This is a genomic window from Actinomycetes bacterium (genome assembly GCA_022599915.1).
Lineage (GTDB): Bacteria > Actinomycetota > Actinomycetes > S36-B12.
The window spans coordinates 57672-114259 of record JAHZLH010000027.1 but is presented as its reverse complement, the minus strand read 5'-3'; the positions used below and the strand labels follow the sequence as shown (position 1 = coordinate 114259).

Annotated in this window: 60 protein-coding genes (2 of these 60 cut by a window edge); 36 read left to right on the top strand and 24 right to left on the bottom strand. The window is 60.6% G+C overall.

All coding sequences use genetic code 11. The features are described 5' to 3' along the window. Positions 1-1032, top strand: partial view of a terpene cyclase/mutase family protein gene (locus K0U62_05660; GenBank protein ID MCH9801013.1) — the 3' portion only. It extends 39 nt beyond the left edge of the window; the window shows 1032 of its 1071 coding nt (coding positions 40-1071); its start codon lies off the left edge, out of view; it ends in the stop codon at positions 1030-1032. Next, on the top strand, positions 1029-2012 hold the full coding sequence (locus tag K0U62_05655; GenBank protein MCH9801012.1) for a hypothetical protein: 984 nt from the start codon (positions 1029-1031) through the stop codon (positions 2010-2012). The genes K0U62_05660 and K0U62_05655 overlap by 4 nt, the downstream gene beginning before the upstream one ends. A gap of 63 nt (positions 2013-2075) precedes the next feature. Here the strand turns inward: K0U62_05655 and K0U62_05650 are convergent, their stop codons facing one another. The 4 genes from K0U62_05650 to K0U62_05635 all read right to left on the bottom strand — a co-directional run bounded on the left by K0U62_05650 (position 2076) and on the right by K0U62_05635 (position 4660). Then, entirely contained in the window at positions 2076-2279 is a 204-nt protein-coding gene (locus tag K0U62_05650; protein ID MCH9801011.1) for a hypothetical protein, read from the bottom strand. 132 nt (positions 2280-2411) lie between these two features. Further along, positions 2412-2873: an SRPBCC family protein gene (locus tag K0U62_05645; GenBank protein MCH9801010.1), complete on the bottom strand. Its 462-nt coding sequence runs from the start codon at positions 2871-2873 to the stop codon at positions 2412-2414. A 111-nt stretch (positions 2874-2984) separates the two neighbouring features. Next, a complete protein-coding gene (locus K0U62_05640; GenBank protein ID MCH9801009.1) occupies positions 2985-3986 on the bottom strand; it encodes an aldo/keto reductase family protein in 1002 nt (333 codons plus the stop codon). A gap of 41 nt (positions 3987-4027) precedes the next feature. Next, positions 4028-4660: a DUF3043 domain-containing protein gene (locus K0U62_05635; protein ID MCH9801008.1), complete on the bottom strand. Its 633-nt coding sequence runs from the start codon at positions 4658-4660 to the stop codon at positions 4028-4030. Between the two features lie 82 nt (positions 4661-4742). On the opposite strand from K0U62_05635, the gene K0U62_05630 reads away from it, so the two are divergent. The 3 genes from K0U62_05630 to K0U62_05620 all read left to right on the top strand — a co-directional run bounded on the left by K0U62_05630 (position 4743) and on the right by K0U62_05620 (position 7152). Then, a complete protein-coding gene (locus K0U62_05630) occupies positions 4743-5537 on the top strand; it encodes a PspA/IM30 family protein (GenBank protein ID MCH9801007.1) in 795 nt (264 codons plus the stop codon). Positions 5538-5645: 108 nt separating this feature from the next. Then, positions 5646-6548, top strand: a complete 903-nt coding sequence (gene htpX / locus K0U62_05625) for a zinc metalloprotease HtpX (protein ID MCH9801006.1) — start codon at positions 5646-5648, stop codon at positions 6546-6548. A 10-nt stretch (positions 6549-6558) separates the two neighbouring features. Beyond that, the gene (locus tag K0U62_05620) at positions 6559-7152 is read left to right on the top strand and encodes a hypothetical protein (protein MCH9801005.1); all 594 of its coding nucleotides are present in this window, start codon (positions 6559-6561) and stop codon (positions 7150-7152) included. A gap of 30 nt (positions 7153-7182) precedes the next feature. Here the strand turns inward: K0U62_05620 and nadA are convergent, their stop codons facing one another. Beyond that, positions 7183-8385, bottom strand: coding sequence for a quinolinate synthase NadA (gene nadA / locus K0U62_05615; GenBank protein ID MCH9801004.1), 1203 nt, complete (start codon positions 8383-8385; stop codon positions 7183-7185). Between the two features lie 134 nt (positions 8386-8519). Here nadA and K0U62_05610 point away from each other — a divergent pair, with 134 nt between their 5' ends. From K0U62_05610 to aat, 3 genes are all read left to right on the top strand, one after another. Beyond that, positions 8520-8903: an iron-sulfur cluster assembly accessory protein gene (locus tag K0U62_05610; protein ID MCH9801003.1), complete on the top strand. Its 384-nt coding sequence runs from the start codon at positions 8520-8522 to the stop codon at positions 8901-8903. A 123-nt stretch (positions 8904-9026) separates the two neighbouring features. Then, complete coding sequence (locus K0U62_05605) at positions 9027-10007, top strand: carbohydrate kinase family protein (GenBank protein ID MCH9801002.1); 981 nt, start codon at positions 9027-9029, stop codon at positions 10005-10007. Between the two features lie 112 nt (positions 10008-10119). Beyond that, positions 10120-10677 carry a leucyl/phenylalanyl-tRNA--protein transferase gene (gene aat / locus K0U62_05600; protein ID MCH9801001.1) on the top strand — a complete coding sequence of 186 codons (558 nt, stop codon included), beginning with the start codon at positions 10120-10122 and terminating at the stop codon, positions 10675-10677. 54 nt (positions 10678-10731) lie between these two features. Here the strand turns inward: aat and K0U62_05595 are convergent, their stop codons facing one another. Beyond that, positions 10732-10977, bottom strand: coding sequence for a sulfurtransferase TusA family protein (locus K0U62_05595; protein ID MCH9801000.1), 246 nt, complete (start codon positions 10975-10977; stop codon positions 10732-10734). Next, positions 10974-12137, bottom strand: coding sequence for an aminotransferase class V-fold PLP-dependent enzyme (locus tag K0U62_05590; GenBank protein ID MCH9800999.1), 1164 nt, complete (start codon positions 12135-12137; stop codon positions 10974-10976). The genes K0U62_05595 and K0U62_05590 overlap by 4 nt, the downstream gene beginning before the upstream one ends. A gap of 199 nt (positions 12138-12336) precedes the next feature. On the opposite strand from K0U62_05590, the gene coxB reads away from it, so the two are divergent. The 4 genes from coxB (at position 12337) to K0U62_05570 (ending at position 16669) form a co-directional block, all read left to right on the top strand. Then, positions 12337-13101: a cytochrome c oxidase subunit II gene (gene coxB / locus K0U62_05585; GenBank protein ID MCH9800998.1), complete on the top strand. Its 765-nt coding sequence runs from the start codon at positions 12337-12339 to the stop codon at positions 13099-13101. Then, entirely contained in the window at positions 13098-14876 is a 1779-nt protein-coding gene (gene ctaD, locus K0U62_05580; GenBank protein ID MCH9800997.1) for a cytochrome c oxidase subunit I, read from the top strand. The genes coxB and ctaD overlap by 4 nt, the downstream gene beginning before the upstream one ends. Beyond that, complete coding sequence (locus tag K0U62_05575; protein ID MCH9800996.1) at positions 14873-15268, top strand: cytochrome c oxidase subunit 4; 396 nt, start codon at positions 14873-14875, stop codon at positions 15266-15268. The genes ctaD and K0U62_05575 overlap by 4 nt, the downstream gene beginning before the upstream one ends. A gap of 204 nt (positions 15269-15472) precedes the next feature. Further along, positions 15473-16669, top strand: coding sequence for a L,D-transpeptidase family protein (locus K0U62_05570; GenBank protein MCH9800995.1), 1197 nt, complete (start codon positions 15473-15475; stop codon positions 16667-16669). 47 nt (positions 16670-16716) lie between these two features. Here K0U62_05570 and K0U62_05565 read toward each other — a convergent pair whose 3' ends face one another. Continuing rightward, the gene (locus K0U62_05565) at positions 16717-16908 is read right to left on the bottom strand and encodes a hypothetical protein (GenBank protein ID MCH9800994.1); all 192 of its coding nucleotides are present in this window, start codon (positions 16906-16908) and stop codon (positions 16717-16719) included. A 297-nt stretch (positions 16909-17205) separates the two neighbouring features. On the opposite strand from K0U62_05565, the gene K0U62_05560 reads away from it, so the two are divergent. After that, positions 17206-19068 carry a DEDD exonuclease domain-containing protein gene (locus K0U62_05560; protein ID MCH9800993.1) on the top strand — a complete coding sequence of 621 codons (1863 nt, stop codon included), beginning with the start codon at positions 17206-17208 and terminating at the stop codon, positions 19066-19068. On the opposite strand, the gene trpD is transcribed toward K0U62_05560, so the two are convergent. After that, positions 18975-20039, bottom strand: coding sequence for an anthranilate phosphoribosyltransferase (gene trpD, locus K0U62_05555; GenBank protein MCH9800992.1), 1065 nt, complete (start codon positions 20037-20039; stop codon positions 18975-18977). The two genes, K0U62_05560 and trpD, sit on opposite strands and share 94 nt — an antisense overlap. Before the next feature lie 58 nt (positions 20040-20097). After that, complete coding sequence (locus tag K0U62_05550) at positions 20098-20508, bottom strand: hypothetical protein (protein ID MCH9800991.1); 411 nt, start codon at positions 20506-20508, stop codon at positions 20098-20100. A gap of 189 nt (positions 20509-20697) precedes the next feature. Between K0U62_05550 and K0U62_05545 the strand changes: the two genes are divergently transcribed. The 5 genes from K0U62_05545 to K0U62_05525 are packed head-to-tail and all read left to right on the top strand — an operon-like array spanning position 20698 to position 25337. Next, the gene (locus K0U62_05545; GenBank protein MCH9800990.1) at positions 20698-21306 is read left to right on the top strand and encodes a heme-copper oxidase subunit III; all 609 of its coding nucleotides are present in this window, start codon (positions 20698-20700) and stop codon (positions 21304-21306) included. A gap of 43 nt (positions 21307-21349) precedes the next feature. After that, positions 21350-22135 carry a c-type cytochrome gene (locus tag K0U62_05540; GenBank protein ID MCH9800989.1) on the top strand — a complete coding sequence of 262 codons (786 nt, stop codon included), beginning with the start codon at positions 21350-21352 and terminating at the stop codon, positions 22133-22135. Continuing rightward, entirely contained in the window at positions 22132-23220 is a 1089-nt protein-coding gene (locus tag K0U62_05535) for a Rieske 2Fe-2S domain-containing protein (protein MCH9800988.1), read from the top strand. The genes K0U62_05540 and K0U62_05535 overlap by 4 nt, the downstream gene beginning before the upstream one ends. Then, positions 23217-25013 (top strand): cytochrome bc complex cytochrome b subunit, encoded by a 1797-nt coding sequence (locus tag K0U62_05530; protein MCH9800987.1) that lies wholly within the window; start codon positions 23217-23219, stop codon positions 25011-25013. Before K0U62_05535 ends, K0U62_05530 begins: the two co-directional genes overlap by 4 nt. Before the next feature lie 60 nt (positions 25014-25073). Further along, complete coding sequence (locus K0U62_05525) at positions 25074-25337, top strand: hypothetical protein (GenBank protein MCH9800986.1); 264 nt, start codon at positions 25074-25076, stop codon at positions 25335-25337. 44 nt (positions 25338-25381) lie between these two features. Here K0U62_05525 and K0U62_05520 read toward each other — a convergent pair whose 3' ends face one another. Further along, positions 25382-25558 (bottom strand): hypothetical protein, encoded by a 177-nt coding sequence (locus K0U62_05520; GenBank protein ID MCH9800985.1) that lies wholly within the window; start codon positions 25556-25558, stop codon positions 25382-25384. A 271-nt stretch (positions 25559-25829) separates the two neighbouring features. After that, positions 25830-27623 carry a long-chain fatty acid--CoA ligase gene (locus K0U62_05515; GenBank protein MCH9800984.1) on the bottom strand — a complete coding sequence of 598 codons (1794 nt, stop codon included), beginning with the start codon at positions 27621-27623 and terminating at the stop codon, positions 25830-25832. Positions 27624-27756: 133 nt separating this feature from the next. On the opposite strand from K0U62_05515, the gene K0U62_05510 reads away from it, so the two are divergent. The 7 genes from K0U62_05510 (at position 27757) to K0U62_05480 (ending at position 32624) form a co-directional block, all read left to right on the top strand. After that, positions 27757-28170: a polyketide cyclase / dehydrase and lipid transport gene (locus K0U62_05510; GenBank protein MCH9800983.1), complete on the top strand. Its 414-nt coding sequence runs from the start codon at positions 27757-27759 to the stop codon at positions 28168-28170. A 7-nt stretch (positions 28171-28177) separates the two neighbouring features. After that, complete coding sequence (locus tag K0U62_05505; GenBank protein ID MCH9800982.1) at positions 28178-28666, top strand: hypothetical protein; 489 nt, start codon at positions 28178-28180, stop codon at positions 28664-28666. Continuing rightward, on the top strand, positions 28666-29433 hold the full coding sequence (locus K0U62_05500) for a metallophosphoesterase (GenBank protein ID MCH9800981.1): 768 nt from the start codon (positions 28666-28668) through the stop codon (positions 29431-29433). The genes K0U62_05505 and K0U62_05500 overlap by 1 nt, the downstream gene beginning before the upstream one ends. 44 nt (positions 29434-29477) lie before the next feature. Continuing rightward, complete coding sequence (locus K0U62_05495) at positions 29478-29918, top strand: SRPBCC family protein (protein ID MCH9800980.1); 441 nt, start codon at positions 29478-29480, stop codon at positions 29916-29918. Further along, positions 29915-31099 carry an ArsA family ATPase gene (locus K0U62_05490; protein ID MCH9800979.1) on the top strand — a complete coding sequence of 395 codons (1185 nt, stop codon included), beginning with the start codon at positions 29915-29917 and terminating at the stop codon, positions 31097-31099. The genes K0U62_05495 and K0U62_05490 overlap by 4 nt, the downstream gene beginning before the upstream one ends. A 73-nt stretch (positions 31100-31172) precedes the next feature. Next, positions 31173-31661: a hypothetical protein gene (locus tag K0U62_05485; GenBank protein MCH9800978.1), complete on the top strand. Its 489-nt coding sequence runs from the start codon at positions 31173-31175 to the stop codon at positions 31659-31661. 24 nt (positions 31662-31685) lie between these two features. After that, entirely contained in the window at positions 31686-32624 is a 939-nt protein-coding gene (locus tag K0U62_05480) for an ROK family glucokinase (GenBank protein MCH9800977.1), read from the top strand. 69 nt (positions 32625-32693) lie between these two features. Here K0U62_05480 and K0U62_05475 read toward each other — a convergent pair whose 3' ends face one another. Together K0U62_05475 and K0U62_05470 are read right to left on the bottom strand one after the other, a co-directional pair. Continuing rightward, positions 32694-33923, bottom strand: coding sequence for a TIGR00300 family protein (locus K0U62_05475; protein ID MCH9800976.1), 1230 nt, complete (start codon positions 33921-33923; stop codon positions 32694-32696). A 74-nt stretch (positions 33924-33997) separates the two neighbouring features. After that, positions 33998-34582: a hypothetical protein gene (locus K0U62_05470; protein ID MCH9800975.1), complete on the bottom strand. Its 585-nt coding sequence runs from the start codon at positions 34580-34582 to the stop codon at positions 33998-34000. A gap of 353 nt (positions 34583-34935) precedes the next feature. On the opposite strand from K0U62_05470, the gene K0U62_05465 reads away from it, so the two are divergent. Together K0U62_05465 and K0U62_05460 are read left to right on the top strand one after the other, a co-directional pair. Continuing rightward, positions 34936-35682, top strand: a complete 747-nt coding sequence (locus K0U62_05465; GenBank protein ID MCH9800974.1) for a 1-acyl-sn-glycerol-3-phosphate acyltransferase — start codon at positions 34936-34938, stop codon at positions 35680-35682. A 47-nt stretch (positions 35683-35729) separates the two neighbouring features. Further along, positions 35730-37055, top strand: coding sequence for a 3-deoxy-7-phosphoheptulonate synthase class II (locus K0U62_05460; GenBank protein MCH9800973.1), 1326 nt, complete (start codon positions 35730-35732; stop codon positions 37053-37055). Between the two features lie 78 nt (positions 37056-37133). Here K0U62_05460 and aroF read toward each other — a convergent pair whose 3' ends face one another. The 3 genes from aroF to pknB form a co-directional block, all read right to left on the bottom strand. After that, on the bottom strand, positions 37134-38180 hold the full coding sequence (aroF, locus tag K0U62_05455) for a 3-deoxy-7-phosphoheptulonate synthase (GenBank protein MCH9800972.1): 1047 nt from the start codon (positions 38178-38180) through the stop codon (positions 37134-37136). 107 nt (positions 38181-38287) lie between these two features. Beyond that, positions 38288-38872 (bottom strand): DUF308 domain-containing protein, encoded by a 585-nt coding sequence (locus tag K0U62_05450; GenBank protein ID MCH9800971.1) that lies wholly within the window; start codon positions 38870-38872, stop codon positions 38288-38290. A gap of 97 nt (positions 38873-38969) precedes the next feature. Next, positions 38970-40832, bottom strand: coding sequence for a Stk1 family PASTA domain-containing Ser/Thr kinase (gene pknB, locus K0U62_05445; protein ID MCH9800970.1), 1863 nt, complete (start codon positions 40830-40832; stop codon positions 38970-38972). Positions 40833-40897: 65 nt separating this feature from the next. Here pknB and K0U62_05440 point away from each other — a divergent pair, with 65 nt between their 5' ends. Beyond that, positions 40898-41257, top strand: a complete 360-nt coding sequence (locus K0U62_05440; protein MCH9800969.1) for a lycopene cyclase domain-containing protein — start codon at positions 40898-40900, stop codon at positions 41255-41257. Beyond that, positions 41254-41646: a lycopene cyclase domain-containing protein gene (locus K0U62_05435; protein MCH9800968.1), complete on the top strand. Its 393-nt coding sequence runs from the start codon at positions 41254-41256 to the stop codon at positions 41644-41646. The genes K0U62_05440 and K0U62_05435 overlap by 4 nt, the downstream gene beginning before the upstream one ends. Here the strand turns inward: K0U62_05435 and K0U62_05430 are convergent. From K0U62_05430 to K0U62_05415, 4 genes are all read right to left on the bottom strand, one after another. Then, positions 41600-42565 carry a phytoene/squalene synthase family protein gene (locus tag K0U62_05430; protein ID MCH9800967.1) on the bottom strand — a complete coding sequence of 322 codons (966 nt, stop codon included), beginning with the start codon at positions 42563-42565 and terminating at the stop codon, positions 41600-41602. The two genes, K0U62_05435 and K0U62_05430, sit on opposite strands and share 47 nt — an antisense overlap. 85 nt (positions 42566-42650) lie before the next feature. After that, positions 42651-44225: a polyprenol phosphomannose-dependent alpha 1,6 mannosyltransferase MptB gene (gene mptB, locus K0U62_05425; protein MCH9800966.1), complete on the bottom strand. Its 1575-nt coding sequence runs from the start codon at positions 44223-44225 to the stop codon at positions 42651-42653. 69 nt (positions 44226-44294) lie between these two features. After that, positions 44295-45764: a phytoene desaturase gene (gene crtI / locus K0U62_05420; GenBank protein MCH9800965.1), complete on the bottom strand. Its 1470-nt coding sequence runs from the start codon at positions 45762-45764 to the stop codon at positions 44295-44297. 1 nt (position 45765) lies between these two features. Then, complete coding sequence (locus K0U62_05415; GenBank protein ID MCH9800964.1) at positions 45766-46836, bottom strand: polyprenyl synthetase family protein; 1071 nt, start codon at positions 46834-46836, stop codon at positions 45766-45768. Positions 46837-47072: 236 nt separating this feature from the next. Between K0U62_05415 and K0U62_05410 the strand changes: the two genes are divergently transcribed. The 5 genes from K0U62_05410 to K0U62_05390 all read left to right on the top strand — a co-directional run bounded on the left by K0U62_05410 (position 47073) and on the right by K0U62_05390 (position 51553). Continuing rightward, on the top strand, positions 47073-47663 hold the full coding sequence (locus K0U62_05410) for a hypothetical protein (protein MCH9800963.1): 591 nt from the start codon (positions 47073-47075) through the stop codon (positions 47661-47663). A gap of 97 nt (positions 47664-47760) precedes the next feature. Beyond that, complete coding sequence (metF, locus tag K0U62_05405) at positions 47761-48654, top strand: methylenetetrahydrofolate reductase [NAD(P)H] (protein MCH9800962.1); 894 nt, start codon at positions 47761-47763, stop codon at positions 48652-48654. Positions 48655-48682: 28 nt separating this feature from the next. Then, a complete protein-coding gene (locus K0U62_05400; protein MCH9800961.1) occupies positions 48683-49396 on the top strand; it encodes a type 1 glutamine amidotransferase in 714 nt (237 codons plus the stop codon). Between the two features lie 73 nt (positions 49397-49469). Further along, the gene (locus K0U62_05395; GenBank protein MCH9800960.1) at positions 49470-51095 is read left to right on the top strand and encodes a fibronectin type III domain-containing protein; all 1626 of its coding nucleotides are present in this window, start codon (positions 49470-49472) and stop codon (positions 51093-51095) included. Positions 51096-51154: 59 nt separating this feature from the next. Continuing rightward, on the top strand, positions 51155-51553 hold the full coding sequence (locus K0U62_05390; GenBank protein ID MCH9800959.1) for a DNA alkylation repair protein: 399 nt from the start codon (positions 51155-51157) through the stop codon (positions 51551-51553). An 11-nt stretch (positions 51554-51564) separates the two neighbouring features. Here K0U62_05390 and K0U62_05385 read toward each other — a convergent pair whose 3' ends face one another. Then, positions 51565-53178, bottom strand: coding sequence for a glycoside hydrolase family 5 protein (locus K0U62_05385; protein MCH9800958.1), 1614 nt, complete (start codon positions 53176-53178; stop codon positions 51565-51567). A gap of 309 nt (positions 53179-53487) precedes the next feature. On the opposite strand from K0U62_05385, the gene K0U62_05380 reads away from it, so the two are divergent. Together K0U62_05380 and otsB are read left to right on the top strand one after the other, a co-directional pair. Further along, on the top strand, positions 53488-54900 hold the full coding sequence (locus K0U62_05380; GenBank protein ID MCH9800957.1) for a trehalose-6-phosphate synthase: 1413 nt from the start codon (positions 53488-53490) through the stop codon (positions 54898-54900). 2 nt (positions 54901-54902) lie between these two features. Next, complete coding sequence (gene otsB, locus K0U62_05375) at positions 54903-55676, top strand: trehalose-phosphatase (protein ID MCH9800956.1); 774 nt, start codon at positions 54903-54905, stop codon at positions 55674-55676. On the opposite strand, the gene K0U62_05370 is transcribed toward otsB, so the two are convergent. Together K0U62_05370 and K0U62_05365 are read right to left on the bottom strand one after the other, a co-directional pair. Next, positions 55662-56054 carry an ATP-binding protein gene (locus K0U62_05370; protein ID MCH9800955.1) on the bottom strand — a complete coding sequence of 131 codons (393 nt, stop codon included), beginning with the start codon at positions 56052-56054 and terminating at the stop codon, positions 55662-55664. The two genes, otsB and K0U62_05370, sit on opposite strands and share 15 nt — an antisense overlap. A gap of 55 nt (positions 56055-56109) precedes the next feature. Beyond that, positions 56110-56588: the 3' portion of an alpha/beta hydrolase gene (locus K0U62_05365; GenBank protein MCH9800954.1), read on the bottom strand. Its footprint extends 379 nt past the window's final position; only the last 479 of its 858 coding nucleotides appear in the window; its start codon lies beyond the right edge, outside the window — the gene reads right to left on this strand; the stop codon is at positions 56110-56112.

Genomic DNA, 56588 nt, shown 5'->3' with positions numbered 1-56588 from the left:
GCGCTGGGAACTGGGGCGTTAATGCCCGCGGCCTCCGCCGTTCCTACTGCCGAAGAGGATGACGCTGGCCGCTTCGGTGTGCAGGATCCGTCCTTCGACGGCGTGTACCGCCAGGGGCTGGCGATATCCGGCATGGTTGCGGTAGACCGCAAGGTGCCGGATTCCTCGGTGACGTGGCTGAGCAATCAGCAATGCGGTGACGGTTCCTTCCAGGCATATCGGAATGACCTCTTGGCTGCTTGTGACCCGGGTGATCCGGAGGCTTTTACCGGACCGGATACTAACTCCACCGCGATGGCGGCCATGGCGCTGGCAGTGGTCGGTAAGAGTAAGCCGAGCAAGCGTGCGGTTGCCTGGCTTCGAGAGGTGCAAAACCCTGATGGTGGTTTCCCTTACATCGGTGGTGGTCTCAGCGACGCCAACAGCACCGGCCTGGCCCTGGCTGCCATTCGCGGTTCGCGGGTTTCCGACAACAATAAGCAGGCTCTGAAGCAGGGCAAGAAGTTCCTCAAGAAGACGCAGTTGCGCTGCGAGGCAGGAAAGAGTGCCCGGGGGCAGCTGTCCTATCAGAAGAGCCCGAAGAGTGCCAACCTGCTCGCGTCCGCTCAGGGTGCGTTGGGACTGCTGACACAGTTGCCAGTGGCTGCGACTGCACAGGCCAGCGATGGCGGTGCGATCAAGTGCGGCGAGGAGGCCAGCAAGCCTAAACTCGTGGGCGGCCTGTTGGCATCGCTGAAGAAGCAGTTGAAGAAGAACGACGGAATGCTGCCCAGCAGTTTCGGTGACGGGGTCGACTCTTCGGCCACTGCCTATGCGCTGTTGGCGTTTAAGTCTTCCGATCGGTATGGCAAGCAGGTGAAGGCTGCCCTGGCTGCGTTGCAGGATGAGGCACCCGTCTACACCGAAACCGATGGTCAGCCGGATGCCGGTGCGCTGGGAACGCTGTTGCTGGTGGCTGGTGCGACCAATGAAAACCCCAAGAAGTTCGGTGGTGTGAATCTGGTGAAACAGTTGAAGGCTTCGCTGCAGTGACCCGGGCTCGTGCGCTAGCGGTTGCCGTTGCGATGCTGCTGATGGGCGGCATCCTCGGCACTGCCAGCGCGCAGGCAACGAACTACCGCTATTGGACCTACTGGAGTGGTGCCGGGCAGGCGTGGACATTTTCGCCGGTGGGCCCGTCTTCTGCCGTCCCGGCTGACGGTGCGGTGGAAGGGTGGCGGTTCGCCGTGAGTGCTGGGGTTGGTGGTCAGGGCGCGGAACCCACCATCGCACCTGCGGTCGCGTTCCAGCAGTTCTGTGCTGACGTTCCCGCTGCCAGTGGGATGAAGCGAGTTGCGGTCGTCATTGACTACGGAGGAGCCGGCGACGCGCCCGCTGGGCAAAATCCGTCAGCTGCAACCGGTGGATGTGCACAACTACCCGAGAACAACACCGGCGGTCAGGTGCTGCAACAGGTGAGTGAAATCCGAGTTGAGGGCGGTCTGATCTGCGCCATCAACGGCTATCCGCAGGGCGAGTGCGCTCCCGCGGTCAGTGACCAACCATCAGCCACCACTTCACCGAAGGGTGCGGCACCGGCGACCTCACCAACCGATCCGACTGGTTCGAAAGACAAGAAGAAAGAGCGAACGGACAAGCAACAGAACGAGAAGTCCGGCGGTGCCGATAGCCCCAACGCCACCCCGACTCTTAGCGGTCCGAAGCAGACGCCGTCGGGATCGGTTGCCTCGACTGCTCCGTCCCCATCAGCTAGTAAGGGCAAGAAGTCGTCGCGACCAACGGCTAGCGACAATGACAAGCGCTCACCGAGTTCCACGCCTGACTCCAGTGAGACTGGGGCAGCGTCGCCGAATACTTCCCCGCCAGCAGACATCGAATCGAACGCTGCTGCGGTGCAAACCGGTCAGGTCAGCCGATCAACTGGGCCGTCGCCACTTGCGGTGATCGCGCTGGTGCTGGTGGCGGGATTAGCGGGATGGTTCCTACTGCGCTATCGCCGTCGTTCCTCGTAGTTGTGGGGCGCCACCTGGCAGGCTGACTGACGGTGCCGTCTGTGGCGTGAGTCCATTGCTGAACTATTGCTCGAACAGCGACATCGGCCCGTAGACCTCGCGAGTGTCCTCTAGCAGCGTCACTGACGAAACCCCTTGTTCTCGCAGTTCCCGCCAGGTTTCCCCCAGCCAACTCTCAGCATCCGACTGATTCGGAAAATCCAGGTCGCCAGCCGCAGGTGTCATTGCCTTGCCCTCTGCCGACAGATACTGCCATGTCCAAGCCATGAGACGAGCCTAGCGCCCAGCCTCGCCCGTGACTGCCAGTATTTGGCACAGCCGTCGAAAGTGGTACTGCCACGGCCGAGGGTTCGCCAGTCGAGCGGCACCACTCGTGTCTGTCCGACGGATCGTCGGGCGTCAGGTGCGCGAGTTTTGCTCTGCAACGGCCGCAATATCAAGCAGGTCCTGTTGCATGGCTTTTCGATTGACCCCGGCGAACAGTCGGCCGACGAGGTTGACCAGGAGTTTGTTGACGGTCCCTTGCGCCTCGCCGCGGAACCTCATCGTCAACATGCTGCCGGAACCGCTAGCGGCCACTGTGACCGTGGAGTAGTAGTTCGCGCCGCGGCTGATGGACTCCACGTCGTAGGAATGTCCTTCCTCAACTGCGACGACGGTCATGAGTTCGGTGACCTCCTTGCCGAACATTCGGCGAGTCTCGCGCCAGCTGAAACCGGCAACGAAATCGGAACCAGTATCCACCCGCTCGATATGAGTTATGCCGGAGATGAACTCGGCCGCATGCTCCACGTCGGTGACGACCCGCCACACCGTTTCGGCTGGGGCATCGACCTGCTGCTGAACGACCATTTCATTCATGTGGGCTCCTGCAAAGTGGCTTCTAGCTATTGACTAAGTTAGCCGGTTACCCGCTCGCTTCGCCGCCGGAACGAGGCGGGAAGTTCGGTCAGCCGGAGTGTTTGGGCTCCCCTAGGGCCGTTGCTCGGGAGAGCGGGTGAGGCCGGTGTCGGTGATGATGGCGTCTGCGAGCAAATCGTCGATGGCCTTCAACAGTTGCTCATCCAGTTGCACGCCGACCGCCCGAATGTTCTCGTGCACCTGTTCCGGGCGACTAGCACCAATGATGGCCGCAGATACCCCGGGTTGGTTGAGCACCCAGGCAAGCGCCAGTTGCGGCAGCGAGAGATCGGTCTGCTTGGCCAAGTCACCGAGTTGTTGCACCCGCTCCAGCAGCCCTGGCTGGTCCAGCCAACGCTTGATGAAGTAGGAGCCCTCTTTGGACTGCGCCCGGGAATCTTTCGGTGGCTCGACGCCAGGGCGGTACTTGCCGGTCAGCACGCCTTGCGCCAGCGGGGACCACACGATTTGCCCGATGCCGTTTTCCTCGCAAACCGGGACGACGTCGGACTCAATCACCCGCCACAACATGGAGTACTGCGGCTGATTGGACACGATCCGATCTAGGCCGAGATCGTCGGCGATCCGGAGCGCCGCTCGAATCTGGCCGGCGGTCCATTCTGAGACGCCAATGTACATAACTTTGCCCGACCGCACTAAGTCGTTGAAGGCGCGCATGGTCTCTTCCAGCGGGGTTGCGACATCGAAGCGGTGGGCTTGATAAAGGTCGATGTAGTCGGTGCCGAGGCGCTGCAGCGAGCCTTCGCAGGACCGGAGGATGTGCTTGCGAGACAGTCCGACATCATTGGGACCAGGGCCAGTCGGCCAGTACACCTTGGTACAGATCTCCAAACCATCACGTCGCTGCTCTTTGAGGGCATGGCCGAGAACTTCTTCGGCGCGGGTGCCGGCGTAGACGTCAGCAGTGTCGAAGGTGGTAATACCCGCGTCCAATGCGGCATGTACACATGCCTCAGCCTGTTTCTGTTCGATTTGGGAGGCATGCGTGATCCAGTTACCGTAGGCCAGCTCACTGACCTTGAGACCAGAACTTCCTAAATGACGGTGCTCCATGGCGTTCCTCCTCGCCTCGTGCCGCCGTCACTACTCAGCGGCTAACTTTGTGGCTCTTTCGGCTTCTTCGGCTTCACCGGCTTACCCCCGGGCCGTAGTCGGGGCGGGGGAATACGAAGGCGACGAATCTGAAGCAGCCGCATCGCAGCGTATAGCTTGCAGCCCTTGCGGTCGGCGGGATCGGGGAACTCTGCCTTCAGCCGACGGCTGAAGGCGATCAAGAACCAGGTGACGTCCAACACGACCAAGCCGGCGACCAAGAACCACAGCAGCGACACAATGTTCTTCGCCTGTGGGCTCTGCACGAAGCCGGCAAGCAGGATTCCGACCGCGATGAACAGGAAATACTCGCTGAGTCGCCGGCGGCTGTCCACGTAGTCGCGGGTGTATGCCTTGCCAGGGCCCTGATCTCGGGCCGGAAAATACCGCTCGTCGCCAGCCATCATTCCTTGACGAGCGGTCATCCGTTCTTCCCGCTCGCGAGCCTTCATTTCCTTCTTGGCGGCCTTGTTGTCGGCAGACGCTTTCAGGCGGGTTTTCCGGTTGGCCTCGGCCTCTTTCCGGCTAGGCGTAGGGCGTCCCTTTTTTGCTTGCGCGGGGCTACGGTTGGTGTCTTCCTCGGTGGGAGCCGAGGGTGCGACTTCACTTTCGGGTTGGCTGCGACGTCCGAACATGTAGATAAGGATAACCTTGGGGGACAGGCGCACGAACCGGTCGATGCAAAGTCGAACGGGCCGGACCGATGGAAGGAACGAGATGGGCCTCTGGCAGCGATTCAAACTGGTCTTCAAATCCAAAGCAAACAAGGCCTTAGACAAGGCGGAAGACCCCCGCGAGACTTTGGACTACTCATATGAGAAGCAGTTGGAGTTACTGCAGAAGGTCCGCCGTGGTGTTGCTGACGTAGCGACTTCCCGCAAGCGGGTGGAGCTGCAGATCCAGGGACTGCAAAAGCAAGCAGACAAACTGACGGCTCAAGCCAAGGCCGCGTTGTCAGGTGGTCGCGAGGACTTGGCCCGTGAGGCCTTGACCCGCCGCAGCGGGTTGAGCACTCAGTTGGAGGACCTGCAAGCGCAACTGGCCCAGTTACTGGGTCAGGAGGAAAAGATGATCGACGCAGCACAGCGGTTGCAGGCGAAGATCGACTCCTTCCGTACTCGCAAAGAAACCATCAAAGCGCAGTACTCGGCCGCTGAGGCACAGACCAAGATCAACGAGGCATTTGCCGGGGTATCCGATGAACTGTCCGACGTCGGTCTCGCTATCCAGCGGGCTGAGGAAAAGACTCAGGGAATGCAGGCGCGGGCAGGTGCCATTGACGAGTTAGTCGCCTCTGGGGCGCTGGAGGACCTCACCGGGACCAGCAAGGACAGCCTGACCCGGGAACTCGAAGCGATGGCATCGGAGAATCAGGTCGAAGACGAACTCGCATCTTTGCGTGCTGAGATCGGCGGTACGGCTACCCCCGACGCCATTGAGTCCGGTGGCACCGAGTCCAAGCGGCAGGGACAGCCTGCCGACGAGGCGGATACTCCGCCCGCCAGCAGCTAATCCTGACGGTAACTCAATGAGGTAACCCGATCTGGGTGACTGCTCGCCAGTTTGCGCCCTGAGCGGACGCGGCAGGTGGCGAGTCACTACGTGTTGCACAATTACAGCGTGGCTAAGACCAGATACGTCAACGATCCCGGACTGACCAGACGGATGTTCAGCACCATGGGTGGCTTGATGCTGCTGTATGTGGTCTTGATGGTTGCACTGATCGCTCTCGGCTTCGGGGCCATCTTCGTGCTGGTCATCGCTGGCGGGATGTTGTGGGCGCAGTGGTACTTCTCGGATTCTATGGCGCTGCGTTCGATGGGGGCGCGTGAAGTCTCCCCGGAAAACGCCCCGCAGTTGCACGGCATGGTGGATCGGCTCTGCGCCCTGGCAGATATGCCCAAACCGCGGGTAGCTATCGCAGACACCGACGTGCCCAACGCGTTCGCCACCGGGCGGTCGCCCAAGCGAGCCGTGGTGTGTGTCACCACCGGGCTGCTGCGCCGAGTCGATCGTGATGAACTTGAGGGAGTGCTCAGCCACGAGTTGTCTCATGTGGCGCACCGCGATGTCACGGTGATGACAGTTGCGTCCTTTTCGGCGATCCTGGCTGGTCTGCTCATCCGCTCGGCGATGTGGGGCAGTTTGATGCGGGATCGGCGCGACAACAACACGGCGCTGGTGTTCCTTGCGGTCATGCTGGTGTCTGCGCTGGTCTACGTGATTTCCTACATCCTCACGGCTGCGCTATCCCGCTATCGAGAACTGTCTGCGGACCGTTCTGGTGCGATGCTCACCGGCAATCCAGACGGGCTGGCTTCGGCACTGCAAAAGATCAGTGGCGATATGGCCCAGATCCCCACCCGCGATTTGCGAGAGATGGACGCGGTTTCATCCATGGCGTTCTTCCCGGCCATCGGTCGTGGCGGTGGGGTGGATCTGGCTAAGGTCTTCGCCAGTCACCCACCGCTCGAAAAGCGGCTGGAAAACTTGGCGAAAGTCGCCGCCGAACTCGGCCAATAGGGAAGCAAACATGGGTTTCTTTGACAGCATCATGGGGCGAAAAAAGCCGCCGCGCGCAGATCTGGACCAGTTGTTCGGGCTACCTAGCGCTGCGATCACCTTGCAAGCGGCGCTGGACTATCAGCCAGCCGGCATTGGTTCAGTAGCCTTCCGGGCACCGCAAGGAAAAGCTTTCGCTGATGTGCAGCAAGAGGTTCAAGATCTGCTGGACGCCGACGGCGGACCGAAAATTAAATCCCAGGTAGATGACTTCGGCTACACCTGGTTGGTTGTTCGTGGCGAGCCATCAGACATTGCGGGGCTGGTCACCGACCTGCACGCGATCAACGCCACGCTGCAAGATCATGGTTTTGGCTCGACGCTGTTGTGCTCGCTGGTCGTTTTCCGCGGTCCGGCGGGGGAGAAGTTGGGCATGGTCTACCTGTTCAAGCAGGGAACCTTCTATCCCTTCGTACCGAAACCAGGTTCGGACGGCTCGGGGAACTCGGGCGCACGCGAGAATCTGGTCGAGATCCAAGTGCGTGATTTGCTGGCCGGTGAGCTCAACCTGGAACCTAACTTGTCTCGCTGGTTCGCCGTCTGGGGAGCCCCCGGACTCGACTGAGGTCAATCGGAGTCGCTTGATTCGCCCGGGTCAGTCAGCGGTGGCAGCCGCCGTTACCCCCGGCAGCGCCAGCATCCGATCCAGCGCTACCCGAGCCCAATGCGCAGTATGGTCATCCACCGTGATCTGGTTGACCACATTCCCGCGGCGCAGTTCTTGCAGCGCCCAGTTCAGGTGCGGCAGATCTATCCGGTTCATGGTGGCGCAGAAGCACACCGAGCGATCCAAGAACACGATTTCTTTGTCCGGGTGTTGTAGTGCCAACCGCCGAACCAAGTTCAGTTCCGTGCCGATCGCCCACTTGGAGCCAGCTTCGGCTGTCTCGATGGTCTTGATGATGTACTCGGTGGAGCCAATCAGATCGGCCTTCGTCGCCACTTCGTAGCGAACCTCCGGGTGCACCAGTACGTTCACGCCGGGCACTCGCTCGCGGACCTCATCAACCGTTTCCGGGACGAAATGACCATGTACCGAACAATGGCCCCGCCACAGCACCATCTTGGCCTCGGCCAACTCTTGGCTGGTCAAGCCGCCATCCCGCTTGTGTGGGTCATAGACCACGCAGTCGTCTAGCGACAGCCCCAACTGCATGACGGCGGTATTGCGACCGAGATGCTGATCCGGCAAGAAAAGTACCCGATCACCCTGCTCGAAAGCCCATTCCAGCGATTGCTGGGCGTTACTGGAAGTGCAAACCGCGCCGGCGTTGCGTCCCGTGAAGGCCTTGATAGCGGCGGTGGAGTTCATGTAGGTGATCGGAATGGTGCTCTCCGCCAGGCCAGCTTGTTCGATCACTCGCCAGGCGTCCTCCACCTGTTTGATGTTGGCCATGTCAGCCATGGAGCAGCCAGCCGCTAGGTCCGGAAGAATCACCTGCTGATTGGCCGCCGTGAGGATGTCAGCGGACTCCGCCATGAAGTGCACGCCACAGAAAACGATGAACTCGGCGTCTGGTCGGGCAGCGGCTTGCTGTGCCAGCTTGAAAGAGTCGCCGGTGACATCGGCGAACTGGATGACCTCGTCTCGCTGGTAGTGATGCCCCAAAACGAACATCCGGTCGCCGAGTTCTTCCTTGGCTGCGCGTACCTGTGCCACCAGTTCCGGATCAGATGCCGGGGGCAAATCTCCCGGACATTCGATACCGCGCTCAGTGTCAGGATCGGCCTCCTGGCCGAGAAGCAGCAGCGCCAATGGCGTGGGCTCGGGCTCTGTGAAGGTGGTCACGTCCCCCATCTTGTCACTGCTGACCTCACGGCGAAAGACTCCGGGGGTAGTGTGCAGTTGTGGCGGGGAATAGCCCTGACGGCAGATTCGTTCTACCCTGACAGAGGCGAAAGCGCCGCCGTCACCAACGACAGGAGAGTCGAATGACTGCCGAAAGCACCCAGGCCGTTCCCAGTGCCCCGGATGCCAGCACCGAAGCCACCAGTTCGGTGACCCTTACCGATATCGCTTCCGGCAAGGTAAAGGCCCTGCTGGAGGCCGAAGGTCGCGATGACCTGGCCCTGCGTATTGCTGTCCAGCCCGGGGGCTGCAGCGGACTGCGCTACCAGCTGTTCTTTGACGATCGCTCACTAGACGGTGACCAGGTCATCGATTTCAGTGGCGTCAATGTGGTCGTAGACCGGATGAGCGTTCCCTACTTGGGCGGCGCGACGATCGACTTCGTGGATACCATCGAGAAGCAGGGGTTCACCATTGACAACCCCAACGCCACCGGGTCGTGCGCCTGTGGTGACTCCTTCCACTGAGTCCATCCCACTTCGCGGTGGCCCGGCGCTGTGAAGCGCTGAACCTCATTCCCGTCACCAGGTGCGCGTGAATGTTGCGCTGATGTCCTACGCTGGGCCGAGCGCTACCGGGAGGAACATGCCGTGCGAGTTGTTGTTACTGGTTCCATCGCAACCGACCATTTAATGACCTTTCCAGGCCGTTTTGCTGAGTCGTTAATGCAGGAGCAGCTGGAATCGATTTCGCTATCGTTCCTCGCCAGTGACCTGGAGGTCCGCCGCGGTGGCTCAGCCGCCAACATTAGTTTCGGCATGGCGCGCCTCGGTTTGCGGCCGGCGTTGGTGGGCTCAGCTGGGCCGGATTTCGACGATTACCGGTCTTGGCTGGATCGTCACGGGGTCGACACCGAATCAGTTCATATCTCCGAGGTTCATCAGACAGCTCGGTTCGTCTGCACCACTGACCGGGACGGCAACCAGATCGCCACCTTCTATGCCGGGGCGATGGCTGATGCACGGTTGATCGAACTTGCTCCGGTGTTGGAGCGCTTGGGCGGCATTGATTGGCTGCTGATCAGTCCGAATGATCCCGAGGCCATGGCCAACCACGCTGAAGAATGTCGATTCCGCGGCATCCCCTTCATCGCCGATCCCTCCCAGCAGTTGTCCTCCATGGACGGGGACGAGGTACGCAACCTGCTGGATAGTGCGGGCATGTTGATCAATAACGAGTACGAGGCCGCACTGATTCACGAGCGAACGGGTCTGACCTCGGAGCAGATCTTGGAACTCGTTCCGGTGCGTATCACTACGTTGGGCGCCAAGGGAGCCAGGATCGAGCATCGCGGGGAGCCTGCCATTGAGGTGGGTGTCGTCCCCGAAGAGGACAAAGCGGACCCCACCGGAGTGGGTGACGCTTTCCGGTCTGGCTACCTTGCCGGGATGTGGTGGGGGGTCACGCCAGAGCGATGCGCTCAGGTAGGTGCGACCCTTGCTGCTTACGTGATTGAAACAGTCGGTCCGCAGGAATACTCCTTCACACATACGGCCTTTGCACAGCGACTGGGTGATGCGTTCGGCGCCGAAGCTGGCCGAGAAGTGGCCGGACATCTGGGTGTGAGTTGAGCCGATGGCTCGAGTCGAGCCCCGGCCAACGCGGGTGCCGCTGCCCGATCCTGCGCACGCCCCGCCCGGAAATGATCTCATCGCCGCCGGAGCAAGCATTGATCCAGCGCTCATGCTGGCGGGCTATCGGCGTGGGCTGTTCGCTATGCCGATAGCCGACGATCTAATCGGTTGGTTTTCGCCAGATCCTCGCGGGGTGCTTCCGCTGGATCAGTTGCACGTCAGCCGATCGCTACGCCGCTCGCTGCGGCGCTACTCCGTAACGGTCAATACCGATTTTGCTGCGGTGTTGGCAGGATGCGCCGACCGCACTCGACCGGGCCATTGGATCGCGCCGGAGTTCGCGGACTGCTACCTCGAACTGCATCGAATGGGCTGGGCCCACAGCATCGAGGTGCGGGAGTCCGACGGAAAGTTGGCGGGTGGCCTTGTGGGCGTCGAAGTGGGCGGTCTGTTTTCCGGTGAATCGATGTACCACCACGGTCGGGATGCTTCCAAAGTGGCGGTCGTGGAACTGGTGCGGAGACTTGCCGCCGCCCCCGGTCCGCGCTTGTTCGACGTGCAGTGGTCCACCGACCACCTGCGCACGCTGGGAGTGGTTGATTGGTCGCGTGACTCTTACTTGACCGAACTGCGCGCGGCACTGATGAGCCCGGCCAGCTTTTCCTAGCGCGTCACCGCGAGTTCCGCGCTCCGAGCCCGCTATCGCCCGGGTTGCAAGCTGCTACACCCGCACGAGATAGCGAGTGGTGTCATGCTGCTGCTCCATGCAGATCAACTCGACCTGACGCATCCGACACCAGGCAGGGATGTCGGTTTCGGCAGCGGGATCGTCTGCAAGCACTGCGATGACCCCATTGCCCAGCGAACGTGCTGCCCGAGCGAGCTCGATGACGGGAACGGGACATAACTTGCCGCGTGAGTCGACAGTGACTGCGGCGTCGGGCGGCTCAGCGGTCGGCGCAGTCATAGTTCCGCAGCTCCAGCTTCGCGGCGCAATATCGTCACGATGTCAGCGAGTTCAGCGACGAAATCGTGGGCGTCTTGCTGTCTAATCCAGGGTGGTAGCGAAACCCGCAGACTTCCGTGACTGGAAGCCCCGACCGCCGTTAGCACGTGGTGCGGGCGTTGGGTGTCGGAGGTGCACGAGGCGCCGCTGGCGCAAGACCACCCTCGCCGGGCCAGCTCGTCGATTAACTCGTCTGCTGCCACGTACAGAAAAGTGAACATGGTGATGAAACTGGACGTCGGGACTCCCACGACCTCACAGTCGGGGATGGTCTCCGGCACGGTGGTGCGCAGGTAGTCACTGATCGCCGCGGTGTTCGCCCGATCTTCAGCTTGCTGCTCAAGCGCCAGCGCAGCGGCGGCGATTAATGGCACAGCTGGATTCGCCGGCTCGATGTCCGCAAATCCACCAAGCCAGGGTGTCTGCGGGTGAAAATGCTGCGGCTCCCGGACTGCCAGCACGGCACATCCCGGCGGTCCGCCCCACATACGCGGGTCGGCCAGCAACAGATCCCAACTGTCAGCCACGGTGTCCCGACCCACTGACGCTCGGCCATCAGCCAAGACCAGGGATTGCGCCGGCAGCAGTGCGCCCAGTTCGGCCAACGGTTGCCGGCTGCCGATCTCGATGTTCACGTCCTGAATCACGAGCAGCGCAGAATCGCTGGGATGAGCGGCTTGGCCGACGCCGGCAGCTGCCACGACCCCGCTGTCAGTGACCGGCGCAGTAGTTAGCGCCGCTCCCCGCCGTTGCCGCTCGTCGGTGGCTCGAAGAATTGCGGTGTCCTCGACTGCAGAAACCAGCAGTCGGTGCGCGGGAAAGCCAGACAGTGCCGTGGTGATCGCGGTGTCGATATCGGGCAGAAAGAACACCCCGGCCGCACCAATTCCCAGCCTGTTAGCCACGGAGCTACGGGCGGCGTCCAGCAATCTGTGCGATTGCCGCGCAGCGGCGTAGCGACGGGACGGATCCGGCCAAGCAGAATCCCAGGCCGTGGTTAGCGCTTGCCGTCCAGCGGGGGACAGCGGCAGGCCGGAAGCTGCATCCCAATAGCGGTATTTTTGCCGCTCAACATCACTCATTTCGGTGCCTGACCGGATGTCGATCGGTGAACGGGACATAACTGAACGCTACCTGGCACCCTCGGGTGTGGGCGGCCCGCTCTTGCGCTAGTCTCGTGCAGACGGCTGTTTGTCGACGATGCTGCGAAATCCGTGGCAACCCCAAGGGGTTCGTTGAGGAGATGATGCTGTGGCTAGTTCCGGAAACGCCTCGCGATTTCGGCGCCGGATCGGGGGAGCCGGTCTTGCGACTGCTGCATTGCTCGTTGCCACGGGTTGTAGCGCTCGAGAAACACTGTTTATCGGGATTCCTGAGCCCGCCACGGAAGAGGGAATCCTCATTGAGGACCTCTGGGAAGGCGCTTGGGTAGCGGCCTGGCCAGTGGGGATGCTGGTGTGGGGTCTCATGATCGTTGCGATCATCCTCTTTGCCCGCCGCAAGCGCAGTGGCATTCCCGAGCAGACCGCCTACAACCTGCCGCTCGAAGTTATGTACACGGTGGCGCCACTGATCATGATCTTCGGACTGTTCTGGTTCGCGGCTCGCGACGGCTCTGAGATCTTGAGCGTTGACAAGCCCAGTGACCATACGGTGAATGTGGTCGGTTTCCGGTGGAGTTGGGCCTTCAACTACGTAGAAGAAGACACTTTCGAAATCGGAACGCCACAAGACGATCCCATGCTGTGGTTGCCGGTCGATGAGCCAGTGCGCATCGACTTGACTTCACCGGACGTCATTCACTCTTTCTGGGTTCCGGCCTGGCTGTTCAAGAAAGACGTCATTCCCGGCAAGATGAACTCCTTCATCGTGACGCCGAACAAACAAGGTGAGTTCGTCGGTAAGTGTGCCGAGTTGTGCGGCGTCGATCACTCCCGGATGCTATTTGATGTGAAGGTCGTACCTCGGGCGGAGTTCGAGGCACACATGGAAGACCTACGCGCTGCTGGAAACAGCGGTCAACTTGAGACGGGTCGGGTTGGCACCTCCGGTGTACCCGGAGTCGAAGGAAGGACCTCGGAATGACCATTCTCGCGGAGCCCCCCAAGGAATCTGCCGATCCGACTCCTCCCCGCTATCAAGGAGAGTCGTGGGAACCCAAGAGCGACTTTCGCCTGGGACGAACCATCGTCAACTGGTTGACCAGTACTGATCACAAGATCATCGGTTACCTCTACCTGATCCAATCCTTTGTCTTTTTCCTCGTCGCTGGCGTGATGGCGCTGATCATCCGGCTGGAACTCTTCGAGCCGGGGATGCAGTTTGTTTCCCTGGAGCAGTACAACCAGCTCTTCACCATGCACGGCACCATCATGCTGTTCCTTTTCGCAACGCCGCTGTTCGTAGGCTTGGGTAACGCCATCATGCCGCTGCAGATCGGCGCTCCCGACGTGGCTTTCCCTCGGCTCAACATGTTGGGCTACTGGCTGTTCTTCTTCGGCGGCTTGACGGTGTCGTTGAGTTTGATCACCCCAGACGGGGCAGCAGCCTTCGGCTGGACTGCCTATGCGCCACTGTCCGACGGAGTCTTCTCGCCCAGCGTGGGTGGCGATCTGTGGCTGATGGGTCTGGCGATGGGTGGCCTCGGCACCATTTTGGGTGCGGTCAACTTCATCACCACCATCTTCTGCATGCGCGCGCCCGGTATGACCATGTTCCGGATGCCGGTGTTCTCGTGGACAATCTTTGTAACCAGCATCCTGGTGCTGTTCGCCTTCCCGCTACTGGCTGCGGCGCTGGTGGTGCTGGAAGTGGACCGTAAGTTCGGCACCGTAGTTTTCGCCGCGGACAATGGTGGTGCCATTTTGTGGCAGCACTTGTTCTGGTTCTTCGGTCACCCCGAGGTCTATATCTTGGCGCTGCCGTTCTTCGGGGTTGCCAGTGAAGTCCTGCCAGTCTTCAGTCGTAAACCGATCTTTGGCTACAAGGGCTTGGTCTTCGCCACGATCGCAATCGCCGGCCTCTCGGTCGCTGTATGGGCTCACCATATGTACGTCACCGGCTCGATTTACTTGCCGTTCTTCGCGCTGATGACGATGTTGATTGCCGTGCCCACAGGCGTGAAATTCTTCAACTGGGTGGGCACGATGTGGAAGGGATCCTTGTCTTTCGAGACACCTATGCTCTTCACACTGGGATTCATGGCCACCTTCCTGTTTGGTGGCCTAACCGGGGTGATCTTGGCCTCGCCACCGCTGGACTTCCCGGTCTCTGACTCCTACTTCGTGGTTGCGCACTTCCACTACACCGTCTTTGGCACGGTGGTGTTCTTGATGTTTGCCGCCTATTACTTCTGGTGGCCAAAGTGGACGGGTCGAAAACTTAACGAGACGTTGGGTAAGTGGCATTTCTGGCTGCTATTCATCGGCTTCCAGGTGACCTTCCTCATCCAGCACTGGGTGGGCGTTAAGGGCATGCCGCGTCGCTACGGTGACTATCTAGCCAGCGACGGGTTCACCGAGATGAACCAGATATCGACCTACGGCTCTATCTTGGTAGCTGCGTCGACCGTGTTCTTCTTGATCAACGTGTTCCATACCTGGCTGAAGGCGCCCATGGTGGGTGTCGATGATCCTTGGGGCTTCGGCGGCTCGCTGGAATGGGCAACGTCATGCCCACCGCCGCGACACAATTTCACGTCGCTACCAAAGATCCGCTCGGAGCGACCGGCCTTCGATCTGCATTATCCGGACATAGAACATAAGACTGACGGCGAACAAGTCGTTGGTCACTTCGCCGAGGCGGTGTCGGCGGCGCCGGCCGACGATTCTGCCGGCACAGCAGAAGGGACAGACAAGTGAAGATTGAGGGCTGGCTCTTTGCCGCAGGCTTCTTCTTCTACACCATTGTGGGTGTCGCCTATGCCTGGCTGAGCCGCGATGTGATTGGTACGACGCTGTTGCTCTTCACCGGACTCCTTACCTTGGTTGCTGGCTTTTACATCCTGTACACCGCTAAGCGAGTCGGTGCCCGGCCAGAAGATCGCCGAGATGGCAACATCGAGGATGCCGACCCCGAATACGGTTTCTTCAGTCCGCATTCATGGTGGCCGCTGGCGGTTGGCTTCGCGGTATTCGTGCTGGTCTTGGGCTTCATTTTCGCGGCCTGGATGTTCGCTTTCGGAATCCTGCTGGTGCTTCTGACCGCTGCGGGCTGGCTGTTCGAGTATTACTACGGTGACTTCGCCCACTGATGCCATTCGGCTATCTGAGGTACCGTCATCCTTCGGATTCCGAGGATTTGCTCCCGTTTGAGTGAGCAGGGTCGCTTTTTTGATAATTCCTCGGTCTCTACGTGCGGAAATTGCTGGCAGAAGTAGTCGAGTTGTTTCACACTGAGGGCTAGGCAATGAACGTGGGGTCGGTAAACCCTGATCGATAGAACGTGGGGATTGTTCGTGGGTGAAAATGTTGTACGACGGCGAAACCGTCGACGGGTAGTTGGTGGCACTGTCGCGGCTACCGTTTCTGCTTTGGTTGTGACCTCGTGTGGGCCGACCTTGAGCATGATCACGCCGCCTTGGTCAGAACCGCAGGCGATCGTGAAGTCGAAGTTGTTCGGCAAGAAAGACGTCACGTTCGACGAGATCCCGGCGATCAAGGTCAAAGAGGGTCGTATCCAGCAGGTCACCGTTGTTGGCCCCGATGGTCAGCGGATCGGTGGTCAATCGGTCAAGGCTGGCGCCGGCTGGCAAATCGAGGGCAGCGACTTAGATTTCGATACCAAGTACACGGTCTCTGTCATCGCGTTAGACATGCGAGGTAACGAGACTCGGACAACCGACACTTTCCGGACGTTCTATCCCGAGAACGAACTAGTGGCATCGACCAACATCGAGCCTGGCGCTACCTATGGCGTCGGGATGCCGATCATCATGACCTTTAACTCGCCAGTGACGAATAAGGCGGAGATCGAAGAAAAGCTGGTGGTAGAAACCAACGCAGACGAGCCGGTCGTGGGCGCATGGAACTGGGAGGGCGATTCCCAGGTCACCTACCGGCCCAAGAAATATTGGCCCGCGAAGACCAAGGTCAAGATCAACGCCGATTTCAAAGGCGTGAATGCTGGTGACGATTTTTATCCGCTGGACAACAAGCGCGAGACCTTCAAGATCGGCGACGAAATCATCATGGTGCAAGACTCTGCCGCCAAGGTGATGACCGTTCGTAAGAACGGAAAAGTGTTGCGGAAAATGCCAAGCTCGACGGGCAAACCCGGCTACGAGACTCGCAGTGGCACCAAGGTGATCATGAGCAAGGAACAGCACGTCGTCATGGACGCGGGCACGCTCGGTGTCGACGAGGATGACCCCGAGTACTACCGGCTGGACGTCTATTGGGCGATGCGGGTGACCTGGTCTGGGGAATACGTTCACTCCGCACCGTGGTCAGTCGGTTCGCAGGGAAACGCCAACGTCAGTCACGGTTGCATCAACCTGGCTCCCAGCAATGCGACCTGGTTGTTCAACCTCTCCCGGATCGGTGATGTGTTGACCGTGAAGAACACCGGTCGGTCGCAAGACTTGGGTAATGGCTGGACCGTGTGGGAAGAGTCCTGGAAGGACTGGAAAGCGGGCAGTGCACTCACCGCCTAGAACGCCTAGTCACTGGCCGAAGGTTCGGCCCTGTGACTGTCTGGCAACTACGGTGTGACGCTGTGATCAGGTAGTGAATCTGGTCGGGTGACTCCGGCAGATGTCTCGGTTGACTTGCCGTACTGCGTCCGCCGCCGTACCACCGTCAGCAGTACGCTCGCGCCAGCGAGCAGCAAGCCCGCTGCCAGTGTCGCCAAGCCGGTGCCGAGTTCGTCGTCGACGTCGTGCATGAGCCACATGGCTGGAGTGAGTACAACTGCGACCGCCCAGGGCCAGTTGCCGCCACAATGGCGGTCGCGACGACCAGGCACATGGTTAAGGCCAACGTGACTGCGGCCCACAGCCGGGAATCGTCCGCAAGTAATGTACCGGCCACGACGCCGCCGCCGAGGATGGCGCGCAGTCCGCCGGAATAGCCAAGTAGTTCGATGATGTGACGACTGTTGCGCTGTCGTGCCTGTTCTTCGGGCAGTCGCTGCAGTGCTGTGGCCGCGTCGCAGCGGCGGATCGTCGGAGTGACCGCCTACGGTGCAGATGTGCCCTCAATGAACGAGCCCAGACCGCAAACTGGTGCGGATCAGCGCACGACCGCTCTGGGTAAACCGGGTACTCCGGTGCAGGCAGCCTTTACCGATCTCGGTCCACCACTGGCAGAGGTAGATTTCGTCGTGGTTGATTTGGAAACTACTGGCGGTTCCCCACGCGACTGTCACATCACCGAGGTCGGTGCGGTTCGAATACGTGGGGGAGAAGTGATCGGGGAATTCCAGAGCTTGGTGAATCCGGGCGTTCTGGTGCCACCCTTTATTGCGGCCCTCACCGGAATTACAGATGCCACACTTGCCGATGCGCCAGCCATTGGGGCGGTCTTGCCCGCATTTCTGGAGTTTGCCCACGGCGCGGTGCTGGTGGCGCATAATGCCAGATTCGATATGGGCTTCTTGAAAGCGGCCTGTGATCAGTTGGACATGGTTTGGCCAGACGCCGCGGTGGTGGACACCGCAAGGCTGGCACGGGTATTTCTCAATCGCGACGAGGTCCGCAATAACAAACTAGCCACACTGGCCGCCTACTTCCGGGCAGACACCACTCCCAATCACCGGGCGTTATCTGATGCCCGCGCAACTGTGACTGTGCTGCATGGATTGCTGGAGCGGGGGGCTGGCTTCGGTGTCAGCCACCTGACCGACCTGATGCAGGTCAGCAGCCGCATCACCCGCGAACAACGCGGTAAGCGGACCTTGGCCGACGGTCTCCCGGACGCCCCAGGGGTCTACATGTTTTTGGGCCCTGCTGATCAACCGCTCTACGTTGGAAAGTCCGGCTCGATCCGGACCCGAGTCCGCAGCTACTTCACGAAATCGGAGAAGCGGGGGCGCATCTTGGAGATGGTCCGAATCGCGGCTCGGGTTCACCCCATCCCCTGTGCCACGGATCTCGAGGCGCAGATTCGCGAGGTTCGGCTCATCGCGGAACACCAACCGCCGTACAACCGCAAATCTAAGAATCCAAACAAAGCAGTCTGGCTGAAACTGACAGTTGAGCCATTTCCGAGGCTGGCTGTTGCCCGCAAGGTTGGCGCCGATATTGACCGCGGGGCGCAGTATTGCGGACCTTTTCCGTCGAGCAAGGTTGCTGAGATGGCACGTGAGGCTGTGCATCAGGCTATTCCGCTGCGCACGTGCTCGGCTCGGATCGCCCGCTCCGTCCGATCGCCTTCCTGTATCGCGGCGGATCTGGGCACTTGTTGTGCTCCGTGTATTGATCCCGCCGCCCATGCTCAGTACGCCCAACTAGCCGAGCAAGCCGCAACCGCACTGGCGGAGCCGTCTGTAGTGGTCACGGCAGTGCGTGAACGTATGCAGCAACTCGCTACGGCGGAAGAGTTCGAGACTGCGGCACGGGAGCGGGAACGGTTGCGGGTGCTGCTACAGGGTGCGAGCAAGATGTCGGAGCGGCTCCTGCTGGGATCGACTGCCGAGATTGTGGCTGCCCGAGCGGATGGTCAGGACTGGGAGTTGCACGTTATTCGCTACGGCCGACTTGCCGCAGCTGCGCGGGTGCGACCGGGGGAGGATCCCAAAGCGGCAGTGGCCGCCGCAGTTGCCACCGCAGCGCATACCGACCCGCCCCGAACTGGTGACACAGCCGCGCTGCCAGAGGAATCAGCATTGATCTCGGCGTGGCTGTGGCAGCCGGGTGTTCGTTTGGTGGCGAGCAGTGAGCCGCTGTCGCTGGCAGTTGATTCACCGCAGCGGTTCACCGAGACGATGCCTAAGCCGGCGCGGCAGCCCCGCGCCGATCACTATTCGCGCGGGGCGGCTCCGGTCGCGACCCAGCCAGCAAGAATCTCGCTAGCGGCACCAGACGATATGGCGGCATTGGCTCGTTCTACCTGACGGGCCAATGCCGGCACGAGATCAGGTGCCTCGCCGCTGTGAGCCGAATCGGCGGCGACCAGTGCGGCTGCCGCATTTACCACGGTGGCGTCCCGAATCGCAGCAAGTGATCCGGCATCGCCGGGCGACAACACCGCACGCATGATGTCTGCGTTTTCTGCCGCGTCACCGCCGCGCAAATCAGCGGCGGTGGCTCTGGGGATGCCGAGATCTGCGACGTCTACGGTTGCCTGCTGAACCGACCCAGTGCGGCAGTCCCAGAACGTTGTGGTGGTTGTGGTGGTTACCTCATCAAGCCCATCATCACCACGAACGACCAGCGCGGAGCTGCCGCGTTCGGCGAGGGCAGCGGCCACGATGGGTGCCATTAAGGGGTCTGCTACCCCTACTACCTGTGCTTTGGGGCGTGCCGGGTTGGCCAGTGGGCCCAGCACGTTGAAAACTGTGCGGATACCGAGTTCGGCACGTACTGGCCCGGCGAATCTCATGGCCGGGTGGAACGAACGAGCGAAACAAAATCCAATTCCGTGCTGCTGTACAGATTCCGCCACCTGTTCGGCGGAGAGTTCCAGTGGGATTCCCAGCGCCTCCAGTACGTCAGCAGACCCCGACTTCGAAGAGGCAGAGCGATTCCCGTGTTTGACGACGTACTCGCCAGCAGCGGCTACAACTACTGCCGCCATGGTGGAAATATTGGCGGAGTCGGAGTTATCCCCGCCAGTGCCGCAGGTGTCGACGGTGACCCCGGGGATGTCGACCGGGACAGCATGATCCAGCATGACCTCGACCAGGGTGGCTAGTTCAGCGCCCGAAGTGCCTTTGCCGCGGAGCGCCACCAGAAAGCCCGCGATCTGGCTCGGAGCGGCGGATCCGGACATGATCTGCGCCATAGCCCAACGCGCTGCGTCCGGGGACAGATCTTCATCATTCAGCAGGTGCTCCAGCACCTGCGGCCACGTGAAATCACTCATCGCAGCAGCCTAAGCCAGCCGCGATGGGCAATTTCCGGCGGCTGGCAGGTGCAAGTGGTTATGAAGCTGGCGTTGCCGCGATACGTTGCCGCAGCAACGCTGCAACCGACTCGGCGAACCGCAGCGGATCCAGCGGCAGCGGAGCGACGTCGTCGGCCCGGGACCAGGTGGCCAGCCAGGCATCGGCCTCTCGTCCCACAACCAGCAGGATTGGCGGGCAGTTGTAGATCTCGTCCTTGAGTTGCCGGCAGACTCCCATGCCGCCCGCGGGTACTGCTTCCCCATCCAAGATCGCCAGATCGATTCCACCCGTATCCATCCACTGAATCACCATGGCGTCAGATGTAGCTTCGAGGTACTCCACTCGTGGGAGTTCGGCCGACGGGCGGGGCCCTAACAGGCCCATCACCTGAGCGCGGGTATCGCGATCGTCGGAGTAGACCAGGATCTTTAGCGTGCGTGGGGCCATGCGGTGATAGTAGCGCTCGCGGAGCAGTCCTGACCCATCGTCGGGGCATCGCAGCCGTTGGGCTCCGACGAAGGTCGGCTGATAGCGGTCAAATTGACGTAAACCTGGGCTATTTGACCAACTTTTGCGGCGGGTGTAGCACAAATATCGGGGGGTCGTTCAGCGCTCTCGCGCGCATTCTGCAAGGATATGGAGGTGGCCACAACTACCGTTGCCGAGACGCAGGCGCACGTGCCGTCCAACCGACCAAACATGGTTTCGGTTGGCACTATCGTCTGGCTGTCCAGCGAACTTATGTTCTTCGCGGGTCTGTTCGCGATGTACCTCACGACGCGCGGCATCAACATTGACGTGTGGAAAGAAGATACCGAAAAGCTGAACGTGCCGTTCGCGGCCGCCAACACCACCATTCTGGTGCTGAGTTCAGTTACCTGTCAGTTGGGTGTTTTCGCCGCGGAACGTGGTGATGTGCGCCGACTACGCTTCTGGTTCGTTGTGACGTTCTTGATGGGATCGTTCTTCATCGCTGGTCAGGTGTACGAATACGGCAAGCTGTTCGAAGAGGGCATGAGCTTCTCTGGCTCCGCCTACGGTTCCGTTTTCTTCCTGACCACTGGCTTCCACGGACTGCACGTCACAGGTGGCCTAATCGCGTTCTTATTCGTACTTGCTAGGACCTACATGGCGCGTAGGTTCACCCACCAAGAGGCAACGTCGGCGATTGTCACGTCGTACTACTGGCACTTCGTCGACGTCGTGTGGATTGCCCTATTCGCCATGATTTACATCCTGCAATGAGGACCATCGAAGTTTCGGTCGTCCAGCAACGAGAGGTGAGAGTGTGACGTCACTGGCCAAACATCGACGCCACCCAGCGGCAGTGCTGGTGGTGATTCTGCTGGGCTTGCTCGTTACTGGCGGCCTTTACGCAGCGGCCAACTCGGCCACGCAGGCTCAATCGGTAGAGGCGGATGAGCTGCAAATCGAGCAGGGTCGCAAACTGTTTTTGGAGGGCTGCTCCAGTTGCCACGGTCTGCAAGGCCAGGGTTCGGACAATGGGCCCAGCCTGATCGGTGTTGGTGCGGCTGCGGTTGACTTCCAGGTGGCTACTGGCCGGATGCCGTTGGCGAACTTTGGCGCCCAAGCCCCCGCGAAACTCCCCGATTACACCGAAGAAGAAATCCAGGCGATGGCAGCGTTTGTCGCCTCACTCGCGCCAGGGCCGGCGATTCCGTCCGAATCCGAGCTGGATTACTCCGACGCCAACGTGGCCCGGGGTGGTGAGTTGTTCCGTGCGAACTGCTCACAATGTCATCAAGCTGCGGGCCGGGGCGGCGCTCTTAATGACGGCCAGTACGCGCCAAACCTCATGCAAACCGAGGCTGTGCACATCTGGGAAGCCATGCTGACCGGGCCGCAGCAGATGCCGGTCTTCGCGGACACCACGGTTACGCCCGAAGACAAGCGCGAAATCATCGCTTACATCGAGTCGCTTCGAACCAGCGATGACCCGGGTGGCTGGGCGTTGGGCCGGTTCGGGCCAGTGACTGAAGGTCTATTTGTTTGGATTGGCGGCATGCTATTGGCTGTAATCCTCGCGATCTGGATCGGAGCGAAGGTTCGATGAGCGACGACACCCAGGACCAGACCGGTCAGGAATTAGTTCAGTCGACTGGGGGTGCGACCAAAGAACTGCGCCCAGGCGAGTGGCCACCCGCTGATGTTGAGCATCACCTGCGGCGAACGGATACCGATCCCAAAGCACAGGCCCGGGCGGTCCGACAAGTCGCCACGATGTTCATGTTGTCGGTGCTGTTCGTCATCCTGTTCATCGTTGCCTTTATCGCCATCCCACGCGATGCGGTGGTGTCGATTCCGTTCATCGGACCTATCAGTGCGCTGAATTCGGCGATGGGGCTGACATTTGGCTTGGCTATCTTCCTCATCGGCGCCGGTGCGGTGCACTGGGCGAAGAAACTGATGAGCAACGTCGAGGTGGTGCAAGAACGCCATCCGATGAAGTCCACTCCGGAAGAAACGGCGTTAGCCGCAGACATTTACGAGGTCGGGCGGGATCAGAGCACCTGGGCGAAGTACCCGATCATCCGCCGCACCATGCTGGCTGCGATGGCGCTGGTGCCGATTCCTTTCGTTATTTCGCTGCGAGACTTATGGATTCAGCCCGCGTCGGTTTCGACCCCGTCGGTTGAGCTGAAGACGACGATATGGGAACCAGGCATGCGGCTGGTTACCGACATCACCTACCAGCCCATTAAGGCAGATGAGATTCCGGTGGGCGGTTTGGTGAACGCGGTACCCGAGAATTTGCCAGAGGTCGAAGAAGAAGAGCACAACTTGAATGCCCGCGCGAAAGCGGCCGTCATCGTCGTGCGCATGCTCCCCGAAGAAATCCAGTCCCAGCAGGCACCGGAAGGTGACAACTGGGACTACAACGGAGTCTTGTGTTATTCCAAGATCTGCACCCACGTGGGCTGCCCAATCTCGCTGTACCAGCAGCGCACCCACCTGTTGCTGTGCCCGTGTCACCAGTCGACCTTCGACCTGTCGGATTCAGCAGAAGTAGTATTCGGTCCGGCCTATAGGCGGATGCCGCAGTTGCCAATTACGGTGGATGATGAAGGATATCTAGTAGCAGTTAGTGATTTCGCCGAACCCGTCGGCCCCAGTTACTGGGAGATCAGTAGACCATGAGTACCGAATCGCAGGCCGTGAGTAACGAACCGCAAAGTGGTGTCGAGCAAAAAGGGGCTGCAGCCGCCACCTACGTAGATGAGCGAGTTCACTCGAACTCGTGGCTTTCTCGAAACTTGAACAAGGTGTTCCCCGACCATTGGTCGTTCATGTTGGGCGAGATCGCGCTGTATTCTTTCGTCGTCGTACTACTCTCCGGCGTCTACCTCACCTTGTTCTATAAGCCCAGTGTCGTCGAAGTCATTTACGACGGTCCGTACATCCCGCTCAAGGGTGTGCAGATGTCGGAGGCCTACGACTCGGCCCTAGCGATCTCCTTCGAGGTACGCGGTGGCTTGCTGATGCGGCAAATCCACCACTGGTCGGCTTTATTCTTCGTGGTCGCTATAGCGGTTCACATGTTCCGAATCTTCTTCACTGGTGCCTTCCGCAAGCCTCGCGAACTGAACTGGGTTATCGGTATGACGCTAGCGCTGCTGGCTCTGGGCGCGGGCTTTACCGGCTACTCACTTCCTGACGACCTGCTCAGCGGTACGGGTCTGCGAATTATCGAAGGTATTTTGCTCGCTATCCCGGTTATTGGTACCTGGGCGAGCTTCCTCCTGTTTGGCGGCGAGTTCCCCGGCGTCGACATTATCTCGCGGTTGTACGGCATACATATTTTGTTGATTCCGGGCATTATCGTGGCGATGATCACCGTCCACTTGATGCTGGTGTGGTCGCAGAAGCATACGCAATTCCCTGGGCCTGGCCGCACGGACAAAAATGTGGTGGGCTATCCGTTAATGCCGGTCTACATGGCGAAAGCTGGCGGCTTCTTCTTCTTGATTTTCGGTCTCATCACAATCATCGCCGGCATTGTGCAGATCAACCCGATCTGGATTTTCGGCCCCTACACGCCTGACCAAGTCTCGGCAGGTACCCAGCCGGACTGGTATATCGGCTGGCTCGATGGGGCGCTACGACTCATGCCTAATCTGGAATGGGTAATCTTCGGCTATACCCTGTCGCTGAACGTCTTCATTCCCACGGTGATATTGCCCGGACTGATCGTCACGGCAGCCATCATCTATCCATGGCTTGAGGCATGGGCTACGGGCGACAAGCGCGAACATCACCTATTGGATCGCCCCCGCAATGCGCCTACCCGCACCGCTTTGGGGGTGATGGCGATTACCTTCTACGTGGTGCTCTGGATCGGTGGTGGTAACGACGTCATCGCAGTCGGCTTCGATTTATCCATCAACTTTATGATCTGGTTATTGAGGTTCTCGCTGATCATTCTGCCCGCCTTGGCCTTCATCATTACCAAGCGAATCTGTCTGAGTCTGCAACGTCGGGATCGCGATCTGCTGCTTCATGGCCGCGAGACTGGTCGCATCCTTCGGCTCCCGCATGGTGAGTTCATTGAGGTGCATGCACCAATCAATGACAACGAGCGGGCACGTATTGAGGGCAAGCCCGACATCAAGCCGCTACCCGAACCCCCGGAAACGGATAGCGCTGGTGTGGCCAACCCGAAGTACAAGTCGGGCAAGCGTAGGGCTGGTCTGTCCCGCTTCATACACCGAGACGCCATCGAAAAGCCCACTGCGGATGAGATCCATCATGCTGACGAGCACATCGCGGAGCAGGTGGAGATGGAGAAGCCACTGCTAGAGCGGGAAGAGGCTATGCACGTCGCTCATGACGGGGCAGTGTTGTCCAAGCCACCGCTAGAAACTGACGTGCTGGAGAGCGGTGATCCTGCCGACAGTTCCAGCAATGGCTCTGGCAGCAACTCGCAACAGTAGCGAGATAGCCCCCGGGATCGCTGGTTCGTACGGCTACGGGGTCGGTTAGGATCAAGAACTATGGCGATGCCCCTTCCCGATCCCGACTCTCGGTGGCGTTGCGGCCACTGCGGTAATCTCACCCGATTCGATGTCGTGCGTACGCGCACGGTGTCGGAGTACTGGCACTTCACCATCGCTGGTGAACCAGAAATCGAGGAAGTAGCAGTGGATAGCGAGCAGGTGCAAAAGGTTTCCTGCCGTTGGTGCGGATCCAGTGACCGCATTGAGCTGGTACCGCGCCACAGCGTGGGTGACTCGCCAGCTGAAGTAGGCGGTCCCTGACTCCGCAGAGCAGGGGGACGCTAGCCTGCCGCTAGCGACTACTACTAGCCAGTCCGCGACGATATGGCGCCGTCGGATTCCGCGTAATGGCCAGGATGTCCGGTCTCCTCGATCTCAGTCCGGGGGTCGCGTAGCGGTGGCACCAGTCCGCGATCGACGAGCAGCACGAGCGCCGCCCCTTCTCGTTCGTCGAGCTGCGGTGGTCCGAGCAGCGCCGTCACAACGCAGTCTCCGCATGCCTCGCCGCGCACAGGACAAGTTTCGCAATCAATCTGCACGGTTGCGCCTTTCTCTCGTTCTCCTCGCACGAGGCGAGGGGGCCACATCAGCCCGATCCGTCGGGACTAGCCGTTTCTGACCAGTACTTGGCGGAACAGTAGAAAACCTAGCGAGGGCCTCCGACAGCACCGTCGAGATCTTGCGGACTAGCAGCAACGCAACGGCCCGCTACCCCAAGGGGCAGCGGGCCGTTGACCGTATTCGACTAGCGGATCACTTCGCGTAGAGGTCTTCCACCTCGTCGGCGAACTGAGACATCACCACGTTGCGCTTCAACTTCATGGACGGGGTGAGCTGGCCGTTTTCTTCAGTCCACTCGTCCGACAGAATCGCGAACTTCCGGATTGACTCGGCCTTGGATACCGCCTTGTTGGCGTTGTCCACTGCGGCTTGAACCTCAGCGAGCACGTCCGCGTCCTTGGCGGCCTCCGCCAAAGACATCTCTGGCTTGTTCTTGTTCTCCAGCCACACCGGTAGCGATTCGACATCGAGCGTGACCAAGCAGGCGATGAATGGCTTGGCGTCTCCCACCACCATGCACTGGCTGACCAGAGCATTGGCCCGGAGCCGGTCCTCTAGCACCGCGGGAGCGACGTTCTTGCCGCCTGCGGTAACAATGAGTTCCTTCTTGCGACCCGTAATGCGCAGGAAGCCATCCTCGTCCAGCGTGCCGATATCACCAGTGTGGAACCAGCCATCCTGGCCGAGGACCTCCTTGGTTGCCTTCTTGTTGTTCCAGTATCCGGGGAAGATCTGCGGCCCCTTGAGCAGCACCTCGCCATCGTCGGCGATTTTCACGCCAGTGCCAGGAAGTGGTCGGCCGACCGTCCCGATCTTGAAGTTGGAGACTCGGTTTACCGTCGAGGCGGCAGAAGTCTCGGTGAGACCGTAGCCTTCCTGAATGGTGATACCGATGCCCCGGTAGAAGTGACCCAGCCGTTCACCTAGTGCAGCACCACCGGAGATCGCGTGGGTGATCTTGCCGCCCATGGCGGCCCGGAGCTTGCCGTAGACCAACTTGTCGAATAGTGCGTGCTTGACCTTGAGCACCAGCCCAATGCCACCCTGATCCTGAGCTTGGCTGTACTCGATGGCAGTGTCGGCAGCGGCGTTGAAGATCTTCTCTTTACCGCCGGCGGCAGCCTTCGCTTGCGATTTGTTGAACACGGTCTCGAAGACGCGCGGAACGCTCAGCAAGAACGTGGGCTGGAACTGCTCCAGGTTGGGCAGCAGGTTCTTCACATCAGCGGTATGGCCGAGCCGGACGCGGGCTCGAACGCAGGCCACCTCAATGGCCCGGCCGAACACGTGTGCCAGCGGTAGGAAGAGCAGTGTGGAGTTACCACCGGTGAACATTTCCGGCATGGCGGCCACCACGGCATCAACCTCAAACATCAGGTTGCCGTGGGTCAGCATGCAGCCCTTGGGGCGACCGGTCGTGCCAGAGGTGTAGATGATGGTGGCGAGGTCGCCCGGCTTGACGGACTCGCGACGCTTCTCCAGGTCTGCTTCCGGGGTTTCTTCCGCCTGATCCTTGAGTAGGTCCAGAGCGCCCTTGTCGAACACCCAAACGTGTTTGAGGGCTGGCAACTGATCTTTAACTTCAGCCAGCGTCTCCTCATGACCGCTGTTCTCCAAGAACACACCAACAGCGCCGGAGTCACTGATGATCCATTCCACCTGCTCGGCGCTGGAGGTTTCGTAGATCGGGACGGGAACGGCACCGGCGTACCATAGGGCAAAGTCGGTCAGCGTCCACTCGTAGCGGGTACGGGACATGATCGCGACGCGATCGCCGACTGCGATGCCATTGGCGGCGAGACCGCGGGCCAACTTCTTGACCTCGTCGGCGAACTGCCGATAGTTCAGGTGGCGCCAGGTTCCGTCAGCTTGTGGGACGGAAAATGCGCTGTCGTTAGGTGCCGCTTCCACGTTGTCGACGAGGAATGAGGCGAGGCTGCCATAGTCGGGGACACCAACTAGGGCGGGTTCTTTGAATTCTTTCACTTGTGCTACCTCCCAGGTGCTTCCCCGCAGCCTACTCTCGTCGCTAGCGCCCCCGACGAGTACCTCCCCGACCAAGCCGTACCACTACCTCGTGGGTAGCGCGCAATGTGGAGCGATAGGGCAAGATGGGGGAGTGCCCGTGGTAGATCTGGTGGACGAGACCTTCATCGTTGTTCAGCCCGCGCGCTTGGCTGCGGTCGTGGCGGAGCAGGCCCGGTGGAACGCGTGGTGGCCCGAACTCACCATGCAAATCTTCATGGATCGCGGCGAGAAAGGGCTGCGCTGGTCAATGACTGGCGAACTCGTCGGATCAGCCGAAATCTGGGTAGAGCCTTTTGGTGACGGCGCGATATTGCACTACTACCTGCGTGGCGACCCCGCTGACCCCCAATCGGGCTCTGAAGCTAGACAATATTCGGAATCTCCGCGCAGTCGCCGAGCAGCAGACCGACTACGACGCCGACATGCGTTGCGCTGGAAACACATCGTGTGGGCCTTGAAGGCCGAGATGGAGGCGGGTCGGTCACCAGGAACCGGGCAGTGGTGACGAGCAGATGGCAAGCAATCTCAACTGCGGCAACTGTGGCGCCCGGGTATCACCGGGACTGCAATGGTGCACCCTTTGCCACGCCGATCTGCGGCCACCGCCAACCCCGGAGGAACTAGCCGAGTTGCCGCCACCCCCACTGCCGCGACCACCATCACCACCATCGCTGTCCCCGAGCGAGCGCCCGGCCATACCGCCGCCACCACACGCAGGGGGGAACGTCCCGCCAGTTCCGCAGCTGGGTGGCCCTGCTGAGCCGCCAATAGCGCCGCCGCCGTTCGATGGAGCGGATCATGCGGCCAGTGGGCAGGCAGCCTCACAGGGTGTCGAACAGTGGGGTGTGCTGTTGGCCGCCGCTGAGAGTCAGCAGAAGTCGCGGATGGGTAAAGCACTAGCTAGCCGCGGCACCCGGATCACTGTGGCGTTACTCGGTGCACTGGGAGTGATGCTGGTGCTGACTGTGATCGGGACCATGCTGGGAGCGGTGTTCTCCTAATGCGGATCAACATTGTCAGTGATGTTCACTATCGGGTGGACGGGCTTGCAGCGGCCGACCAGGATGTCGACTTGTTCGTTTGTCTGGGTGATCTCATCCTTTTCTTAGACTACGAGGACCCTCACCAGGGAATCTTTTGCGACTTGTTTGGCCCGGAGAACACTCGCCGCTACCTCGAACTGAGGCTGCAGTTGCGATTCGACGAGGCGCGATTATTTTCTCGGGAACTATGGGAGGCCATCGGCGCTGACCCATGGCAATCAATCTCGGAACGGGTGGCTGAGCAGTATGCGGAACTATTCGCCGCTATGCCAGATGGCCTAATGACCTACGGCAACGTCGATATCCCGACGATGTGGTCGGACTTCGCGCGCGATGGTCAACAAATTTTGGACGGTGCCACCGCTGAAGTGGGTGGGCTGCGGCTAGGTTTCGTGGGTGGCGGGTTACAAACTCCCTACCGAACTCCCTTTGAGATCAGCGACGAGGAGTTTCAGGCCAAAGTGGATCGTTTAGGTCCGGTGGATGTGGTGTGTTCGCACATTCCGCCAGCGATTCCCGAGATCTGCTACGACGTTGTCGCGCGACGGTCGGAACGAGGCAGCGTTGCGCTGCTGAACTACGTCCGCGAAGTGCAACCTCGCTACCTGGTGCACGGTCACGTCCATCAGCCGCTGGCTGCGCGTACCACGATCGGCAAGACCGAAATCATCAATGTCGGACACTTCCGATCGCGGCGACAGCCATACACCTTGACAGTGGATTAACCGGCAACGGTCCACGGCCCGGGCGCTCGGGGTAGCGTGGGGCCATGCCGGAATCCACCGAAGCCGAGATTGAAATCGCGGCGACCCCGGAACGGATAATGGCGGTGATTGCCAACATCCCCGATTACCCGCAATGGTGTCCCGGCGTCCGGAGCGCTCGGGTGGACAGCAGCGGGGCCGATGGACTTCCACAGGACGTGGAACTGGTCTTTGATTCCGGACCGATCAAGGACAGCCACCGCTATCGCTATGACTCTTGGACCGATTCCGAAGTTCGCTGGCACCTCACCGCAGGTCAAACCGTGAGTGAACTGATCGGCAGTTACCGCTGCGTCGCTGCGGAAGCGGGTAGCACCACGGTCCACTATCGGCTGACGATGAAACTCACGGTGCCCATTATCGGGGCGCTTCGCCGACGAGCGGAGAAGGTCATTGTGCGGACAGCCCTGCAAGGTCTGAAAGATCGGGTGGAGGAGTTGGCATGACCGACTCGAGAGTGCTGCTGTTCACCGGCAAGGGTGGCGTCGGAAAGTCGACGCTATGTTCCGCGAGTGCGGTAGCAGCGGCTGATTTGGGTCTGCGAACTCTGGTGATCTCCACTGATCCGGCGCACTCGGTGGCCGACGTGTTCGGCATTGATGCCTCCGGGGGTGGGCCGCTGCCGGTCTCGGATCACTTGGACGTTTTGCAGTTGGACAGCCGGATGCTGCTGGAGCGATCCTGGCGCTCGGTGCAGGAGTACCTATTGAAAGTGCTCGATACCGCTGGGATCGGCAACGTCGCTGCCGAGGAACTCACAGTGCTGCCAGGCGCCGAAGAAGTATTGGCCCTCCTGGAGGTGCGCAACTACGTGCGCTCTGGCGACTACGATCTCATCGCCCTTGACTGCGCACCCACCGCGGAGACGCTGCGGTTGCTGTCCCTACCTGAGGCACTGGATTGGTACATGCGCAAAATCTGGCCGGTGGAGCGCAAAGTAGTCACTGCCTTGCGCTCACCGTTGACTCGGACAACTGGTGTGCCGATGCCAGGTTCAGATGTATTGGATGCAGTGGAGCGGCTGCATGATGATTTAGCGGAGGTGCGATCAGTACTCACCGCGCCAGGTTCGGCAGTACGACTGGTCTTTACCCCTGATGCAGTAGTGCTAGCAGAGGCTCGTCGGACACTGACATCACTAGCTTTGTTCGGTTACCGGGTAGATGCCGGGATAGCTAACCGAATCTTTCCTGCCGGTGCTGATGAATGGCGCAGCGGCTGGGCCGAGGCGCAGGCTGAGCGACTCCAGCAGGCTCGCCAAGACATTGCCCCGCTGCCGGTACTGACCGCGCCCTATCGAAGCCAGGAGCCGGTCGGGGTGGCGGAGCTCCGCGAACTCGCTAGTGAAGTTTACCCGGACCAGGATCCGTTGGGATTGCCCGAAGCCGAGCCACCGCTGCAGCTGGAGCGACTGGGCGAGCAGATCGTCGTCGTCCTGCGGCTGCCGTTGGCGGTCAAGGGAGATGTCGATCTTGCGGAGCGCAATACAGAACTGATTGTCACCGTTGGCGGGTATCGGAGAGTCTTGGCTTTGCCCTCGGCGCTGCAACGGCACCAAGTAGTGGGTGCTGGACTCGCTGACGGGGTTTTACGAGTGCGTTTCCTTCCGAAGGATCAGGTGCGGTAGTAGCCGTGCACCCCGAAGTGATTCGTGGCTGGGTACTCTGGTGGCAGCCAACTTGCCATGCGGGAGATTGCAGATGACCGACGAGCCGTGGTGGCACAACAATGACGAGGTACCGCCGGATCCGGTGGGTTCGGCCGCCGAAGAAGCGGGTCGACTGTTCACCGCTGTCCGCGATCGGCTGATGTCCGATCCCACAGCATTGCGAGCAGGTGCTCGGCTGCTGGATACCTTCGCCACGTTGCAGGGTCATACTGGTTCCCTGCCCGGTGAATCCTCTGAATGCGCCTATTGTCCGTTTTGTCAGGCCATGGCGCGGGCGAAATCCTTGAGCCCCGAGCACGTGGAGCGACTGACAGCCGCAGCCGTGGAATTCGCCGACACCGTGCGCACCATCGTCGGCACTCCAGACCAAACTGACGATGATCGGGTTCGCCACGTGCCGCTGGACGAGGACTTTGAGGACTGGCCGGAACCTGACGAAGCCGGCGCTGTGGTCGACGAGTCCGTCGATGTTCGGGCCGAGTCTGATCAAGAGCAGGAAACCGACGCCCCAAATCAGTAGCCTTTCCCTGATTAGGAGGCGAAGGTGTCGCTGTCACTGGGAATCGACATCGGCGGTACGAAGATCGCTGCGGGCGTCGTAGATGAAGACGGAAAGATCCTTGCACAAAATCGGCGATCTACGCCGGCACGCAATCCAAGTGCTGTTGTTGATGCCATCGTCGAACTGGCGCAGGAATTTAACGACTGGTCCTACGATCGCATTGGCATAGGTGTGGCCGGTTTGGTCGATGTCTATCGATCTCGAGTCATCTTCGCACCCAATCTGGGTTGGGCAGACGAAAAGCTCAAGGCCGCTATCGAGGAGCGAACCGATCGGCTCACCGTGGTGGAAAATGATGCCAACGCGGCTGCCTGGGGAGAGTTCAAGTTCGGTGCTGGCCGAGGATCCACTGACATGGTCATGGTGACGGTAGGCACCGGTATCGGCGGCGGCATAGTGCTCGGCGGCGAGTTGCAGCGCGGTGCCCACGGGATGGGGGCAGAGCTAGGACATTTGCGGTTGGTGCGCAACGGTCAGTTTTGCGGCTGTGGCCGGACTGGTTGCTGGGAACAGTATGCGAGTGGAAACGCGCTAGTACGGACTACTCGGCAGTTGGCGGTCAAGCGGCGCAAGGAGGCCAATATCTTGCTGTCATTCGGTGACGGAACGCCAGAAGGAATCCGGGGGCGTGACATCACTGCGGCGGCTAAGAAGGGCGATCCGGTGGCGATCGATGCTTTCAAGGAGATCGGTAAGTGGCTGGGTCGGGGGATGGCCGAGGTTTCGGCGTTACTTGATCCAGGCTGCTTTATCGTGGGCGGTGGTGTCATTGATGCTGGTGACTTGCTGCTGGAGCCTGCTCGGGAGGTTTTTGGCTCCGAGGTGGTGGCTCGGGAGCACCACGACGTGACTTCGATTATTGCCGCCGAGTTGGGAAATGATGCCGGCATCGCGGGTGCCGCTGACCTCGCCCGGCACTAGCGTCCGCCTGCCACGGCTAGCGGCGTGAATCAGTGAAGCCCTTCTGCGCCGGGCCCTGGCTAGGAACACTTAGCTGTGGTACCCCGGGACGAGTTCGGTGGCTAGTTGCTCCATGAACAAGCCGATGTCGGTCACCACGCCAACGGCCTGTGCGGAACCGCGATCGGACAGTTTCGTCACCGTGGCCGGATTAATGTCGACACAGACCAGTGGTACAGCTGCGGGCAGGAGGTTGCCGGTGGCGATGGCATGCAACATTGTGGCCACCATGATCGAGTAGCCCACCCCATGAATAGCGGCTCGCATCGCCTGCTGGCCTTCAATCACATCGGTGTAGACATCGGGTAACGGCCCATCGTCGCGGGCGGAACCGACCAAGATGAATTTCTTGTCGTTCTTCACCATCGCGTGCATGATGCCACCGGTGATCGTCCCCGCCTCAACTGCGGCCGCGATAGAACCGGCGCGACGGACGCGGTTGATAGCACGCAGATGATGTTCGTGGCCGTGATCCACCCCGGTGGCGTTGCTGAGATCGACACCTAGGGATGTGCCATACATATTGGATTCGATGTCGTGGGTGGCCAGCGCATTCCCTGCGAACAGGACATCGACGAAGCCTGCCTCGACGAGAGCAACCATGGCAGGTCCGGAGCCAGTGTGGACGATAGCGGGGCCGCCGACCCACAGAATCTTGTTGCCCTCGGCCTTTACCCGGCGGAAATCGTCGGCGATATTGCGGACCTGTAAGGCTTGCGGTTTCTCGCTGGAGACGACTGAGTTCATGAACTCGAAAGCGCTCTCGTCCGGGTTCATTGACCGCGGTTCCATTCGGACCCGCACTCCCTCTGCTCCGACAACGACTTGATCGCCAATCTCGATCTCCGACATCGGTTTGGTTGCAGCGGCACCGTTGGCAACGACGATGCCGCAGTCCATCTCTGGTCGGTCCACCCGGTGCCAGTGTCCGTCGAGGAAGATTTCGGTTTCCAGATTGGTGGAGGAGTAGAAGCCTTCCGGGAACGCTCCGGCGACATCAGCGGTAACGAGAGTTGGCTCGCCTGGCTCGGTCAGGTTGGCGCCGTACCGTTGCAGTCGATTGATGACCTGTTGCAGCATCTCGTCTGAGGCAGCGGTCACGGCAATCCGAATTACGGAAGAATCTTCAGCTTTCTTACCCACTTCGAAACGCTCAATAACGTAGTCACCGTCTTGTCCCAGGATCTCGTTTAGGACTTTGGGTAAGCTGCCGTCGTCCAAGACGTGGCCTTGCATTTCAACCCGCTCGGTCGCGGCCATGGCACCTCCAACATGTTGAAAATAGCGTGCCAGATTCAGCCGGGGAATGCGTGTCCGAGGCGAGTTTGTTGGCGCTAAACCACCGCGCCGTCGTCCCAGCCTTCCCGGGGATTTTCCTCTCGGCGGGCGACCAGAGTTCCGAAGCCAATGATGAAGGCTGCTAGTCCCGCGGTGGTGAGAATGTTCGGCAGCCCGAGTACCGCGGTGAGCAGCAGCAGCAGTGGCCCGAGCACGACACCGCCCCAAGCGAAGCGAGAAATATGGTCCTTGGGCCGGGGGATCTCGGGAGGATGAGGTGGAAGGAACTCGTCGTCATGCTCGTCGTGCCACTCTTCACTGGGTGGGGTTGATGCGCCGGAAAGCGCTGTGCGACCGTCAATGAGTCGCGGAAGTCGTAACTCCGGCTGCGGCGGCGGTTCGCTGCGTACTAGCCGATCGGAAAGTTTGACAGTGTCTGAACTGGGGTCTTCAGCCAACAGCTGCGGAAGTACTAGGTCGATAGTGGCTCGTCCCCGCTCCACATCGGCGGCGGGGACCGAGATCATCACGGAGTCACCAGCGGCCTGTTGTTGGGCCGAGATGCCGGAGTCAGCGAGCAACTGAACGACATGATCTGCAAGATCGACAGGCGCACGGCAGAGCGGTGTGTGATCAGTCACTTCGACTCCTCTCCCCGATCGGTCGTTGCTTGGCTGAAACGCTTGGCGCCTCGGGGATGTTCCCGTTGTGGCCATCGTCTCACGCGCAGCCCCAATTCGCGGGTCTCGTTCGGCTACCGGGTGCTGCTGAGCTCGCGAGCGGGCATGAGTACCCTCGATCTGTCGACCAACAGCGTGCCAGCCAGGTGGTAGGGATATCGGGTGCATCTGACCCGCGTAGGCGGGTCGTTGGAACGATAACTGCAGGTTGTGCATCAAACTGGTGACGTCTGCGAATCGATGTCGTGGTTGGGTAGGCAACGAGCCTCTTGGTGGGGCAAGGTAGGGGAATCCCGACCGGGAAAGGAAGCGCCATGTTGTACTGGTTCCTCAAACGCTTCTTGCTCGGTCCCTGGCTGCGGATACTATTCCGGCCCTGGTGTGATGGCGAAGAGAATATTCCCGAAGACGGCGCCGCTATCTTGGTGAGTAATCATCTGTCCTTCTCGGACTCCATCTTCTTGCCGCTCGTACTGAAGCGCCGGGCTACCTTTCTGGCAAAGAGCGACTACTTCACCGGTACCGGGATCAAGGGTGCCCTCACTCGGCTCTTCTTCGGCGGTACCGGCCAAGTACCCATCGATCGCTCGGGCGGAAAAGCTTCCGAAGCTGCGCTGAGCACCGGTCTGCGGATCCTGAATGAGGGGCACCTCCTGGGTCTGTATCCCGAGGGGACTCGGTCCCCAGACGGATCGCTATACCGCGGAAAGACTGGTGCGGCTCGCATGGCCTTGGAAGCCGAAGTTGTAGTTGTTCCAGTAGCTATGATCGGCACCTACGAGGCGCAACCGACCGGGCACGTTTTGCCGCGATTGCGGCGAATCGGCGTTCGTTTCGGAAAACCACTGGACTTGTCGCGGTACTACGGCATGGCAGAAGACCGGTTCGTGCTTCGATCGGTCACCGACGAGATCATGTACGACTTGATGCAGTTGAGCGGGCAGCGCTACTCCGACATCTACGCGGCTGCTGCCAAGAAGCAACTGAGAGAAGATCATGGTCGGATCCCTGAGCAGAGCGATGGAACACATCCTGACGATCGCGCCGAGCAGCAGGCCTAACCGGACTACAGATCGCCCCCTCACGATGGTGCAGTTAGCCTAGAGGGGTGTCCACTATCGAATGGGACACCCGTCCGATTGCCCAAGCCATTCCGTGGCCGGATCAGGACGAGGTGTTGGAAGTCTCCCGACTGCTCGCGCAAACGCCCGGGCTCGTCCATGCGGGTGACTGTGGGCTGCTGACGCAACGGCTCGCTTCAGTGGAGCGTGGCGAATCCTTCGTACTCACCGCGGGAGACTGCGCCGAGACTTTTGGTGCCAATACCGCCACTTCGTTGCAGTCGCGGCTGCGTACGGTGCTGCAGATGGCGGTCATCCTCACCTACGGTGGCTCGTTGCCGGTGGTCAAGATCGGTCGGATGGCCGGTCAGTACTTCAAGCCGCGCAGCAAGCCGGTCGAGAATCGCGATGGGGTGGAACTACCGTCGTACTACGGCGACGCAGTCAATCAACTGCCCTTCGAACCGACCTCTCGCCGGCCCGATCCGCGCCGGATGCTGCAGGTCTACCAAGCCAGCTCAGCCGCGCTCAACTTCATCCGGTCCTTCACCCAAGACGGCAGTGCTGACCTACGTCAGGTGCAAAGTTGGAACCGAGACTTTGTCCGTCAGTCACCCGCGGGTCAGCGCTACGAACGGTTGGCCGCCGAGATTCAGCGGGCGTTGGACTTTATGCACGCATGCGGTGCCGAACATTCCGAGTTCCGTCGGGTGGAGTTCTTTGTCGGCCATGAAGCCATGTCGTTGGACTACGAGCGGTCACTGGTTCGGATCGATCCATCAAGCGGACAGGTGTACGGGTCTTCAGGTCATTTCCTGTGGATCGGCGAGCGCACTCGGCAATTGGACGGCGCGCACGTAGATTTTGCCTCCCGGATCAGTAATCCGATTGGGGTTAAGATCGGCCCCACGGCGGAACCAGACGAGGTTGTTGAGTTAGTGCGGGCGCTGGATCCGCACCGCACTCCCGGTCGGCTCACACTGATCACCCGTCTGGGTGCGGCCAACGTGCAAGATCGGTTGCCGCAGTTGGTATCGGCCGTCACCTCCGCTGGGCTGCCAGTGGTGTGGGTATGCGACCCGATGCATGGCAATACCAAGGAAGCGCCGTCGGGCTACAAGACTCGGCTATTTGATGATGTCGTATCAGAGGTGCGGGACTTCTTCGCCGTGCATCGCAGTTTGGCTACCCACCCGGGTGGGCTGCACGTGGAGTTGACCGGCGATGACGTTACCGAATGCATCGGTGGTACCGAGGGAGTCGCGGAAACCGACCTGGCGGACCGCTACGAGACGGCCTGTGATCCTCGGTTGAACCGGGAGCAGTCACTGGAGCTCGCCTTCATGGTGGCCGAAATGTTGGCCAGTGACTAGCGGCCAACAATCCTGATCAGCGGAACCCGACCAGCAAGCCCGACCAATGACCCCGACCAGCAAGCCCGGCCAGCAAGGCTAGCCGCGAACGGCGTTATCGAGGTAGCTGCGGCCCATGGCAGTTGCCAGCGTTGTTAACTCATGCGTTAGTTCGGGGAGATCGGCTGCTGCCAAGGCCTGTGCTCCGTCCACCAGTGCGATTTCCGGATGTGGGTGCACATCAATCAACAACCCGTCGGCCCCCACTGCCACCGCCGCCCGAGATAGCGGTCGCACCAACTCGCGTTTGCCGCCAGAGTGACTGGGGTCGATGACTACTGGTAGATGGGACAACTTTTGGGCAACGGGGACCGCGGACACATCCAGGGTATTGCGGGTAGCCGTCTCGAAGGTGCGGATGCCTCGCTCACATAGCACGATGTCCAAGTTTCCCCGCTGCGCGATGTACTCCGCCGCCATCAACCACTCCTCGATCGTGGCGCTCATCCCGCGCTTGAGCAGTACCGGCTTGCCCGCGCTACCAGCGGCTTGTAGCAGCCCAAAGTTGGCCATGTTGCGGGTCCCGATTTGCAGCATGTCGGAGTACTCGGCCACTACAGCCACATCTGCCGGATCCACGACTTCGGTCACGATAGGCAAACCAGTCTCGGCGCGAACCTCTGACAAGATCTGCAGTCCGGATTTGCCGAGACCTTGGAAAGCGTAGGGCGAGGTGCGTGGCTTGTAGGCTCCGCCGCGCAAGATCGTGGCACCCAACGCTTGGGCCAGTTGAGCAGACTCTAGGGTCTGCTCTGGGGTCTCTACCGCACATGGGCCAGCCATGACAGAGAGCACCCCGGGGCCGACAGGCACCCGATATTCGCCTTGTCCGACCCACACTGTCGACCGGTCAGGATGATGATCCCGGGATACCAACTTGAATGGGGTAGAAATCCGAACCGTCTCGGCAACTCCGGGCATGCCGGCGAGCTGCAGATCGGCGAACTGCTCCAGGTCTCCGATCAGTCCGATGATGGTGCGGCTTTCACCGCGGGAGACAAAAGCTTCCCCGCCAGCTTCGACCACTCGAGCCACGACAGCGTCGATTTCTGCGTTTTCGGCAGTGGCGTGCATGACGACAACCACGGGAATCCTCCGGATAACTGGGAAAAACCCAGGGTACCGGTCAGTGGCAGCTCATTGACGTGGCGGACCCGACGAACGGCGCGAAAAGCTGCAGATCGGGGTTGCTACTACTCGGAGGGGCTGATCGCACGACCTAGCTTGCGGATGGCAAAGGCTCGCACGATGTCGATAATCCCGGACATCAACGCCCAAGCCCCAGCAAAGATCAGCAGGGTGTAAGCCTTCTCAATCAGGAACTGTCCGGACACCCAGAAAGCGATGATGAGCATCAGGATGCCGGCGATCAGCCCGAGCCACCACAGTTCATTTTCTGCCTTCGAAGCGAACGCCTCCACGATCCATAAGATTGCGATCAGCAGGAACAAGAAGCCCAGTGAGTCAGCTAGCGCCAGGAAGGTGCCGCCAGGATTGAACAGCGCCCAGACACCTGCGATGACCAGCAGCACTCCGAACACGATCCACAGGATCTTCCAGCCACCAGGAGTGACTGCGGCCAAAAAGAAGTTCTGAATGCCGGTGAACAAGAACATGAAGCCCACAATGAACCCCACCGTGGCGGCGGAGGCGGTGTCGATTTGTAGGACAACTAGCGCGACGATCAGCCACAGAATGCCGGTGACCAAGTACAGCCACCAGTACTTACCGATGAATACTGCCTCTTCCCGCTCAGCTGCGGTGGTTTCTTGCGACATGATGCTCCCTTCGTCGCTAGCCCATTCCTAGCGGTCAGCGACACTGTGCGGGCAGAGGCGCGCCGGAGTGTGACCTGCTCGCAATGCCAGCGGGTTGTCAGAAGATGCTGACCGTAATGGTGCTGCCAGCGGGCGCATCGGTTCCGGGGTCCGGATCTGTTTCGTACACCCGATCCAATGGGGTGACGACACCCTCGGAGATTTTTACTTTGAATCCTGCCGCTTCCAAGATGGCCACGGCTTCGGCGCGAGGTAAATCAATCACGTTGGGGACCTCTACCGGCGGTGGCCCATCGGACACGATGACTTCCACTGAGTCGCCCCGGTACACCTTTGCCCCGGAAGCAGGCACGGTCTGGATTACCTTCCCCTCTGGGACGGTCTCTGATTCCTGCATGGTGATTCGCGGCGACAAGCCCAGGTCGGACAGTTGATCGCGAGCGGACTCTTCCGACATTCCGCCGAGGCTGGGTACCTGCACCGGTGCCGGGCCCTTCGATACCAGCAGGGTGATGGGGGCATCCCGTTTCGCTTTGGTTCCGGTCTTCGGATCGGTGCCGATCACGAGCCCTTTGTCGATGTCGTCATCAAACTTCTTGCGTTCTCCGACGACCTGCAGATTAGTGGCAGCCATGATCTCGATGGCTTCTTCCGGTCTTTCGCCACTCACATTGGGCACTGCGTAGCGTTCTGGGCCGAGCGAAACCACCAAGCCCACCTCGGAGCCTTCGCGTGCACTCGCACCAGCCTCTGGGTCGGTCCGGATCACTCGATCTGCGGCGACATCTTCCGAGAAGGCACGTTCACCCACGATTGCTACAAAACCCGCGGTGGTCAGCTTTTCGATGGCCTTTTCCGGCTTGTCGCCCGACACATTGGGTACTTCGGCGCGTGCCAGTGGATTGAACCAGAGGAATGCCGCCAGCCCAGCAACCAACAGCAGGATCACCGCGACAATGCCGATCTTTCGCCCCCAATCCGTGGCTGATCCATCGTTGTTGCGCCCCGCTGCTGCCGGAGCCGCAGCAGTAGTTGTGGCTTCATCGTCTTGGCTTGGATACGGCTGATCAGCGGTAGTCACATCGGAGCCAGCAGTGGTCAAAGGTCCGGCAGCGGGCAGATCAGCAAGCAGCGCTGCTGCTCGGGCCCGGAATTCGCCGACCGTTGCGAGTCGCTGGCTAGGATCTCGCTTCGTTGCCAGCATCACGAGTTCCGCTAACCCCGGCGGGCAATCGGGATTCAGTTCAGTCACTGGCGGCACTGCGGTATTGACATGCTGGCTGGCGACGTCCCAGGAGGTTTCGCCGCTGAACGGCGGCTCACCGGTCAGCAGCTCAAAGAGCAGAATTCCGGCCTGGTAGATGTCAGATCGCTCATCGGTGGGCTGGCCGGAAACTTGCTCCGGGGACAAATACGCCGCGGTGCCGATAAGAGCACCCGAAGTGCGGTTGGAGGGCGCTCGCAACGCCCGGGCGAGACCAAAGTCAGTGACTTTCACTGCGCCATCCGGGGTGATCAAGATGTTTTCCGGCTTGATGTCTCGGTGGACAAATCCCGCGCCGTGCGAAGAGTCCAGTGCCTGCAGGACCTGATCGAGGAGAGTAAGTGCTAGCGCAGGTTGGATGGCACCGGTCTCGCGCAGAACCGCCCGTAGTGTCCGACCCGGCACATACTCCATGATCAGGTAGACCAGACCGTCCCACTCGCCTTGGTCGTAGACGCCGACAACGTTGGGTTGTGACAGTCGAGCGGCGGCTTTCGCCTCGGCGTGGAAGCGGGCGAGGAAATCTGGATCTTCGGCCCAGCGCTCATGCATGACCTTCATCGCCACGAGCCGGTCCAGCCGGAGGTCTAGCGCCCGGTAAACGGTCGCCATGCCGCCGACCGCGATCCGGGATTCAACCCGGTAGCGGCCATCCACCGTGCGGCCGACCAAAGTGTCGGCGACCATCGTTTCCATCAGGATCGAGTGTACGGTCGCAAGGATGATTCACTAGCCACAACCGAGGTGATGGGAGGGAAGTCATGACGTATTTGATCGTGCTGACCTTCATTCTGCTCGGCAGCGCTTGGTTGGAATGGGGTTTGCGCACCCGAGTATTGCGCCGCTGGCGACGATTGCTGCTGGCGCTACTAATAGGTGGCGCGCCTTTTCTGCTGTGGGACATCTACGCAGTGGCGGCTGGTCATTGGTGGTTCGACTCGGAGCAGTTGAGTTCCGTAATGTTGCCATTCGGTATCCCGCTGGAGGAGTTTCTGTTCTTCCCCATAGTGGGCTTCGCGGGCATTTTGACCCTAGAAGCGGTGAGATCGGTGCGAGGTGGGCCGATGGGTGATGAGCCGGTAGCTGCGGTGTCCGCGAAGTCGGACGGTGCTGACGGATGAGCTACACCCTGATTGCGGTAGTTGCCGTGGCGGCCGTGATAGTCGTCGACTTGGCGGTATTGCGTACCCGATTGCTGTTGCGAGCGGATTTTTGGATTGCTTACGCCATCATGTTTTTCTTCCAGCTGCTAACCAACGGCGTGCTGACCGGCCGTGAAGTAGTTCAGTACGCCGATGATTCGTTTCTTGGCGTGGGAAACGACGTTGCCGAGCCAGTCTTCATCGGCTCTGGGCGGCTGTTCTTCGCTCCGGTGGAAGACCTGCTGTTTGGTTTTGCCATGATTTTGCTCATCTTAGCGGTGTGGATTTGGCTGGGTCGGCGCGGTTTGCAGCGGACTCCGACTAGCGGGCCGCCGCGCTGGCAAACCCCGATCGAGGCGGCGGAATAGTCCCCGATCCGAAATGTTTGCGTGCTCGCCGGGCAGCTAGCCAGTGTGGTGCTGCCACTTGCAGTCGCTGCATGGTTGGCACCTTTGCCCGTTGATCGAAAATTTGGTAATCGATCGCCTCCACCCGGTCAGCGATGCCGCAGTAGAGAACTCGTGCAGCTTCGATAGTGTCTCGGACCGCTGGATGTAGTAGTTCGATCGTCGGCTGGGCGCGCTCGGAAAGTTCGCGGACCCGGGTTATCTGGTCGGCAAGGGCCGCTCGGAGATCATCGTCAACGACTCGGCGTTGTAGTGATTGTCGAGTGACGCCGTGCTCAGCAAGCTCGGATAGCGGCAGATAAATCCGGCCTCGCTGGAGATCCTCGTCGATATCTCGAATGAAGTTCGCCAGTTGAAATGCAATACCGAGGTCCATGGCGCCGGCAGCACATACCTCGGTATCGGTGGGTTCCAGCAGTGGGAGCATCTGCAGCCCGATGACCGCGGCAGATCCGTAGACGTATTCGTGGAGGTCTTCGTAGGTCTGATAATCAGTGACGGTGAGATCCATCGCCATCGAATGCATGAAGGCGGTGAACGTGTCGGCGGGAATCTGCCACCGCATCGCGGTATCCGCCACCGCCGCCAACACCGGTTCGGCAGCCTCGCCGCGGTCAAGGGCGACGAGGAGTCGCTCATTCAGATGATCCAGCGCTGCTCGACGCTGTCCTACTGACCGATCGCCAAAGGCATCAACGATCTCGTCGGCGTAGCGGGCGAAGCCATACAGCGCGTGCACGAAAGGTCGCTTGGCCGGCGGTAGCAGCAAGGTCGCCAAGTAGTAAGTTTTCCCATGCTCGGCGTTCAACCGCCGACAAATGGCATAGGAGCGCTCCAACCAGGGATCAGTGATCCCGGCAGCGGCTAACTCGTTACGCATGAGGTGATTGTTTCACCTCGGCAGTGTCAGCGGGAATCGACCCGGCTGTCGAGTCGGCGTTGGTGGCCCAGTCGTGCCGAAACATTTAGGAAACAACCACCATCTGCTCGGCGCGCTGCTGTGCGGCATGGCTTTCTGGATGCAAGCCATGCGAGCCGGGGTCCTTCAGGACGAGTTTGCGCTCTCGCGGACTAGCAAGCAGGATCAACGCCACGATCCCAATAGCTACGCCGATGGCGACAAGGTCGGTGAGTTCCAGCAATGTATCCGACGTGGCGCTGCTCTCCGCCATTCCGTGAACCGCAAACGCTGCAGTCAGCAGTACCGTCCAGCGCAGTTGCCGCTCGCTGAGCCCAGTCACCGCAAACAGCGGCAGCGCCCACAGCAAATACCACGGCTGAATGACCGGCCCCAGCAGGATGACGGCCCCGAAAGCCAGCGCTGTGCCCCTTAACGCACTGCGGCCCTGCGGTCGCAGGCACAGATAAGTCACGATGATCAATGACAGCACTAGCCCAATCGCTCGGAAAAATGCCACGGCCCCGTCATTGCTATCGGTCAGTCCCACAAACTCCAGGGCGCCACCGAAGATCATGCCGAGGGCGGTCGGTGGCGATAGCCAAGTCTTTACTTCCCCCGGTGCTGACAGCGCAGACAGCCACCCCAAGCCGGTACCGGTCATGAGAGCACAGATCCCGAAGGCAGCTGCGGCGGATAGCGTCACCCAGATCCAGGCGACGATTCGGCGCCCGAATGATGAGTGAGTGCCCGCCAGCAAAATGCCAATGAACGGCAGCGATAGAAAGGCGATTGGTTTCACGGCAGCAGCTAGTCCCACTAAGGCGGCACCACCTAGAGCAGATCCGAGACCGCGGCAGGCGGCGAGGAAACCCAGCAGCATGAGTCCGGTCATGAGCGCGTCGTTGTGCGCCCCAGCAATGAAGTGCATGATGACCAGCGGATTGGCAACCGCGATCCACACCGCCTTCGACGGATCGATGCCATGCTGTCGGGCCAGCGCGGGCACCGCCCATGCCATCATCGCTACCCCGATCACGGCGAGCAGTCGGAACATGATGGCACCAAGCAGGGCGTTTTCACCGGCGAACTCGGCGACCCCGCGGGCTAACATCAGCCAAAACGGCCCGTAGGGAGCAGGGGTGTCTCCCCACATCGGGTCTGCACCATCGGCGAACCACCGGTCCAGAACTGAAACGCCACTGGCGTAGGGGTCATAGCCCTCTAACAGGAGCCGGCCCTGGCCAAAGTATGAGTACACGTCCCGGCTAAACAGCGGTGGCGCGAAAAGAAGTGGCACTGACCATACGGCCACTAATGCCGCTATCCGCTCCGGTCGCCAGGGCAAACCAGACAGAAGGTCGTATCCAGTGACCAGCCAGGTCTGCAGCAAGACGGCAATACCAGCAGCGATCATCAGCCGCGACAGCACCAGTCCGGAAGAACTGTCTCGTAGCAGTGCTCCCAGATCGGCGTCATGCAGGCTGGAGTTCAGCGGCAGCCAACCCACACCGATCGCGCCGATGGCTACTAGCGCCGTACCGATGAAGCCAGGGAGCCCATAACGGAGGAGAAACTGTGGCCAGGTATCTCGGTCGCGCATCCCGGTGTCGGGTTCAGGGGGTGCCGGCGAACTGCTCACGCTACGAGGCTACCTAGCCGGGCACCAGTGGCTGTGGCTGGATCTGGAATCAGCCAACCAAACCTCCTGCTAACCCGCGACGATCCGCTCCGCGGCAAGTCGGCCGGAGACCAAAACCATGGGCACCCCAACGCCTGGCTGGGTGTTCGAACCAGTGAACACCACGTTCTCTCCCCACAGATTGCCGCTGCGGAAGGGGCCGGTCTGCATGAACGTGTGAGCGGCTGCGAAGGGTGCGCCAGCAGCCATCCCGCGTTGCTCCCATTCAAGTGGAGTGGTGATGTGCTCTACCTCGATGGAGTCGGCAAAGCCGCGGTACCCGGCACGTTCCATCGTGGTCAGCATGTGATCTCGATAGCGGGGTGTTTCCCGTTGCCAGTCGATATCCGCGGTGGTGTTGGGCGTGGGGAAGAGGATGTAGTAGGCGTGCCGCCCGGCGGGGGCTAATGATGGATCGTCCTTGCTCAAGCAGGTGACCATGAAGCTGGGATTGCTCATCACCTCGCCGCGGTCAATGATCTCCTCGAAGGTTCCTCGCCACGACCGGCCAAAGTGAATGTTGTGATGCGCAATCGCAGGGTATTCCGCTGTCGAACCGGCGAGCATGACCACAGCAGACGGGCTGTACTTCAAGCGGCGCAGTGACCACTTATCCACTCCCAGCAGGTCGCGATAGGCCACCGGCAGATCGGCATTGACAACGACCACATCGGCGGCAATTCGCTCACCGTCAGCCGTAATGACAGCGCTAGCGCGACCATTACTGTGCTCAATCCCTGCCACTTCGGTCTCGTAGCGGATATCGACACCGTGCTTGGTGGCTGCCCCGGCCATCGCCACTGGTATTTCGTGCATACCGCCGCGCGGCACACTAACCCCGGCGACGCTGTCCATGTAGGAGATCACTCCGTACAGCGCCATGGCCTTCAGCGGTGAGACGCCGGCGTACATGGCTTGGAACGAAAGCGCCCGAATCGTGCGGGGATCAGTCAGGTACTGCCGGACTTTCCGGTCCAGCCGTAGGAAGCCGCCCATGCCTACTAGTCGAAGAAGGTTGGGGGTCAGTAAGTTCCAGGGATGGTCGATGTTGCGATCGATAAAGTCGGAAAACTCCACTTCATATAGTCGTCGCAGGTAGGCGACATAGCGGCGGTAGTTGTCAGCCTCGGCTGGTCCACACTCCGCGGTGATTTCCGCTGCCATCCGGTCAATGTCGGAATAGACATCTAGCTGACTGCCGTCCGGGTAGTAGGTGCGGTAGGCAGGCTCGAGTGGCATCAGGTCTAACCAGTCGGTGAGTGACTCACCCACGGCTCCCAGTGCCTCGTCAACTAGTGACGGCATGGTGAGGACCGTGGGGCCGTTGTCAAAGGTGTAGCCGGAGTCCACGATGCGTCCCGCTCGACCGCCCGGGATGCTGTCGCGCTCCAGCAACGTTACTTCTCGACCCTGTCCAGCTAGTTGCAGCGCGCAGGACAAGCCAGCCAAACCTGCTCCCACAACGACAACACGATCGGTGGGTCCGGAAACGGTCTTCATGTCAGTACTTCCTTTGCGTAGCGGCGGTGATGAGGCCGTCCAATACCGCGGTACTGGTGCTGTCGAGCAGCGGGTTCGCGGCGGCCATACGAGCCTGTTCGGTGAGAACGGAAATCTGCTGCTCGACTTGGTCCCGGGCGCCGGTCGCGACAATGAAGTCGGTCATGGCGGCCACCGCGGTGGCATCTGCGGCGGCATCACCGAAGTGGGTGAGGAACCCATGCTGTTGTTGGGAAGATGCTTGCTCTAGGGCATGGGCCACCAAGACGGTGCGTTTTCCCTGCAGCAGATCATCGCCGGCAGGTTTGCCAGTAGTGCTCGGATCACCGAAGACTCCCAGTAAGTCGTCCCGCAGTTGGAAGGCTTGCCCCAGTGCTAGGCCGTAATTGCGCAGCAATTGCATGACCTCCGGTTGGCCATCGGCCAGCGCGGCGCCCAACTGCAGTGGCCGCTCAATGGTGTATTTCGCGGACTTGTAGGTGATGACCCGCATCGCTGACTCGGTGGTGGGCGTTCGTCGCGCCTGTTCCAAGATGTCGAGGTACTGGCCAGCCATCAGCTCGGTGCGAAGTTCGTCATATACGGCTTTGCCGCGGCCGAGAGCGTCCGGTGGCAGATCCGCCTGCATCAGCAGCATGTCAGCCCAGGTCAGACATAGATCGCCAACCAGGATCGCCGCGCCGGTGCCGAAGTCGGCTGCCGAGCCAGACCACTGGTCTTGTTCGTGTTGGGTTTGGTACTGCCGATGCACTGCCGGAGCACCACGGCGGACGTCGCTGCGGTCCATGACATCGTCGTGGATCAGCGCGCAAGCCTGCAGCATCTCCATGGCGGCGGCAGCGGTAATGATCGGCTCGCAGTCCGCACCTCCGGCCGCCCGCCAGCCCCAGTACAGGAAGACCGCGCGCAGTCGTTTCCCGCCGGCGACAAAATCCGACACCGTGTCAGCGAGCCCGGCCGCGTCCGGGCTGATGCTGGCCAGCGGTGGCCGCTGCACGGCAAGAAACTCGGTGAGGCGTTTGCCAACGCGTTCCCGGACGTCATCAACCTGCCAAGGCTCAGTGATTTCCACTCTTTGAGGGTACGGGTCGGCGAACCAGGCACAACTCCACTCCCCGGCTAGTGGCAACTGTCGGTCAGGAGCGGCGGGGTAGCTCGGCGGTTACGAGCGGTCAGCAGCGGCAGCAGCGCCATGCGGATTCGGCGCCCGACCGGTTTGGCGAATGCCTGCCAAACGGCGAATTGGTGACTTTGAGTGCGTTGCTGCACTAGGTTCGGCCTCAATGTCTACCCGTGGAGGAATCTGAAGTGAGCGAGTCACAGCCGACAGCCGATGAGTCAGCAAGTACTGGCGGATCAGGCAGCAGCAGGTCCCTTCCCTGGCAAGTCGCCACCATTGTCCTCGCGATCGCAACCATCGGATTCGCGATCTGGGGCTTCAATACAAGTAGTCAGTTGAGCGAAGAGCAGGCATCCGCCCAGCAGCAGATCGCAGACTTGGAGCAGCAACTGACAGCCGCGGAAAATGCCGCCAGTGTCAAGGACGCTGCCGAGGAGAAGCTCATTGAGTCGTTGCGGAGTAAGGCTGACGAGTACAAGAGCCAACTCAAAGTCGACACCAGCGATCTGAAGAGTGATGCCACTGAGATCAAAAAGCTGGAGCAGGAATATGACGACGCGCAGGTGGAGGCAAAGAAGAAGGAGAATAACCTCGAGGCCCAGCTGAAGGCGTCTCAGGCTGAGGCGGCTCTCGCCAAGAAGTGCGCAACGCTGATGGCCAACGGGCTGATGAAAATTTTCGAGAGTAAACCCACCAGCGCGATCTTCAAAGAAATTGATCAGTTGCTGTCTGATGCCTCGGCGGCTTGCGGCAAAGTCATCGACGTCAACGATTCCTAACTGGCGCTCGGGCTGCCACTGGGCTGCAGCACGGCGGTACCTGACTCCAACGCAGTTGTCTGAGTTGCCGTTCCCGTTGCTGCGGTAGCCTGCCACAATGGCCGCGGCGATCAACTCCACTCTGGGCAACGCACTCAGCGAGGGCACCCCGTCGTTCTCGTTCGAGTTCTTTCCACCCAAGACCGATGAGGGTGAATACCGACTGTGGCAGGCGATTCGTGAGTTGGAATCGTTCCACCCGACCTTTGTCTCGGTAACCTACGGGGCCGGCGGCACCACCCGCGACCGCACCGTACGGGTCACCCAGCGCATCGGGCAGGAAACCACACTGCGACCGGTCGCCCACCTCACCTGCGTCGGTGCTGACCAAGACGAGTTGCACGGGGTCATTGCCGAGTACGCAGCCGCTGGCATCCACAACGTGCTGGCCCTGCGCGGCGATCCGCCCGGCGGGCCCGGAACGCCCTGGCAATCACATCCAGGCGGACTGGACTACGCGGTGGAATTAGTGCGGCTGCTGCGGGAGTTGGGGTCGTTCACCATCGGGGTCGCGGCTTTCCCGGAAGGTCATCCCGAGGCACCCGATCTAGATTTCGACGTTTCGGTGCTTCGCGCCAAACAGGAGGCAGGGGCCGAGTTCGCCGTCACCCAGTTCTTCTTCGACGCAGCCGACTACTTGCGCCTACGCGATCGCGCCGTTGCCGCTGGCGTGACGATCCCGATCATTCCCGGCATCATGCCGGTGACGAACCTGGGTCAGATCAAGCGGTTCGCACAGTTGTCTGGTGCTGCCTTTCCCGAGCAGTTGGCTGCACAATTCGAACGAATCAGCGAGGATGCACCAGCCGTGGCCCAGTTGGGGGTCTCATTGGCCACGGCCATGTGCCAAAACTTGCTGGCAGAAGGTGCACCGGGACTTCACTTCTACACGCTCAACCGATCACAGGCGACGAAGAGCATCTACACCGCATTGGGACTACACCCGCAGTAGTCGTGGGTTGTGGGACAAGGCAACCGGAATGACCGTGCTTGTGCTGCAGCACGTTGATCAAGAGGGACCGGGTCGGATTGCTACCGCCCTTGCGGCTGCGGGCCACCAGATTGTGGTTCTCCGCCCGGATGCTGGCGACTCGGTGCCCCCGGTGCCGGGAGACTACTCCGGTGTTGTCGTGCTGGGTGGTCCGATGGGGTTAGCGGATGCCGACGATCTGCCTTTCCTGCGAGCCGAGCAGCTGCTTGTGGCGGAGTGCGTTCTGGCTGGCGTGCCAGTCCTCGGGGTGTGTTTGGGCGCGCAACTGCTGGCCGCGGCGCTGGGCAGTGCCATCCGCACCGGGGGTGAATGGGAGTTGGGTTGGCATCCCGTTCACCTGGCCGCCGCAGCCGAACAAGACCAACTCTTTGCTGATCTGCCCGCAGCCATCCCGGCGCTGCACTGGCACCGTGACCGATTCGACTTGCCGCCAGGAGCGGTCGGACTCGCCTCCTCTGCCACGACCGGTGTGCAGGCGTTTCGGTTTGGAAAAAGTGCCTACGGGCTGTTGTTTCATTTAGAGGCTGATGACGGGCAGGTTTCAGCGATGGCGGCGGCCTTTCCCGGCGATGTCATCGCTGCTGGCAAGTCACCCGAACAACTCCACGACCCACAACGACAACACGCGGCGACGCAGATTGCCAGTCACGTGTTCGGGGCCTGGGCGGGGCTTGTCGACAATCGGGACGCCAGGCCGTTGTAGAACAGCCAACCAGTAGGTGTCGCGGAGTGCCGAGACTGTTGTCTCGACTGCAGGTGTATGGCAGGGTCGGGCCATGAGATCAGCGCTGCGCACCACTACCTTTGGGCTCGCTGGCATCCTTGCCACCACCCTTGTTGTCGGCGGCTTGGCCGCACCGATTGCGGTTGCTGCGCCACCCGGAGCCCCCGGCAAGATCAGCAAGCTAAAGACCGCGAAAATCCAAAAGAAGAAAGCCACCATTAAGTGGCGCACTCCCGCTGGTGGCAAGCACCCGGTCACGGCCTTCCGCAGCCGCATCAAGAAAAACGGCGAGTGGAAGAAGTGGAAAAAGCAAAAAGCTGGCAGCGGCAACAAGCATTCGCGCACTTTCAAGAAACTCAACTCCGGTACCGAGTACACCGTGCAGGTGCGGGCGGTGAACAAGAAGGGATCCGGGCCGAAGAAGCCGATCACCTTCGCTACCAAGGGCGGCGATCAGACGTCCAAGAGTTACCAGGAGTTGATGCAAGACGTCATCATCAACGCAGATCTGTGGAGTAAACAGCCAAAGATGTTGGCGGCTGGGCTTGGCTTCACCAACATCATTGGCGTGCCCGGGCTAGATGCCAGCAATCCAGCGTTGAGTAAGGCATTGCTGCAGCGGATCGGCGGTGCGTGGAATGACCCGCAGTGCTCGACCACCGACATCCCACTCGTTGCCTACACCTCGGCAAATACTCCGGAGCAGATCTACAACTCTTTCGGCAAAGAGGTGTACTACGCCGACGGACTACCGATCGAGTTCACCTGGCCGGTGTTGCCCAGCACCGTTGGTCCGACTGACTTCGCGGTGGAGTTGAACGATGGCAGCATCGTTACTCCCGAAGCGGCATCGATCATGCCGAACTTCGAGTACAACGAGCGGGCGGTAGTGGTGATCTTCGGCTACTACGGCAATCGGATCCCGCAGGATCAGCCCGGCGCGTTGTACCCAGTCAAGATTTCCGTCGTGGGTGACAAGACGCCAATGAAGCTGGTTGGTCCCGGAAACAAGATCGTGCCTGCGGTCGGGATGTCTGTCGACGCCCCCGGTTCGCCCTACGTCGCAGACGACAGCATCGTGGCGGACCGCAAAGGGCCGCGACTCGTGGGCGCAAAGTTGAACGTGATGGACACGGCAGGGGAGGGTGGTCCACAGATCTTCGGCAATGGAATTCTGCCCAATGATGGTGCCGCCCTCTACGGCGATCGCGCGGAGTATCGACTCCGGGTCTTCACCACCGGCGGCATGACAGCCGATGGAGTTCGGGGACTACATCCAGACGAATACGAAAGCTTCTTCCGAGTCAACGCCACCGCGCCCGGTGGGGGTGCGATATCACTCACCCAAGTCGGCGTGGACTACCAAGTGGCCGGCGGCACGCTGCGAGTCGAGGGTCTAGCTGATCTGGGGCTGAAGCAAGACTCGTATGACGACTGCTATGTGGAGGATAAGGACAACCAAATCGACATCATCTTGTCTGGTGATCGGACCGCTGCGGAGTCCATCACAACCGTGGAAATCCCCGGCACCGACGGCTACGGCCCGCTCTACAACCCCGGCGGCCCCGGCAACCAGCCATTCCCCGGTTGGTTGTATTCCTCGGCCTCGCCACCGATCACCCAAGATGTGACGATCGCGCTAGACGATCCGATGACGGTGACTTATCAGGCCGACTAGCGCCAGTTAGTTGGTGAAGGTGCGGGCGTCCGAGTCACCGGCGCGAGGAGTTGACATGGATGGCGTCAACTGCAGCCTCGGTAGTGGAACCCGTTGCGCTAGTCGATGAACAACTTCGGGCGGTGGACACTGAACAGCGGGCAACGAAGGAATCGGGGTATCCAACGAGCTCGCTACGCCACTACGGCGTGACCGTACCTGAAATTGGGGCTGTCGTTCGTCCCATAGCCAAGCAGGTGGCAGGTCACGATCAGTTGGTGCAGCTAGTCACCATGCTCGGGGATGAACCGCGAGATGAGCCAGGCCACGAGCGGCGATTCGCTGCTGCAGTCCTGATAGCGCAACGTCTCGACCTGCTGAGTGTTGCCGACACAGTACTCATCGAACGACTCGTCGGGGAGTCGGAGACATGGGCGCTAGTGGACACGTTGGTTCCCCAGCAGGTGGGACCGAGCTGAACGATTCCGGTCTAGCGGATGCGTCGCTTGACCGGGACTTTGGCGCCGGGCCCCACTGAGTTGACGGCACGGACCTGAACTTTGACCTTGCTGCCACTGGGGAGTTTGCGTAACCGGTTCAGAGTCTTCCTGGCCTTACCATTCTCGGTGCCGAACTTCATGGAGCGCCAAGATTGCCAAGGGCTCTTGTTGCCGTCCACCTTGCTGCGCAGCCTGAACTGATAGCCGGTGACGGCACTTGTACCCACAGACTTCGGCGCCCGCGCCACCAGCACGTACTTCGTCTTGCCACGTTTGCGAGTGACCTTGAGTTTCGCCCGAGATACCTTCCCCGGTGATCCCGCCGCTGGGCCATTACCTGGGGAGCCGCTGGTTCCATCGGGGTTCTTGCCGCTTCCCGGGTTGCCGCCGGTGCCGGGATTTACTTTTGCTCGCTTCATCAGATCTTGCAGGAGTGCGGTTTTATCCGGGTGGGTAGTGGTCCAGTCATCGGTGAGGATTCCGCCGGTATCGCCGGAGTTGGGATTCCAGGACCAGTAGGTCCAGTGCATGCCCTTATCGGCGAGGTAGTTCGCGAATTGGCGGATCCAGCGGCCCTCGGTGGTGTCTGTACCGACGTTCTTGGCGCCGAACTCGCCAATCAGGATGGGGGCGGTGTTGCTGTCGTGCAGGTAGCCGAAGCCAGTGTCCCACCGCTGGGTGAGAATGTCGGCCATGTTGGGGTCAGAAAACCAGGGCTGATCATGCACACCGGGGCCGTATTCGTGCGGGGAGTACACCAGTCGGTTGCCGACGCTGAGTCGCACGGGGTGGCTTGCGGCACCTTCGAGGTTGCCACCCCACCAATGGCGATCCAACTGTTGTCCGGGAGCCGGTCCTTCGATGCCCTCCACGATGATCAGTTTATTGGGTGCGATTGCCAAAGCGGCGTTGCCGGCGCGTTCGGCAGCACGCCGCCAGTCGGTGGCTTTGCCGTCGCCCCAGGTGGCGGAACCGTGGGGTTCGTTTTTCAGGTCGAACCCGATCACGTTCTTGGTATCGCGGTAGCGGCGGGCGAGGTCTTTCCAGGTGTTGACCCAGTCGGTTTCGGTGAATCCGTCTTGCCCGTACCAGAGGTCGTACATGAATCCGTCGTCTGCTTGCGAGTGGTTATCCAAGATGATCATTAACCCGTAGTCACCAGCGGCAGTGATGACGGCATCCATGACTTGTCGTGGCGTCCGACCTTGCAGTTCCTCGTTGCGGCCACCGCCATAGTCGATACCGCTGGTGGCGGTGGAGCGCAATGCCGCCAAAGAGAACGGTAACCGGATGGTATTGAACCCCAACCCGGCGATCTGGGCGAGCATGTCGCGGTAGTCGCGTGACCACAATCCGTGCGGGGCATGGGCGGCAGTTTCCATGCCGAACCAGTTCACCCCCTGCAAGATCACCGGCCGGCCGTCAGCAGCCACAATCTGATTCCCACTAGTGCGTAGCGGCAAGGCCGGCAGATCCGACTCTGCTCGAGCGGGTGCGGCGGCTCCCTGGGTGGTGGCTGCGACGAGTCCGAGCCCAAGCGCGAAAGCCAACGCAAGTACTAGAGCCCGGATTCGCGGTTGTGTTCCGGTAAGTCCAATAGTCATGACCACATCCCTGTTCGATGTCGGTGTTTGTCGAAAAGACTGATCGCCCGCTCGAGTCATTCCTACGACTCAGTGCAGTCCCACTTGGTTCCTGCGATTTACCTGAAATCCACTGCATGTCGTAATCTGCGCCACCCGTTGCCACCACAATCTGCTGCCTGATATCAGGAGCTGGCACTTCAGGCTGCGAGATGACTGCCGCTGTCATTCGTGGGGAGGGCAGGTTAATGAATCATGACAAGCAGGAGGGAGCGGGCCGCAATCCGGCTATGGTGAAACTGATCGATACGAGTCGAGGACGCGGTAGTGATGACGCAAGAGTTGGACGAAACTCCGCTGGTGGTGGTGGCGAATCGCCTACCGGTGGAGTTTGACCATGAAGCCGGTGACTGGCGGGCCGCTCCCGGCGGCTTGGTGACTGCAATGGAGTCGGTACTCCGTCATCGTAGAGCGCTATGGATTGGCTGGAATGGCATCTTCAGCGATGAGGCAGACACCGTCCCACCGCTGCCGGCAGCGACAGGTGAACTCGAACTAGATGAGGTGCCGCTCAGTCGAGCGGAAATCGAGGGCTACTACGAGGGGTGCTCGAACGGAGCTATTTGGCCGCTCTACCACGACGCCATCGTTCCGCCCGTCTATCACCGCACCCAGTTCGAGTCGTATCGCAGAGTCAATGAGAAGTTCGCTCGCCGAATCGCGGAAGTGGCGCCGCAGCATTCACAGGTGTGGGTACATGACTACCAGTTGCAGTTGCTGCCCAAGATGTTGCGCGCGCTGCGGCCTGATCTGAAAATTGGGTATTTCCTACATATCCCCTTCCCCCCGGTCGAGGTTTTCAGTCAACTCCCGTGGCGGCGACAAGTCCTGGAAGGCCTGCTTGGAGCCGATCTGGTGGGTTTTCAGACCAAGGAAGCGGCGCTGAATTTCCTGCGGTTGGTGCGCAGATTTGTGGCACTCCGACCCGGTGGCGATCGTGTCGTCGTTGACGAGTTGAACGGGCCGCGGACGGTGCGGGTAGATGCATTCCCCATCGGCATCCGGGCGATGGACTTCGCCGACCTGGCGGCGAGTCCAGAAGTTCAGGCCCGGGCAGCTGAGATTCGTAGCGATCTTGGTGATCCCGATGTCCTGCTATTGGGTATTGACCGACTCGATTACACCAAGGGCATCGACGTCCGCATCAGGGCGGTGACCGAACTGCTGGAAGACAACGAGCTGGATCCGGAAAAGACCGTCTTTGTCCAAGTGGCCACACCGAGTCGTGAAAATGTGGAGGAGTACCAGCGAATCCGTGACGATGTTGAACTACTGGTGAGCCGAGCGAACGGTGATCTGGGATCGCTGGGCACCACCCCCGTCCAGTACCTCCACCAGACGCTGACGCGCACGGAACTCGTCGCCATGTACTCCACCGCGGACGTCATGTTGGTTACCCCGTTACGAGATGGCATGAACTTGGTCTGCAAGGAGTACGTGGCCTGTCGTTACAACGAGGACGGGGCGCTGGTTCTCAGCGAGTTCACCGGTGCCGCCAATCAATTGGGCGATTCCTGGCTAGTGAACCCGTTTGATATTGATGGCGTGAAACGCAGCATCATTGATGCGGTCCGAGCGGATCCGGCAGAGGCACATCGCAGAATGCTGGCCCTACGGCACGCTGTCTTCGAAGACGATGTGGAACGTTGGGCAACTAACTTCCTGACGCAACTGGAGGACTAGCCGTGACATTGCCGGAGTCGCTGCGCCAAGCGATCTCGCGGGCCGCGGCATCGCCTCGACTGCTGTCGTGCTGGGATTTTGACGGAACCCTCGCCCCGATCGTGTCCGACCCGCAGGCAGCTCGACCATTGCCTGGCGCGGTGTCATTGCTGCAGCGGCTCGCAGAGCTACCGGACACTGAAGTGGCGCTGTTGTCGGGTCGGGCTCGCGCAGATTTGGCTCGGCTATCCGGAGTGGTCGATCCAATCCTGCAGATTGGTTGTCATGGCGCGGAACTTCCCGCACAGCTCACCGGATCTGCTGCTAGTGGCGACGCGGACCTGCTGCAGCGAGTAGTGGCCGCCGTCGGACAGATCACGACCGGAGCCACTGGATCATTACTGGAGACCAAACCGGTCAGTGTGGCGGTGCACGTCCGCAACGTCGCCGATCGGCAGCAAGCCCAGCAAATCACCGAGGAAGTGATTGCCGGACCGGGGTCATGGTCAGGGGTGCACATCACCACTGGCAAGGAAGTGGTGGAACTGTCGGTAGCCCGTGGGGACAAAGGGGCTGCGATTTCACTACTACGGCAACGATTCAATGTAGATCTGGTGACGTTCATCGGTGACGATGTGACCGACGAACGAGGTTTTGCCGTTCTGTCGGCTCATGATCTGGGCATCAAAGTGGGGGAGGGCGACACTGCCGCATCATTCCGAGTGGCCACTCCAGACGAGGTGATGGCAGTTCTGGAATTACTGCTCAAGCAGCGCAGCGAGTCAGTTACTGGCTAGTTGATCGGCGCCGCAGGGAATTTCGGCCCAGATCGTCTTCGTATGGGCGCCGACTTCCCAACCCCAGTTCGAACTGAGTGCCGCAACCAGGTGCAGTCCCCGACCGCCGGGTTCGGTGTCACCTGGTGCGCGGGTCTCGGGTAGTGCTTCTACTTGCTCGTCGTGAACCTCGATACGGAGCAAACTGCCGGACACTCGCAGATGGAGCGACACCTCGCCAATTCCGTGAGTTGCTGCATTGGTCACCAGTTCCGATGCGATCAGGAGCGCATCATCCAGGCAGGAAGACAGTTGCCAGTCCGTCAACGCGTTGCGCACCGCGTCGCGGGCTTGCCGAGCCGCGAGGTCGCTTTCGCTCAGGGTGAGGTGACGGTCCATGCCGGTGGGATACCCCGGTGCGGGGCCAGTAAACCTCGGCGGCGGGTCATCGCCGTTATTCACCCGATTGCCGGAGGAAGCGGTCGAGCAGTTCTGCGAGTGCTGCTGGCGTCTCGACGGCGGGGCTGTGGGCGGCCTCGGGGATAACCACCGCGGGACTTCCGAGTTGGAGGGCCATGAGCGCCATCTCGTCAGGGTGCCACGACGTGTCGTCGTATTCACCATAAGCCACTAAGCAGGGCAGGCCAGCGGTCACGACTTGGGCGAGGTCAGCGGTGCGATCCGGACAGCGGGTCAAGGCCCGTGCCATGGCATAGAGCGCTCCCGGTGAGCTGATGATCCAGCGCGTGTGCAGGAACTCGGCAATCTCAGCGGGTGGGGCGGGTACCCCATCAGCTCGCTCTAGTTCGGTTTTTGCCTGCCAGATCTGCTCCATGGTCAGTTCCGGGATCACCGACATCAGCAGCGCCAACCGATTGTGATGACGTTCTGGCAGCGCGCCGGGTCCGGAGTTGAGCAGGGTCAGGCTGTGAA

Excerpts from the sequence above, each read along its gene's own strand:
- K0U62_05650 (MCH9801011.1), bottom strand. The coding sequence starts at position 2,279 with ATGGCTTGGACATGGCAGTATCTGTCGGCAGAGGGCAAGGCAATGACA.
- K0U62_05645 (MCH9801010.1), bottom strand. The coding sequence starts at position 2,873 with ATGAATGAAATGGTCGTTCAGCAGCAGGTCGATGCCCCAGCCGAAACG.
- K0U62_05640 (MCH9801009.1), bottom strand. The coding sequence starts at position 3,986 with ATGGAGCACCGTCATTTAGGAAGTTCTGGTCTCAAGGTCAGTGAGCTG.
- K0U62_05635 (MCH9801008.1), bottom strand. The coding sequence starts at position 4,660 with ATGTTCGGACGTCGCAGCCAACCCGAAAGTGAAGTCGCACCCTCGGCT.
- K0U62_05630 (MCH9801007.1), top strand. The coding sequence starts at position 4,743 with ATGGGCCTCTGGCAGCGATTCAAACTGGTCTTCAAATCCAAAGCAAAC.
- K0U62_05620 (MCH9801005.1), top strand. The coding sequence starts at position 6,559 with ATGGGTTTCTTTGACAGCATCATGGGGCGAAAAAAGCCGCCGCGCGCA.
- nadA (MCH9801004.1), bottom strand. The coding sequence starts at position 8,385 with ATGGGGGACGTGACCACCTTCACAGAGCCCGAGCCCACGCCATTGGCG.
- K0U62_05610 (MCH9801003.1), top strand. The coding sequence starts at position 8,520 with ATGACTGCCGAAAGCACCCAGGCCGTTCCCAGTGCCCCGGATGCCAGC.
- aat (MCH9801001.1), top strand. The coding sequence starts at position 10,120 with ATGCTGGCGGGCTATCGGCGTGGGCTGTTCGCTATGCCGATAGCCGAC.
- K0U62_05595 (MCH9801000.1), bottom strand. The coding sequence starts at position 10,977 with ATGACTGCGCCGACCGCTGAGCCGCCCGACGCCGCAGTCACTGTCGAC.
- K0U62_05590 (MCH9800999.1), bottom strand. The coding sequence starts at position 12,137 with ATGTCCCGTTCACCGATCGACATCCGGTCAGGCACCGAAATGAGTGAT.
- ctaD (MCH9800997.1), top strand. The coding sequence starts at position 13,098 with ATGACCATTCTCGCGGAGCCCCCCAAGGAATCTGCCGATCCGACTCCT.
- K0U62_05565 (MCH9800994.1), bottom strand. The coding sequence starts at position 16,908 with ATGTGGCTCATGCACGACGTCGACGACGAACTCGGCACCGGCTTGGCG.
- trpD (MCH9800992.1), bottom strand. The coding sequence starts at position 20,039 with ATGAGTGATTTCACGTGGCCGCAGGTGCTGGAGCACCTGCTGAATGAT.
- K0U62_05550 (MCH9800991.1), bottom strand. The coding sequence starts at position 20,508 with ATGGCCCCACGCACGCTAAAGATCCTGGTCTACTCCGACGATCGCGAT.
- K0U62_05545 (MCH9800990.1), top strand. The coding sequence starts at position 20,698 with ATGGAGGTGGCCACAACTACCGTTGCCGAGACGCAGGCGCACGTGCCG.
- K0U62_05535 (MCH9800988.1), top strand. The coding sequence starts at position 22,132 with ATGAGCGACGACACCCAGGACCAGACCGGTCAGGAATTAGTTCAGTCG.
- K0U62_05530 (MCH9800987.1), top strand. The coding sequence starts at position 23,217 with ATGAGTACCGAATCGCAGGCCGTGAGTAACGAACCGCAAAGTGGTGTC.
- K0U62_05525 (MCH9800986.1), top strand. The coding sequence starts at position 25,074 with ATGGCGATGCCCCTTCCCGATCCCGACTCTCGGTGGCGTTGCGGCCAC.
- K0U62_05505 (MCH9800982.1), top strand. The coding sequence starts at position 28,178 with ATGGCAAGCAATCTCAACTGCGGCAACTGTGGCGCCCGGGTATCACCG.
- K0U62_05500 (MCH9800981.1), top strand. The coding sequence starts at position 28,666 with ATGCGGATCAACATTGTCAGTGATGTTCACTATCGGGTGGACGGGCTT.
- K0U62_05495 (MCH9800980.1), top strand. The coding sequence starts at position 29,478 with ATGCCGGAATCCACCGAAGCCGAGATTGAAATCGCGGCGACCCCGGAA.
- K0U62_05490 (MCH9800979.1), top strand. The coding sequence starts at position 29,915 with ATGACCGACTCGAGAGTGCTGCTGTTCACCGGCAAGGGTGGCGTCGGA.
- K0U62_05485 (MCH9800978.1), top strand. The coding sequence starts at position 31,173 with ATGACCGACGAGCCGTGGTGGCACAACAATGACGAGGTACCGCCGGAT.
- K0U62_05475 (MCH9800976.1), bottom strand. The coding sequence starts at position 33,923 with ATGGCCGCGACCGAGCGGGTTGAAATGCAAGGCCACGTCTTGGACGAC.
- K0U62_05465 (MCH9800974.1), top strand. The coding sequence starts at position 34,936 with ATGTTGTACTGGTTCCTCAAACGCTTCTTGCTCGGTCCCTGGCTGCGG.
- K0U62_05450 (MCH9800971.1), bottom strand. The coding sequence starts at position 38,872 with ATGTCGCAAGAAACCACCGCAGCTGAGCGGGAAGAGGCAGTATTCATC.
- pknB (MCH9800970.1), bottom strand. The coding sequence starts at position 40,832 with ATGGAAACGATGGTCGCCGACACTTTGGTCGGCCGCACGGTGGATGGC.
- K0U62_05440 (MCH9800969.1), top strand. The coding sequence starts at position 40,898 with ATGACGTATTTGATCGTGCTGACCTTCATTCTGCTCGGCAGCGCTTGG.
- K0U62_05435 (MCH9800968.1), top strand. The coding sequence starts at position 41,254 with ATGAGCTACACCCTGATTGCGGTAGTTGCCGTGGCGGCCGTGATAGTC.
- K0U62_05430 (MCH9800967.1), bottom strand. The coding sequence starts at position 42,565 with ATGCGTAACGAGTTAGCCGCTGCCGGGATCACTGATCCCTGGTTGGAG.
- crtI (MCH9800965.1), bottom strand. The coding sequence starts at position 45,764 with ATGAAGACCGTTTCCGGACCCACCGATCGTGTTGTCGTTGTGGGAGCA.
- metF (MCH9800962.1), top strand. The coding sequence starts at position 47,761 with ATGGCCGCGGCGATCAACTCCACTCTGGGCAACGCACTCAGCGAGGGC.
- K0U62_05400 (MCH9800961.1), top strand. The coding sequence starts at position 48,683 with ATGACCGTGCTTGTGCTGCAGCACGTTGATCAAGAGGGACCGGGTCGG.
- K0U62_05395 (MCH9800960.1), top strand. The coding sequence starts at position 49,470 with ATGAGATCAGCGCTGCGCACCACTACCTTTGGGCTCGCTGGCATCCTT.
- K0U62_05390 (MCH9800959.1), top strand. The coding sequence starts at position 51,155 with ATGGCGTCAACTGCAGCCTCGGTAGTGGAACCCGTTGCGCTAGTCGAT.
- K0U62_05385 (MCH9800958.1), bottom strand. The coding sequence starts at position 53,178 with ATGACTATTGGACTTACCGGAACACAACCGCGAATCCGGGCTCTAGTA.
- K0U62_05380 (MCH9800957.1), top strand. The coding sequence starts at position 53,488 with ATGACGCAAGAGTTGGACGAAACTCCGCTGGTGGTGGTGGCGAATCGC.
- K0U62_05370 (MCH9800955.1), bottom strand. The coding sequence starts at position 56,054 with ATGGACCGTCACCTCACCCTGAGCGAAAGCGACCTCGCGGCTCGGCAA.